At 69.4% G+C, this 57671-nt stretch carries 48 protein-coding genes and 1 riboswitch (1 of these 49 running past the window's edge); of the genes, 29 read left to right on the forward strand and 19 right to left on the reverse strand.

Annotation, left to right across the window (positions count from 1 at the left end):
- On the forward strand, positions 1–1909 hold the 3' portion of the coding sequence (locus ASD13_RS00800; protein WP_055864681.1) for a phosphoenolpyruvate carboxylase. The gene continues 785 nt to the left of window position 1, outside the view; only the last 1909 of its 2694 coding nucleotides appear in the window; its start codon lies beyond the left edge, outside the window; its stop codon occupies positions 1907–1909.
- Positions 1910–2041: 132 nt separating this feature from the next.
- A complete protein-coding gene (gdhA, locus tag ASD13_RS00805) occupies positions 2042–3412 on the forward strand; it encodes an NADP-specific glutamate dehydrogenase (protein WP_055864683.1) in 1371 nt (456 codons plus the stop codon).
- A gap of 84 nt (positions 3413–3496) precedes the next feature.
- On the opposite strand, the gene ASD13_RS00810 is transcribed toward gdhA, so the two are convergent.
- The 4 genes from ASD13_RS00810 to mfd form a co-directional block, all read right to left on the reverse strand.
- Positions 3497–4924: an APC family permease gene (locus ASD13_RS00810; RefSeq protein WP_235562436.1), complete on the reverse strand. Its 1428-nt coding sequence runs from the start codon at positions 4922–4924 to the stop codon at positions 3497–3499.
- A 159-nt stretch (positions 4925–5083) separates the two neighbouring features.
- Positions 5084–8053 carry an aminotransferase gene (locus ASD13_RS00815; protein ID WP_055864689.1) on the reverse strand — a complete coding sequence of 990 codons (2970 nt, stop codon included), beginning with the start codon at positions 8051–8053 and terminating at the stop codon, positions 5084–5086.
- Entirely contained in the window at positions 8050–8676 is a 627-nt protein-coding gene (locus ASD13_RS00820; RefSeq protein WP_017828749.1) for a gamma carbonic anhydrase family protein, read from the reverse strand. Before ASD13_RS00820 ends, ASD13_RS00815 begins: the two co-directional genes overlap by 4 nt.
- A 34-nt stretch (positions 8677–8710) precedes the next feature.
- A complete protein-coding gene (gene mfd, locus ASD13_RS00825) occupies positions 8711–12286 on the reverse strand; it encodes a transcription-repair coupling factor (protein ID WP_055864693.1) in 3576 nt (1191 codons plus the stop codon).
- A 77-nt stretch (positions 12287–12363) separates the two neighbouring features.
- Here mfd and ASD13_RS00830 point away from each other — a divergent pair, with 77 nt between their 5' ends.
- The 7 genes from ASD13_RS00830 to ASD13_RS00860 all read left to right on the forward strand — a co-directional run bounded on the left by ASD13_RS00830 (position 12364) and on the right by ASD13_RS00860 (position 17972).
- On the forward strand, positions 12364–12927 hold the full coding sequence (locus ASD13_RS00830) for a GNAT family N-acetyltransferase (RefSeq protein WP_055864695.1): 564 nt from the start codon (positions 12364–12366) through the stop codon (positions 12925–12927).
- Between the two features lie 81 nt (positions 12928–13008).
- Entirely contained in the window at positions 13009–13872 is an 864-nt protein-coding gene (locus ASD13_RS00835) for an Fpg/Nei family DNA glycosylase (protein ID WP_055864697.1), read from the forward strand.
- A gap of 77 nt (positions 13873–13949) precedes the next feature.
- Positions 13950–14094, forward strand: a riboswitch (FMN riboswitch).
- Between the two features lie 63 nt (positions 14095–14157).
- The gene (gene ribD, locus ASD13_RS00840; RefSeq protein ID WP_055864701.1) at positions 14158–15201 is read left to right on the forward strand and encodes a bifunctional diaminohydroxyphosphoribosylaminopyrimidine deaminase/5-amino-6-(5-phosphoribosylamino)uracil reductase RibD; all 1044 of its coding nucleotides are present in this window, start codon (positions 14158–14160) and stop codon (positions 15199–15201) included.
- Positions 15201–15830, forward strand: coding sequence for a riboflavin synthase (locus ASD13_RS00845; protein ID WP_055864704.1), 630 nt, complete (start codon positions 15201–15203; stop codon positions 15828–15830). The genes ribD and ASD13_RS00845 overlap by 1 nt, the downstream gene beginning before the upstream one ends.
- The gene (locus ASD13_RS00850; protein WP_055864707.1) at positions 15827–17095 is read left to right on the forward strand and encodes a bifunctional 3,4-dihydroxy-2-butanone-4-phosphate synthase/GTP cyclohydrolase II; all 1269 of its coding nucleotides are present in this window, start codon (positions 15827–15829) and stop codon (positions 17093–17095) included. Before ASD13_RS00845 ends, ASD13_RS00850 begins: the two co-directional genes overlap by 4 nt.
- Positions 17092–17565, forward strand: coding sequence for a 6,7-dimethyl-8-ribityllumazine synthase (ribH, locus tag ASD13_RS00855; RefSeq protein ID WP_055864713.1), 474 nt, complete (start codon positions 17092–17094; stop codon positions 17563–17565). The genes ASD13_RS00850 and ribH overlap by 4 nt, the downstream gene beginning before the upstream one ends.
- 53 nt (positions 17566–17618) lie before the next feature.
- A complete protein-coding gene (locus tag ASD13_RS00860) occupies positions 17619–17972 on the forward strand; it encodes a hypothetical protein (protein ID WP_055864716.1) in 354 nt (117 codons plus the stop codon).
- Positions 17973–18026: 54 nt separating this feature from the next.
- Here ASD13_RS00860 and ASD13_RS00865 read toward each other — a convergent pair whose 3' ends face one another.
- Positions 18027–19013, reverse strand: coding sequence for a LacI family DNA-binding transcriptional regulator (locus ASD13_RS00865; RefSeq protein ID WP_082531411.1), 987 nt, complete (start codon positions 19011–19013; stop codon positions 18027–18029).
- Positions 19014–19172: 159 nt separating this feature from the next.
- Here ASD13_RS00865 and ASD13_RS00870 point away from each other — a divergent pair, with 159 nt between their 5' ends.
- From ASD13_RS00870 to ASD13_RS00890, 5 genes are all read left to right on the forward strand, one after another.
- Entirely contained in the window at positions 19173–20090 is a 918-nt protein-coding gene (locus tag ASD13_RS00870) for a carbohydrate ABC transporter permease (protein WP_017828770.1), read from the forward strand.
- Between the two features lie 46 nt (positions 20091–20136).
- A complete protein-coding gene (locus tag ASD13_RS00875; RefSeq protein ID WP_017828771.1) occupies positions 20137–20982 on the forward strand; it encodes a carbohydrate ABC transporter permease in 846 nt (281 codons plus the stop codon).
- A gap of 69 nt (positions 20983–21051) precedes the next feature.
- Complete coding sequence (locus tag ASD13_RS00880; RefSeq protein WP_055864721.1) at positions 21052–22407, forward strand: ABC transporter substrate-binding protein; 1356 nt, start codon at positions 21052–21054, stop codon at positions 22405–22407.
- An 84-nt stretch (positions 22408–22491) separates the two neighbouring features.
- Positions 22492–24261, forward strand: a complete 1770-nt coding sequence (locus ASD13_RS00885) for a glycoside hydrolase family 35 protein (protein WP_055864724.1) — start codon at positions 22492–22494, stop codon at positions 24259–24261.
- Between the two features lie 115 nt (positions 24262–24376).
- Positions 24377–25837 carry an MFS transporter gene (locus ASD13_RS00890; RefSeq protein WP_055864728.1) on the forward strand — a complete coding sequence of 487 codons (1461 nt, stop codon included), beginning with the start codon at positions 24377–24379 and terminating at the stop codon, positions 25835–25837.
- A gap of 99 nt (positions 25838–25936) precedes the next feature.
- On the opposite strand, the gene ASD13_RS00895 is transcribed toward ASD13_RS00890, so the two are convergent.
- A complete protein-coding gene (locus ASD13_RS00895) occupies positions 25937–26560 on the reverse strand; it encodes an HAD-IA family hydrolase (RefSeq protein ID WP_235562437.1) in 624 nt (207 codons plus the stop codon).
- Between the two features lie 74 nt (positions 26561–26634).
- Here ASD13_RS00895 and ASD13_RS00900 point away from each other — a divergent pair, with 74 nt between their 5' ends.
- The gene (locus ASD13_RS00900) at positions 26635–26841 is read left to right on the forward strand and encodes a transcriptional regulator (RefSeq protein WP_082531360.1); all 207 of its coding nucleotides are present in this window, start codon (positions 26635–26637) and stop codon (positions 26839–26841) included.
- Positions 26842–26918: 77 nt separating this feature from the next.
- Positions 26919–28805: an ABC transporter ATP-binding protein gene (locus ASD13_RS00905; RefSeq protein ID WP_055864736.1), complete on the forward strand. Its 1887-nt coding sequence runs from the start codon at positions 26919–26921 to the stop codon at positions 28803–28805.
- Between the two features lie 143 nt (positions 28806–28948).
- Here ASD13_RS00905 and ASD13_RS00910 read toward each other — a convergent pair whose 3' ends face one another.
- On the reverse strand, positions 28949–30811 hold the full coding sequence (locus ASD13_RS00910; RefSeq protein WP_055864739.1) for a phosphoenolpyruvate carboxykinase (GTP): 1863 nt from the start codon (positions 30809–30811) through the stop codon (positions 28949–28951).
- A 112-nt stretch (positions 30812–30923) separates the two neighbouring features.
- Between ASD13_RS00910 and ASD13_RS00915 the strand changes: the two genes are divergently transcribed.
- The gene (locus ASD13_RS00915; RefSeq protein ID WP_017828778.1) at positions 30924–32366 is read left to right on the forward strand and encodes a helix-turn-helix transcriptional regulator; all 1443 of its coding nucleotides are present in this window, start codon (positions 30924–30926) and stop codon (positions 32364–32366) included.
- A 115-nt stretch (positions 32367–32481) separates the two neighbouring features.
- On the opposite strand, the gene ASD13_RS00920 is transcribed toward ASD13_RS00915, so the two are convergent.
- Both ASD13_RS00920 and ASD13_RS00925 read right to left on the reverse strand, forming a co-directional pair.
- Positions 32482–33528 carry a winged helix DNA-binding domain-containing protein gene (locus ASD13_RS00920; protein ID WP_055864741.1) on the reverse strand — a complete coding sequence of 349 codons (1047 nt, stop codon included), beginning with the start codon at positions 33526–33528 and terminating at the stop codon, positions 32482–32484.
- A gap of 44 nt (positions 33529–33572) precedes the next feature.
- On the reverse strand, positions 33573–35021 hold the full coding sequence (locus tag ASD13_RS00925) for a glyceraldehyde-3-phosphate dehydrogenase (protein ID WP_055864744.1): 1449 nt from the start codon (positions 35019–35021) through the stop codon (positions 33573–33575).
- Positions 35022–35215: 194 nt separating this feature from the next.
- Here ASD13_RS00925 and ASD13_RS00930 point away from each other — a divergent pair, with 194 nt between their 5' ends.
- From ASD13_RS00930 to ASD13_RS00940, 3 genes are all read left to right on the forward strand, one after another.
- Positions 35216–35584, forward strand: coding sequence for a DMT family transporter (locus ASD13_RS00930; protein ID WP_055864747.1), 369 nt, complete (start codon positions 35216–35218; stop codon positions 35582–35584).
- Positions 35581–35904: a DMT family transporter gene (locus ASD13_RS00935; protein WP_017828782.1), complete on the forward strand. Its 324-nt coding sequence runs from the start codon at positions 35581–35583 to the stop codon at positions 35902–35904. Before ASD13_RS00930 ends, ASD13_RS00935 begins: the two co-directional genes overlap by 4 nt.
- 72 nt (positions 35905–35976) lie before the next feature.
- On the forward strand, positions 35977–37323 hold the full coding sequence (locus tag ASD13_RS00940) for an amidohydrolase (protein WP_055864750.1): 1347 nt from the start codon (positions 35977–35979) through the stop codon (positions 37321–37323).
- 138 nt (positions 37324–37461) lie between these two features.
- On the opposite strand, the gene ASD13_RS00945 is transcribed toward ASD13_RS00940, so the two are convergent.
- From ASD13_RS00945 to ASD13_RS00980, 8 genes are all read right to left on the reverse strand, one after another.
- Positions 37462–38451, reverse strand: coding sequence for a methyltransferase family protein (locus tag ASD13_RS00945; RefSeq protein ID WP_055864753.1), 990 nt, complete (start codon positions 38449–38451; stop codon positions 37462–37464).
- 71 nt (positions 38452–38522) lie between these two features.
- Positions 38523–39221, reverse strand: coding sequence for an alpha/beta fold hydrolase (locus ASD13_RS00950; protein ID WP_055864756.1), 699 nt, complete (start codon positions 39219–39221; stop codon positions 38523–38525).
- 34 nt (positions 39222–39255) lie between these two features.
- On the reverse strand, positions 39256–39843 hold the full coding sequence (locus ASD13_RS00955) for a TetR/AcrR family transcriptional regulator (protein WP_017828786.1): 588 nt from the start codon (positions 39841–39843) through the stop codon (positions 39256–39258).
- 47 nt (positions 39844–39890) lie between these two features.
- Positions 39891–40724 carry an ATP-binding cassette domain-containing protein gene (locus ASD13_RS00960; protein WP_055864759.1) on the reverse strand — a complete coding sequence of 278 codons (834 nt, stop codon included), beginning with the start codon at positions 40722–40724 and terminating at the stop codon, positions 39891–39893.
- Positions 40721–42505 carry a dipeptide/oligopeptide/nickel ABC transporter permease/ATP-binding protein gene (locus ASD13_RS00965; RefSeq protein ID WP_055864762.1) on the reverse strand — a complete coding sequence of 595 codons (1785 nt, stop codon included), beginning with the start codon at positions 42503–42505 and terminating at the stop codon, positions 40721–40723. Before ASD13_RS00965 ends, ASD13_RS00960 begins: the two co-directional genes overlap by 4 nt.
- Positions 42502–43443: an ABC transporter permease gene (locus tag ASD13_RS00970; protein ID WP_055864765.1), complete on the reverse strand. Its 942-nt coding sequence runs from the start codon at positions 43441–43443 to the stop codon at positions 42502–42504. Before ASD13_RS00970 ends, ASD13_RS00965 begins: the two co-directional genes overlap by 4 nt.
- Before the next feature lie 76 nt (positions 43444–43519).
- Positions 43520–45049 (reverse strand): ABC transporter substrate-binding protein, encoded by a 1530-nt coding sequence (locus tag ASD13_RS00975; protein ID WP_235562438.1) that lies wholly within the window; start codon positions 45047–45049, stop codon positions 43520–43522.
- A 315-nt stretch (positions 45050–45364) separates the two neighbouring features.
- Positions 45365–46705, reverse strand: coding sequence for an HNH endonuclease signature motif containing protein (locus ASD13_RS00980; protein WP_055864771.1), 1341 nt, complete (start codon positions 46703–46705; stop codon positions 45365–45367).
- Positions 46706–46847: 142 nt separating this feature from the next.
- Here ASD13_RS00980 and ASD13_RS00985 point away from each other — a divergent pair, with 142 nt between their 5' ends.
- Positions 46848–47228: a DUF4259 domain-containing protein gene (locus ASD13_RS00985; RefSeq protein WP_055864774.1), complete on the forward strand. Its 381-nt coding sequence runs from the start codon at positions 46848–46850 to the stop codon at positions 47226–47228.
- 6 nt (positions 47229–47234) lie between these two features.
- Here ASD13_RS00985 and ASD13_RS00990 read toward each other — a convergent pair whose 3' ends face one another.
- Entirely contained in the window at positions 47235–48197 is a 963-nt protein-coding gene (locus ASD13_RS00990; protein WP_055864777.1) for an aldo/keto reductase, read from the reverse strand.
- A gap of 99 nt (positions 48198–48296) precedes the next feature.
- Here ASD13_RS00990 and ASD13_RS00995 point away from each other — a divergent pair, with 99 nt between their 5' ends.
- From ASD13_RS00995 to ASD13_RS01020, 6 genes are read left to right on the forward strand one after another with little or no spacing between them, the layout of a single operon-like run.
- Positions 48297–49031 carry an SDR family NAD(P)-dependent oxidoreductase gene (locus ASD13_RS00995; RefSeq protein WP_055864780.1) on the forward strand — a complete coding sequence of 245 codons (735 nt, stop codon included), beginning with the start codon at positions 48297–48299 and terminating at the stop codon, positions 49029–49031.
- Between the two features lie 21 nt (positions 49032–49052).
- Positions 49053–50165 carry a zinc-binding dehydrogenase gene (locus ASD13_RS01000; protein WP_055864783.1) on the forward strand — a complete coding sequence of 371 codons (1113 nt, stop codon included), beginning with the start codon at positions 49053–49055 and terminating at the stop codon, positions 50163–50165.
- 8 nt (positions 50166–50173) lie between these two features.
- Positions 50174–51133: an aldo/keto reductase gene (locus ASD13_RS01005; RefSeq protein ID WP_055864785.1), complete on the forward strand. Its 960-nt coding sequence runs from the start codon at positions 50174–50176 to the stop codon at positions 51131–51133.
- Between the two features lie 32 nt (positions 51134–51165).
- Positions 51166–52164: an alpha/beta hydrolase fold domain-containing protein gene (locus tag ASD13_RS01010; RefSeq protein WP_055864787.1), complete on the forward strand. Its 999-nt coding sequence runs from the start codon at positions 51166–51168 to the stop codon at positions 52162–52164.
- Entirely contained in the window at positions 52161–53144 is a 984-nt protein-coding gene (locus tag ASD13_RS01015; RefSeq protein ID WP_055864790.1) for an alpha/beta hydrolase, read from the forward strand. Before ASD13_RS01010 ends, ASD13_RS01015 begins: the two co-directional genes overlap by 4 nt.
- Positions 53141–54358, forward strand: a complete 1218-nt coding sequence (locus ASD13_RS01020) for a multidrug effflux MFS transporter (RefSeq protein WP_235562439.1) — start codon at positions 53141–53143, stop codon at positions 54356–54358. The genes ASD13_RS01015 and ASD13_RS01020 overlap by 4 nt, the downstream gene beginning before the upstream one ends.
- A gap of 11 nt (positions 54359–54369) precedes the next feature.
- On the opposite strand, the gene ASD13_RS01025 is transcribed toward ASD13_RS01020, so the two are convergent.
- Entirely contained in the window at positions 54370–54912 is a 543-nt protein-coding gene (locus ASD13_RS01025; protein ID WP_055864795.1) for a hypothetical protein, read from the reverse strand.
- 66 nt (positions 54913–54978) lie between these two features.
- Between ASD13_RS01025 and ASD13_RS01030 the strand changes: the two genes are divergently transcribed.
- Both ASD13_RS01030 and ASD13_RS01035 read left to right on the forward strand, forming a co-directional pair.
- The gene (locus tag ASD13_RS01030) at positions 54979–55563 is read left to right on the forward strand and encodes a TetR/AcrR family transcriptional regulator (RefSeq protein ID WP_055864798.1); all 585 of its coding nucleotides are present in this window, start codon (positions 54979–54981) and stop codon (positions 55561–55563) included.
- Positions 55564–55666: 103 nt separating this feature from the next.
- Positions 55667–57655, forward strand: a complete 1989-nt coding sequence (locus ASD13_RS01035; RefSeq protein ID WP_055864801.1) for a primary-amine oxidase — start codon at positions 55667–55669, stop codon at positions 57653–57655.
- The last annotated feature ends 16 nt before the right edge of the window (positions 57656–57671 follow it).

Raw genomic sequence — 57671 nt, forward strand, 5'->3', positions numbered from 1 at the left:
CGGCGCCACCGCCCCGGTCGTTCCCGCCTTCGTGCGGATCGGCTCCTGGGTGGGCGGCGACCGCGACGGGAACCCCTTCGTGACGGCATCCGTGACCCGCGAGGCCTCGCAGATCGCGGCCGACCATGTGCTGCGCGGTCTCGAGCGCGCGCTCGATCGCATCGGCCGCACCCTCACTCTCGCCTCCGACGACACTCCGCCCAGCGTCGAGGTCACGGCGCTGTGGGAGCGGTTCGCCGCGGCGGAGCCGAACCTGGCGGCCGAACTCGCCACCCGCTCGCCCGACGAGCCGCACCGTCGCGTGCTGCTGGTGCTGGCGCGTCGCGTCGCCGCGACCCGTCACGGTGACAGCACTCAGGCGTACTCGCGTCCTGAGGAACTGCTCGCGGATCTGCGCGCGGTGCAGTCCTCGCTCGCGGACGCCGGAGCGAAGCGGCACGCGTTCGGCGGTGTGCAGCACCTGATCTGGCAGGTCGAGACCTACGGCTTCCACCTCACGGAGCTCGAGGTGCGCCAGCACTCCCAGGTGCACGCGAAGGCCCTGGCCGAGCTCGATGCCGGCGAGGCCATCAGCGCGCAGACCGAGGAGGTGCTGGAGGTGTTCCGCGCGATCGCGGACATCCAGAACGACCGTGGCCTGCGCGCCGCCGGGCGCTACGTCGTCTCCTTCACCCAGGCGGCTTCCGACCTCGCGAACGTGCACCGTCTCGCCCGCTACGCGCTCGGTGACGACGCCCCGGTGCTCGACGTGGTGCCCCTGTTCGAGACGTTCGCCGATCTGCAGGCGGCACCCGGCATCCTCGCGGAGGCCGTGACGTTCCCCGAGTTCCGCGAGCGCATGGCCGCCACCGGCAATCGGCTCGAAGTCATGCTCGGCTACTCGGACTCGTCGAAGGACGTCGGCCCCGTCGCCGCGAACCTCGCCCTGTACGAGGCGCAGGAGAAGATCGCACGGTGGGCGCAGGAATCCGACATCGAGCTGACCCTCTTCCACGGTCGCGGCGGTGCGCTCGGCCGCGGCGGCGGGCCCGCCAACTCCGCGATCCTCGCGCAGCCTCCGCACTCGGTCGACGGCCGGTTCAAGCTCACCGAGCAGGGCGAGGTCATCTTCGCCCGCTACGGCGAGCCCGCGATCGCCATGCGGCACATCGACCAGGTCGCGGCGGCGACGCTGCTGGCCTCCTCCCCCACCGAGGAGGAGCGCACGAGCCGGGCGGCCGCCCGCTATGCCGAGGTCGCCTCGATCATGGACGCGGCCTCCCGGGAGCGTTTCTTCTCGCTCGTGAAGGCGGAGGGCTTCGCCCCCTGGTTCGCCACCGTGACCCCGATGGAGGAGATCGGGCTGCTGGCTCTCGGCTCCCGCCCCGCCCGCCGGGGGCTCTCAGTCGAATCGCTGGAAGACCTGCGGGCCATCCCGTGGGTGTTCGCCTGGACGCAGGCCCGCATCAACCTGGCCGGATGGTTCGGACTCGGCACCGCCCTGGACGCGGTCGGCGACGAAGAGCTGCTCGTGGAGGCGTACCGGGAGTGGCCGCTGCTTCGCACCATGATCGACAACGTCGCGATGAGTCTCGCCAAGACCGACGAGCGCATCGCCCGTCAGTACCTGGCCCTCGGCGACCGCGACGATCTGGCACAGCTCGTGCTCGACGAGCTCGCGACCACGCGGCGCTGGGTGATCCGTCTCACCGGGGGCGAGAGCCTGCTCGAGAACAAGCCCGTGCTGCAGCGCGCCGTGCAGCTGCGCAGCCCCTACGTCGACGCGCTCTCGCTGCTGCAGCTGCGCGCGCTGCGGGCCCTCCGCTCGGCCGCAGAGGATCCGACCGGCTCCGGCGCCGACCCGGAACAGCAGCGGCTGCTGCTGCTGTCCGTCAGCGGTGTGGCCGCCGGCCTGCAGAACACCGGGTGACCGACGTCGCCACCGACCGAGCGGGAACCCTCGCTTTCGGTGCCCACTAGAGTGAAATCTCTGCCGGATCCGGCACAGCCTCACGCGACACGATCGCCTGCACCACCATCCCCCACCAGAAAGCTCTTCCGCGTGACCGCTACGTCTCCCGTCGACTTCCATCCGCTCGCCGCATCCGTGCAGCCCGTCTTCGACACGGTGCTCTCCCGCAGCCCCTACGAGCCGGAGTTCCACCAGGCCGTCCACGAGGTGCTGCACTCGATCGCACCTGTGCTGGAGCGCCACCCGGAATACGTCGACGGCGGCATCCTCGAGCGACTCGTCGAGCCCGAGCGCCAGATCCTCTTCCGCGTGCCGTGGATCGACGACGCCGGCAGGCTGCAGGTCAACCGCGGCTACCGCATCCAGTTCTCCTCCGTGCTCGGCCCGTACAAGGGCGGACTGCGCTTCCACCCCTCGGTGAATCTGTCGATCATCAAGTTCCTCGGTTTCGAGCAGATCTTCAAGAACGCGCTCACCGGCCAGGGCATCGGCGGCGGCAAGGGCGGCTCCGACTTCGACCCGCACGGAAAGTCCGACGCCGAGGTCATGCGCTTCTGCCAGTCGTTCATGAACGAGCTCTACCGTCACCTCGGCGAGCACACCGATGTGCCCGCGGGCGACATCGGCGTCGGCGGCCGCGAGATCGGCTACCTCTTCGGCCAGTACCGCAAGGTCACCAACCGCCACGAGTCCGGCATGTTCACCGGCAAGGGGACGGGGTGGGGCGGTGCAGAGGTGCGCACCGAGGCCACCGGGTACGGCGCGGTGTTCTTCGCGCAGGAGATGCTCGCGGTGCACAGCGACTCCCTCACCGGCAAGCGCGTGGGCATCTCGGGATCGGGCAACGTCGCGATCTACGCGATCCAGAAGGCCACCCAGCTCGGCGCCACCGCGGTGACGGCCTCGGACTCCTCCGGCTACGTCGTCGACGACGCCGGGATCGACCTCGATCTGCTGCGTCAGATCAAGGAGGTCGAGCGTGCCCGCATCGTCGAGTACGCCAACCGCCGCCCGAGTGCCCGCTTCGTCGAAGGCGGCAGCGTGTGGGAGGTCCCGGTCGACATCGCCGTCCCCTCCGCCACCCAGAACGAGGTCGGCCTCGCCGATGCCCAGGCCCTGATCGCGAACGGCGTGCGCGCCGTGTCCGAGGGCGCGAACATGCCGTGCGTGCCGGATGCGGTCGAGGCGTTCCAGAAGGCCGGTGTGCTGTTCGCCCCCGGAAAGGCCGCGAACGCCGGTGGCGTCGCCACCTCCGCGCTCGAGATGAGCCAGAACGCCTCACGTCAGCGCTGGAGCTTCGGCGACAGCGAGAACAAGCTGCGCGAGATCATGGCCGACATCCACGATGCGGCCTTCGACGCCGCGGAGCGCCACGATGTCGCGGGCGACTACGTCGCCGGAGCCAACATCGCCGGCTTCGAGCGCGTCGCCGCGGCGATGCTCGCCCAGGGTGTCATCTGACCCCTTCCTCGACACAGGTTCCTCGACACGAGAAGAGCCGCCTCCCTTCCGGGGAGGCGGCTCTTCTCGTGTCGGGATGTCGGGTCAGCTCTCGTCGACCGGCACCTTGACGACCTTGTTGTATCCGGTCACCGCCTGGTTCTCGTCGAAGGCGACGACCTTCTTGCGGAAGCCCTTCGTGATGATGGCGAGGTAGACGACCCCGATCGCGGTCCACACCAGGCCGCCGCGCAGGGCGTCCTCGTGCAGGTTCGCCCAGAGCAGACCGGTGAGCACCATGCCGATACCGGGCATCACGATGAAGCTGAAGATGTCGCCGGGAGTCTTGCGACGGCCCTTGCGGATCGCGAACCACGCGATCACCGAGATGTTGACGAAGGTGAAGGCGATCAGCGCGCCGAAGTTGATCCACGCGGCGATCAGCTCGAGGGTGAACGGGATGGCCAGCAGCGAGATGGCGCCGACCAGCACGATGTTGAAGGTCGGGGTGTGGGTGCGCGGGTTGATGTAGCCGAACGCCCGCTGCGGCAGCACGTTGTTGCGACCCATCACCAGCAGCATCCGCGACACCGAGGCGTGCGAAGCCAGGCCGGAGGCGAGGGTGGCGCAGAAGCCGGCCGCTGTCAGCACCGCCATGAGCACGGGGCCGCCGACCAGGTTGCCGATGACCGGCAGCGTGGAGTCCTCGACGAACTGCATGTCGCCGCCCGGCGCGAACTCGTTCCAGTCGGGGAAGCGCAGCTGCGTGAGGTAGCCGGAGATGAGGAAGATCGCGCCTCCCAGAAGCACCGTCAGCAGGATGGCCTTGGGCATGATCTTCGGGTCCTTGGCCTCTTCCGCGTACATCGTCACGGCGTCGAAGCCGATGAACGAGAAGCACACGATCGTGGCGCCCATCAGCACCGCACTCATCGTGGCGCCGTCGTGGAAGAACGGGGTCATCGAGGCCACGGTCGCGGCACCCTCGCCGCGCATCAGCTGTGCGATCACCATCACCACGAAGACGACCATCACGATGATCGAGAAGATGAGCAGGATCATGTTCAGGTTCGAGGTGCCGCGCATCGTGAGGTAGATGATGCTCGTGACGAGGATGCAGTACAGCACGACCCAGATCCACCCGGGGATCTCGGGGAAGAGCGCCTCGAGATAACTGCGGATGATGAGGCAGTTCACCATCGGCAGCAGCACGTAGTCGATCAGCGACGTCCAACCGACCATGAAGCCGAGGTTCGGATGGATCGACTCGCGCACGTAGGTGTAGGCGGATCCGGCACTCGGGATCGCGCTGGAGATCTTGCCGTAGCTGATGGCGGTGAAGACCATCACGACCAGCGCGACCAGGTACGCCGCCGGAACGACGTTGTCGGTGTCACGGGCGACCATGCCGAAGGTGTCGAAGACGACCGTCGGTGTCATGTAGCCGAGCCCGAGCCCGACGATGGCCCACAACCCCAGATTTCGTCGGAGCGTCCCTCCGCCTTGCGCCAGCGGCTTCGTCTTCGTTGCCATGGGTACTCCTCGGGGAACAGCGCATGGGTCGGACTTCGGATCGTCCGACGCTGAGGAACAGTATGGACCGGAGGTAATCGCCAGCGCTACGACGAATTCGGTTCGAAATACGCTTTTAACAATCCGATGGACAGCGGGATTCGAAGATGAGGGCCCGAGTCACCACCCTTCGGTCAGCACCCTGTCCAGCATCGCGACGACATGATCGGCACTGTGCGCCGTGAGGCACAGCGGTGGTTTGATCTTCAGGACGTTGGACCGCTCGGATGTCGTCAGCACGATCACACCGAGTTCACGCATCCGCTCGCAGATCGCCGCGGCCTCGGCGGCCGCCGGCTCCATGGTGTCGCGGTCACGGACGAGTTCGACACCGAGATACAGCCCCTCGCCATGGACGACGCCGATCAGCGGATGCCGGTCGGCGAGGCCCCGAAGGCCCTCGGCGAGGCGCGCGCCGATCACTGCCGCGTTGTGCTGCAGTCCGTCCTCGGCCATCGCATCGAGCACCGCGATGCCGACCCGGCAGCTGAGCGTGCTGCCGCCGGCGGAGGAGAAGAACTGGCCCTGCGTCGACAGCGCGTCCGCGATGCGCTTCGAGGTGATGACCCCGCCGATCGGGAATCCGTTGCCCATCGGCTTCGCGATCGTGATGATGTCGGGCACCACCTCTGCGAGCTCGAACCCCCAGAAGGCGGACCCCATGCGCCCGAAGCCGACCTGCACCTCATCGGCGATGCACACCCCGCCCGCCGCCCTGATCTGCGCGTAGGCCCCGGCGAGATAGCCGTCGGGGAGCACCACGCCCCCCGCATTGCCGAGGATCGACTCGCACAGGAACGCCGCGACCTCCCGTCCCTCCTCCCGCAGCCGATCGAGATCGGTCGCGAGGTCGGCGAGATAGGCGCCGGCGACGTCCGCACCCCGGTACGTGCCGCGGAAGCGGTTGGGCACATCGGCGATGTGCACCCAGTCGGGGCGCGTGGCGAGCGCGAAGGGGTTGTCATAGGCGCTGGTGGTCACCGCATCGCTCGCCATCGTCCAGCCGTGATAGGCCTCTCGCAGCGCGACGACCGTGCGACGACCGGTCGCCGCCTGCGCCAGACGGATGGCGAGATCGACCGCCTCCGAGCCGCTGTTGACCAGCAGCACCGTGTCGAGGTCGCTGCCTTCGGGCATCAGGGCGAGAAGTCGTTCGCTGTACTCCGCGAGGTCGCGGAACAGGAAGCGGGAGTTCGTGGCGAGGGTCCGCAGCTGGCGGTCCGCGGCGTCCGCGACCTTCGGATGGGCGTGGCCGAGACCTGCGACGTTGTTGACCATGTCGACGTACGTGCGCGCGGTGGTGTCGATCAGGTGGTGCTGCCAGCCGCGTTCGATCTGCGGGGGACGCTCGTAGTAGCGCTCCTGCGCCGCAGCGAAGATCCTCTCGCGACGGCCGAGCTCCGCCGCGGCATCGTCGTGCTGCGTGAAGGAGGGCAGCCCGAGGACGGGTGCGGGGTCGGCGGTCAGCCGACTCCACGCCGGGACGCGGTCGGGGGCGACCAGGGCTGCACCGTCCGCCTGTTGCTCCGGAGCATCGTCTCGCCGGATGCCCACCGTCAGCCGCCGCGGTTCGAAAGCTGCGGCGAGCCACCCCACGGTCTCGCCGGCGCCCACAGGACGCTCACGGCGCTCCTCCGCATCGAGTCCCGTGATCTCGAGCACCCAGTCGTGGCCGCGGCCAGGACCGTCGAGGTCGAGGATGAGCCGAGCGGTCCCGCCCCGTTGCGTCACACGCCCACTCGCGGGCGCCGCCACCCGCGCCCGTGGCCCCGGAGGGAAGTGCAGTTCGCAGGCGGTCGCCCAGGTCTGCCCCGCCTCTGCGTCGTCGACGCGCGCTCGCGTCAGCCGGAACGCGCCGTACGGCATCACCGCCACGGCGACCCCGAGCTCGATCGCCTCGGCGATCAGCTCCTCCTCCGCGTCCTCCCGGAGCCAGCGCCCGCCGTCGAGGGCTGCGGACTCGACTCCGGGATCGATCACGGCGACGCGGCCGGTGAGATCCGGCAGCAGCGAGGCGAGAGGGGCGACCTCCGCCTCCGCCGCCAGATCCGCCGCATCGAAGCCGCCTTCGTCGATTCCGACCGCGACGAGCACGTGCTCGGTCATCTCGACCAGCGGCAGCAGGGTCGCGGCGTCGAAGATCGCCTGCTCGCCCGCGATCCGCTCCCGCGCGTAGTCGTTGTCGCCGTCGATCTCGAGCTGACGCCACCCGCTCGCCACCAGCAGCGCGGCGCGCAGCACCACGAGAGGCCAGACCGCTCTGGCCTCCGCCACGCTCAGCGGGGCATCCCGGTGGAAGGCGGCGATCGTCTCGATCACGCGCAGCGGCCGCTCCGGCTCGTGGTGCAGCATCGACGATGCGCACACCGCGAGCTCGGCCACGCGCCATCCGAGTCCGAGATCGCCCAGATCGAGGACCGTGTGCGGATGCAGGCGGGAATCGTCGCCCCGCGTGCCCATCACGTTGTCGTCGGTGAGGTCGCCGTGGATCGCCTGCACCGGAAGGCCCGCGGCGAGCGGGGCGAGAGCGGCATCCGCCTTCGCCGCCGCACGCAGCACGCGCCCTCGCAGTGCGGCGTCGGCGATGGACGGTGCGAGTGCCGTGGTCTGCTCGTGCGCGACGCGCATGTCCCACATCTGCGGGCGATAGAGACCGGGATGACCGAGGGGCGCCAGCGCATTCACGGAAGCGGCGGCGAGCGCGCCGAACTCGGCGAGCACCACCGGGGCGAGATACCCCGCATCCACCAGCGGCTCCCCCGGGGCGAACTCGCTGCGCCGCACGGCGAATCCCTTCCAGCGCTGGGTGAGCGCACCGTCGAGACCCGGGAGCACCGCCGGCACGCGGACCCCCGCGTCGCGGTAGGCGTCGAGGGCGGCATGCTGCGCGTCGCGCGCCGCATCACCGAACACCGCGTTGTCGATGCGCAGCACGCTCTTCGCGCCGTCCTCCGCCGTGAGGAGGAAGTTCCGGTCCTGATTGCTGCCGAGCTCCTGCGCGCTCGCCGTGATCCCATAGCAGTCCAGGGCGATGCGCGCGGCATCAGCCGTGCTCACGTCGGGGCGGACCAGGCCCACTCCGCCCGTCATGCGCGGTGCTGCCGGTGGTGCGCGCCGTCGATGCTCACGTCGTGCGCATGCCGTGCGAGCGACGTGCCGTAGCGCTCGGTCAGCTGCACCATCAGGTCGGGGGTGTCGCGGTCGACACCGAACACATGCCCAGGGAAGTCGAGATCGGGCTGCGCCGCCGCGATCTCGGCCTCACGATCCGGCGAGAACAACTGCGCGGGGTCGCCGACGGCCACCCAGCCGATCGGGACGACGGTGCCCTCCGGCAGCACGGCACGACGGAGCACGATCGCATTGACGCGCACCTCGCAGCGCGGCCCGATCAGCGCACCGTTGAACAGTCGCGACCCCGAGGCGAGGAACGTCTCCTCTCCGACGGTCGCGCCCGCGATGCTGGACAGCGTGCCGATCAGGGTGTGCGACCCGATGTGCACGGCGTTCGCCGCCGTGGCGCGGATGAGCGCGTTCTCCATCACGATGACGTGCTCACCGAGGGTGATCGCTCCTCCCTCGGCGGTGATCACGGCGCCGTGCAGCACCTGGCAGCCCGGCCCGATCTCGACGTCGCCGGAGATCACGGCGGTGGGGGCGATGACGGCGGTGTCATGGACGCGGGGCCGAGCCCCGAGGTGCTCGTACAACATGCCGCCAGACTAGTCCCGCGGCCGCGGCGGCGCGCTACTCGGACGCGGCCGGCTCAGGGAAGATCGCAGTGAACAGCTGACCGACCCATTCGAGCAGCTGCGCGTCGGGAAGCGGCTCGAGCCCCACGCCGACGGCGGCGGGGACCGTGGGCATCGGCACGACCAGCGCCTCTCCCCCTGCCACGAGCTTCGCCTTCGGGTAGAGCCGCTGCAGCCGTACCTTGATCGAATCCTCGAGCCGGGCGGGCGCGATGCGCAGATTCGATCCCATCACCACGACGTCCGTCAGGCCCGCACGCGCGGCGCGCCGGCGCAGGCGCGAGATCGCCAGCAGCCCCTCGACCTCTTCCGGCGGCGTTCCGTACCGGTCGACGAGCTCTTCGATGACCAGGTCGATCGCGTCGTCCTTGGCCGTCGCCGCCGAGGCGGCGGAGAGCTTCTGGTAGGCCTCCAGGCGCAGCCGCTCACTGTCGATGTAGTACTCGGGGATGCGCGCGTCGAGGGGAAGCTCGAGACGCAGTTCCTGCCCCGTCTCGACCTCGTCGCCGCGGAAGGTCGCCACCGCCTCGCCGATCATGCGCAGGTAGAGGTCGAACCCGACGCCCGCGATATGACCGGCCTGCTCGGCGCCGAGCAGGTTGCCCGCGCCGCGCAGCTCGAGGTCCTTCAGGGCGACCTGCATGCCGGAGCCCAGGTCGTTGTTGACCGCGATGGTCTGCAGCCGGTCGGCGGCGGTCTCGCTCAGCGGCTTCATCTCGTCGTACAGGAAGTACGCGTACGCGCGCTCGCGCCCTCGCCCGACGCGCCCGCGCAGCTGGTGCAGCTGGCTGAGTCCGTACTTGTCGGCGCGGTCGATGATGATCGTGTTCGCGTTCGCGATGTCGAGACCCGTCTCGATGATCGTCGTCGAGACGAGCACGTCGAACTTGCGCTCCCAGAAGTCGTCGACGACCTGTTCGAGCTGGTGCTCGCCCATCTGTCCGTGCGCGACGGCGATCCTGGCTTCGGGCACGAGTTCGGCGAGCTCGCTCGCGACGCGCTGAATCGACTGCACGCGGTTGTGCACGAAGAAGATCTGCCCCTCGCGGAGGATCTCGCGACGGATCGCCGCGGCCATCTGCTTGTCGCTGCGCGGACCGACGAAGGACAGGATCGGATGCCGGTCCTCGGGCGGAGTCGCCAGCGTCGACATCTCACGGATGCCGGTCACCGCCATCTCGAGCGTGCGCGGGATCGGGGTGGCGCTCATGGCGAGGATGTCGACGTTGGTCTTCATCTTCTTGAGCGCGTCTTTGTGCTCGACGCCGAAACGCTGCTCCTCGTCGATGATCATCAGACCGAGGTCTTTGAACATCACCTGGTCGGTGAGGATGCGGTGGGTGCCGATCACCATGTCGACGGACCCCTCCAGCAGACCCTGCAGAGTGAGCCGCGCCTCCTTGTCGGTCTGGAAGCGCGACAGCGGCCGCACCTTGACCGGGAAACCGGCGAAGCGCTCGGTGAACGTCTCGAGGTGCTGCTTCACGAGCAGCGTCGTCGGCACGAGCATCGCCACCTGTTTGCCGTCCTGGATCGCCTTGAATGCGGCCCGGACGGCGACCTCGGTCTTGCCGAAGCCGACGTCTCCCGAGAGCAGGCGGTCCATCGGGATGGGCCGTTCCATGTCGGCCTTGATCTCGTCGATCGTCTGCAACTGGTCCAGGGTCTCCGCGAACGGGAACGCCTCCTCCAGCTCGCGCTGCCATGGCGTGTCCGGGCCGAAGGCATGGCCCTTGGCGCTCATCCGCGCGGAATAGAGCTTCACGAGCTCGACCGCGATGTCGCGGACGGCCTTGCGGGCCTTGCCCTTGGCCTGCGACCAGTCGCTGCCGCCCATCTTCGACAGGGTCGGGGCCTCGCCGCCGACGTACTTCGAGAGCAGGTCGAGCTGATCCGTGGGCACGAACAGCTTGTCGCCCGGGTACCCGCGCTTGGACGGCGCGTATTCGAGCACGAGGTAGTCGCGGATCGACTTGGTGGCGTTGCGCCCGCCGGTGGACACCTCGCGCTGGGTCATCTCCACGAAGCGGCCGATGCCGTGGGTCGCGTGCACCACGAAGTCGCCCTGCTTGAGCTGCAGCGGGTCGACGACGTTCTTGCGCCGCGATGCGAGCTTCTTGACGACGCGCTGGTCGCCACCGATCGTGCGACCGTAGAACTCGTTGTCGGTGAGCACGGCGAGCTTCGCCTCGGCCACCTGGAAGCCGGCCTCGACGGATCCGGTGACCAGCGTCGCGACACCACCCTCCGGCGCCTCGGTGAGCGTCTCGACCACACGGGCCGCCAGTCCCCGGTCGGCGAGCACGTCGCGTGCGCGGTCGACCAGGCCGTGACCGGCGGCGATCACGACCACGCGCCAGCCGTCGGTGACCTTCGCCTCGACGAAGGAGATCGCGCCGTCGACGTTGCCGTGGAAGGAGGGGATGACGGCGGCGCCGAGGTTGGTGGCCTCCGCATCGCCTTCGCCGAGTCCGGCGCCGAACGGGCTGAGCCGCCACCACACGCCGCCCCGGTCGCGCACCACCTCGCGGAGGTCGGCGATCGTCAGGAAGTCACCGGCGCCCAGATCGATGGGCGCGGAGGCGCCGGAGGTGGCCGCGCTCCAGGCAGCATCCAGGAACTCGCGGTTCGTGTCGCCCAGGGTGATCGCACGTGCGGTCGCGCGCTCGGGATCGATGACCGCCGTGGCGCTCCCGGAGGGCAGATACTCGGCGAGCGACTTCAACGGGCCGGCGACGGCGGGCAGCAGCGACTCCATGCCCTCGACCGGGATGCCCTCGGCCATCTTCTCGAGCATTCCGGAGATCGCCGGGAAGCCGCCGACGAGCGCGCGGGCGCGCTCGCGGACCTCTGCCGTGAGCAGCAGTTCGCGGGTCGGAGGAAGGTCGACGCTCGCGACATCGCCCGGGAGCGAGCGCTGGTCGGCGACCGAGAACGCACGGATCTGGTCGATCTCGTCGCCGAAGAACTCGATGCGGTACGGGTGCTCGGAGGTGGGAGGGAAGACGTCGAGGATGCCGCCGCGCACCGCGAACTCGCCGCGCCGCGACACCATGTCTACGCGCGAGTAGGCGCGCTCGACCAGCTGCTCGACCACGCGGTCGAGTTCGTGTCCTCGGCTGCCGGCGGCGAGCTCGAGCGGGGCGATCTCGCCCAGGTTCCCCGCGATCGGCTGGAGAGCAGCCCGCACCGATGCCACGACGACGAGCGGGTGATCCCCCGACCACTCCGCGATCCGTCGCAGCGTCTGCAGGCGCTGCCCGACGGTGTCGGGGCTCGGGCTGAGGCGCTCGTGCGGCAGCGTCTCCCAGGCGGGGAAGGTGAGGATGTCGGCGTCGGGCAGATAGGCGTGCATCGCCAGCGCGAGGCTCTCGGCCCGCCTGCCCGTCGGCACGACGGCGAGGAGGGCGGCCGGGTGTCCTGCCGCCGTCCGCTTCTCGAGCAGGCCGGCGAGCGCCGGGGCGTCGAGCCCGTCGACCAGGCCGAGGTCGGCATCGGTGCGCGCCCAGCTGAGGGCGTCACGGTACAGAGACGCCTCTTCCAAGGCGCGCAGAATCCCCGGAACAGTCACCGGATAAGACTAGTCGCGCTCACGGACACTCCGGCCGCTGCCCCTGCCACGGGTGCGCACCTCAATAGGCTGTCGGGATGGATTCCGTCGCCCTCACCACCGAACGCCTCGTCCTGCGCCCCCCGACGGAGGGCGACATCGATGCGATCACCGTCGCCTGTCAGGACCCGGAGATCGGGCGCTGGACCACGGTGCCGAGCCCGTATGCACGCGAGGACGCCGAGGAGTTCGTGCGTCTCATCGCGGGGTGGTGGGCCGACGGCTCGGAGGTCGTCTGGGCGATGTACGCCGACGACCTGCTCGTGGGCATGATCGGTTTGCACAACATCGCCGACCACTTCACGGGCGCTGCCGCCGAGCTCGGCTATTGGGTGACGGCCGACGCCCGGGGCCGGGGGTATCTCACGGAGGCCGCCCGCGCGGTGCTCGACTGGGGCTTCGGCGAGCTCGGGCTCGTCCGCATCCGTTGGCAGGCCGTCGTCGGGAACATCCCCTCGGCCCGCGCCGCCCGCGCTCTCGGCTTCCGCTACGAGGGCCTCCAGCGGCAGGCGCTCACGAGCCCCCGCGGTCGCGACGACGGATGGATGGCCGCTCTGCTGCCGGACGACGACCGCACGCCGGTGGACTGGCCGGTGCTCTGAGGCGCGAGCGCACCGGGTACGAGCCCGAGGAGCGACAGGTCACCAGGTGACAGTGTCGGCGGCCGATGACAGGATGAACGCATGCCGGAGATGCCGGAGGTCCAGGGCCTGACCGCCTTTCTCGCCGAACGCGCCGTCGGGCGCACGATCACCCGCGCGACCGTCTCGGCGATCGCCGCGCTGAAGACCTACGATCCGCCGATCACCGCGCTGCAGCAGGCCACGATCACGGCGTCCGCTCGCCTCGGGAAGTTCGTGGTGCTCTCCTGCGGCGACGACCTGCACCTGGTGTTCCACCTCGCCAAGGCCGGGTGGCTGCGCTGGTACGAGACGCTCCCTGCGACGCTCATCAAACCCGGCAAGTCGCCCATCGCCCTGCGCGTCGCGCTCGACGACGGCAGCGGCTTCGACCTCACCGAGGCGGGAACGAAGAAGTCGCTCGCGGTCTACGTGGTGCGCGATCCGCACGACGTGCCCGGCATCGCGCGACTCGGCCCCGACCCCCTCGACTCCTCCTTCACCCGCGACGCGTTCGCGGCACTGCTCGAGGATCGGCGCATGCAGATCAAGGGGCTGCTGCGCGATCAGGCGGTGATCGCCGGCATCGGCAACGCCTACTCCGATGAGATCCTGCATGCCGCACGCATGTCGCCGTATGCGATCGCCGGAAAGCTCGACGATGCCGAGATCGACCGCCTGTTCACCGCCATGCGCGAGACGCTCGGCGAGGCGGTGGCCGCAGCCTCCGGCAAGCCCCCCGCCGACCTGAAAGACGCCAAGCGCCGGGGGATGCAGGTGCATGCACGCCGCGGCGAGGCCTGCCCGGTGTGCGCAGACACGGTGCGCAGCGTGTTCTTCGCCGACCGCTCTCTCGAGTACTGCCCCACATGCCAGACCGGCGGCAAGATGCTCGCCGACCGGCGTCTGTCCCGACTGCTCAAGTGACGGCGGGCGATCGGAGGGCACCGATCCATGTCTTGGAATGAAATCGGCGCAGACGCGTTGAGTACACTCAGAGCAACAACGTGCTCCGGGGTCGGTGGGAATCCGAACCGGCGGTGACAGTCCGCGAGCGTCTCGAGAGATCGGGATGCCGATCCGGTGGAATTCCGGGACCGACGGTGATGCGAGGGAGACCTCGCTAGTCCGGAAGGGAGGCAGCACGAGACGCATCCGTGCGTCCGTTCCGCCACCCCTGTCTGACCCCGGAGCCTCAGAGGAGGACGACGGATGGCAGTGAACGCGGCAGAGCGAAACGCGATGGATCGCGCGCTCCACCTCGCCGCCCGAGGGCCGCGCGGGGCGAACCCGCAGGTCGGCGCGGTCATCCTCTCCCCCGACGGCACTGTCCTCGCCGAGGGCTGGCACCATGGCGCCGGCACCCCGCACGCCGAGGTCGACGCGCTCTCGAAGCTCGCCCCCGGCGAAGCCCGCGGCGCCACCGCCGTCGTGACCCTGGAGCCGTGCAACCACACCGGCCGCACGGGGCCCTGTGCCGTGGCGCTCATCGAAGCGGGGATCGCCCGGGTGGTCTACGCACTCGATGACCCCGGCGCCGTCTCGGGCGGCGGTGCGGAGCGTCTGCGGTCCGCGGGTGTCGACGTCGAAGCGGGCGAGCAGGCCGATGCCGCGCACGCCCTGATCGCCGGATGGCTCACGGCCCAGCGCCTCGGACGCCCGCAGATCACCGTCAAGTGGGCGCAGAGCCTCGACGGGCGCGCCGCCGCCGACGACGGCTCCAGCCAGTGGATCACGGGTCCCGCAGCCCGCGCCGACGTGCATCGCCGCCGCGCGGAGGCCGATGCCATCGCGGTCGGCACCGGAACCGTGCTCGCCGACGATCCGGCCCTCACCGCCCGCGACGGCGACGCCCTGCTGCCGCACCAGCCGATCCCGGTGGTCATCGGGTCGCGGCCCACCCCTGCCGACGCCGCGGTGCACCGGCATCCGCACTCCCCCCTGTTCTTCGACACGCACGATCTGCACACGGTCGTCGCCGACCTGCACGCCCGCGGGGTGCAGAGCCTGTTCGTGGAGGGCGGTCCGACGCTCGCCAGCGCCTTCCTCCAGGCCGGGCTCGCCGACCGCCTGCTCGTCTACATCGCTCCGGTGCTGCTCGGAGGCGGCCGCCTGGCCCTCACCGACATCGGTGTCGCATCCATCGGCGAGGCACGCCGCCTGACCATCGACGAATGGGTCCCCCTCGGGAGCGACCTGCTCGCGATCGCGCACCCTGCGCACGACGCACACCCGCGGCACGAAGGAGCAGCCTGATGTTCACCGGAATCATCGAGGAGATGGGCGAGATCACCGCGATCGCGCCCGCGGGCGACGGCTGGCGCCTGACCGTGCGCGCACCCCGCGCGGCAGCGGACGCCGTACACGGCGAGTCGATCGCGGTCTCCGGCGTGTGCCTGACCGTCGTCGGCTCGACCGCGGACACCTTCGACACCGACGTGATGAAGCAGACGCTCGACGTCGCCGCCATCGGGTCGGCGACGGTCGGCACCCGCGTCAACATCGAGAAGGCCATGCCGGTGGGGGCGCGACTGGGCGGGCACATCGTGCAGGGCCACGTCGATGGGGTCGGCGACGTGCTCGAGGTACGACCGGGCGCCCAGTGGAGTGTGCTGCGCATCAGCCTGCCCGCCGACCTCGCCCCGCTCGTCGTCGACAAGGGTTCGATCTCGGTCGACGGCACCTCGCTGACCGTGAGCGCGGTGAGCGCACCCGCAGACCCCTCCCCCTGGTTCGAGATCTCACTGATCCCGGAGACCCTGGCCGCGACCACCCTCGGCATCCGCGCCGTCGGCGACCGCGTGAACCTGGAGACCGACATCCTCGCCCGGCACGTCGAGCGCCTGCTCGCGTTCCGCGCCGCACCGGAAGGAGGCTCGCGATGAGCCTTTCCACGATCGCCGAGGCCCTGGAGGCGCTGCGCGCCGGGCGCCCCGTTCTCGTCGCCGACGACGAGAACCGCGAGAACGAGGGCGACGTCATCCTGTCGGCAGAGCTCGCGACGCCGGAGTGGGTGGCCTGGACGGTGCGCTGGTCGTCGGGATTCATCTGCGCTCCGATGCCGGCCGACCTCGCCGACCATCTGAACCTTCCGCCGATGGTGGCCGCCAGCGAAGACGCCCGCTCGACCGCGTACACCGTGAGCGTCGATGCCGCCCAGGGCGTCACCACCGGCATCAGCGCCCACGATCGCGCCCACACCCTGAACGTGCTGTCGAACCCGGAATCGACGTCGACGAGCATCATCCGCCCGGGGCACGTGCTGCCGCTGAGGGCTGTCGACGGCGGCGTGCGCGAGCGCAGCGGCCACACCGAGGCCGCCGTCGAGCTCATGAAGCTCGCCGGACTCCGACCCGTCGGCGCGATCGCCGAGGTCGTCGCGGAGGACGGCAGCATGATGCGCCTTCCCGGGCTGATCGAACTCGGTGCCCGTGACGGCGTGCCGGTGATCACCATCGAGCAGCTCATCGCTCACCTCAACGAGATCGACCCGGACGGAGCGACCCCGAGCGCGCACCGGGGCCGCCGGGTGAGTCTGCGTGCCGACGCCACGGTGCCCACCACGCACGGCACCTTCCGCTTCCTGGCCTACAAGGACCGCGTCACCGGCACCGACCACATCGCGGTCGTCTCGGGCGAGCTCAGTGAGACCGCGCTGGTGCGCGTGCACTCGGAGTGCCTGACCGGCGAGGCGTTCGGCTCGCTGAAATGCGAGTGCGGCCCCCAGCTCGACTCCGCGCTCGACGCGATCGAGAAAGAGGGCGGGATCGTGATCTACATGCGCGGGCACGAGGGGCGCGGGATCGGCCTCATCAACAAGCTGCGCGCGTACAGCCTGCAGGAGGAGGGCCTCGACACGGTCGATGCCAACCTCGCGCTGGGGCTGCCCGCCGACGCCCGCGACTACGCCGCGGCCGCCGGCATCCTCTCCGATCTGGGCGTGTCGAAGGTGCGTCTGCTGACGAACAACACCGACAAGGTCGCGCAGCTGCGTGAGCTCGGCCTCGACGTGATCGAGCAGGTGCCGCTGATCGTCGGAGTGGGACCCAACAACCATCAGTACCTGGAGACCAAGCGTGACCGCATGGGTCACATCATCGGCGAAGCGGAACTCGCAGAGGCGCTCGCCCACGGAGAGGACGACGAATGAGCGGCGCAGGAGCACCCGAGACCGGCAACATCGACGGACGAGGACTGAACGTCGTCATCGTCGCCGGCACCTGGCACGAGACGATCTCCAACGGCCTGATCGCCGGCGCGGAGCGTGTGCTGGATGAGGCGAAGGCCACGCACCGACTGGTGCGCGTGCCCGGATCATTCGAGCTCGCGATCGCCGCGCAGGCCGCGTTCGCCGGCGGAGCGGATGCGGTCGTCGCGCTCGGCGTGATCATCCGCGGAGGCACTCCGCACTTCGAGTACGTCTCGGCGGCGACCACCGACGGCCTCACCCGCGTCGCCCTCGATGCCGGCAAGCCTGTCGGATTCGGTGTGCTCACCCTCGACGACGAGCAGCAGGGTCTCGACCGCGCCGGTCTCGAAGGCTCCAAGGAGGACAAGGGCGCCGAAGCCGCCGATGCCGCGTTGCGGACGGCCCTGGTCACCCGGGAGCTGCGCGGCTGAGGTCAGCCTGCCCTTGCTAGCGCAGAAGGGTGCCGCACTCGTACGGTGAGGCCATGGAGACCCTCCGCCACATCGTGCTGTTCGTCCACCTCATCGGATTCGCCGTGCTCTTCGGCGCCTGGGCCGCCCAGGCATTCGGAGGCAAGCGGGAGTTCACCCGGCTGATGAACATCGGCATGGCGATCGCCGCGGTCGCCGGCCTCGCTCTCGCCGCACCGTGGGGGCTCTCCTACGAGCTCAACTACGTCAAGGTCGGCGTCAAGCTCGTGATCCTGCTCGTCATCGGCGCCCTGCTCGGTATCGGCCTGGCTCGTCAGCGCCGCGGAGCAGACATCCCGTCGGCGGTGTTCTGGCTGGTCGGCATCCTCACCGCGGCCAACGCCGCGATCGCCGCGATCTGGCGCTGACCGCAGGATCCCGCGGCCTGAGCGCTTCCGCAGCAGCGCGCGGAGTGAGTCGACTCAGCGCTTCCGCGGTGCCGCCGTGCTCTCGCGCACGATGAGCTCGGTGGCCACCAGCGGGGTCTGCTGCCGTTCGACGCCGTCGAGTTCCGCGAGGAGCGCGTCCACCGCGAGCGCTCCCACACGCTCCGGGTGCTGCTGCACCGTCGTCAGCGGCGGCCACAGCTGCGCGGCATCGGGCAGGCCGTCGAACCCGACGATGCTGACGTCTTCCGGAACGTCGCGCCCGACCTCGCGGAAGGCGCGCAGCACTCCGATCGCCATCTGGTCGTTCGCCGCGAACACGGCGGTGACCCCGTCGATCTCGCGCAGTTCCACACCGGCTGCGTAGCCGGATGCAGCGGTCCAATCGCCCGACAGAGGAGCCGGGACATCACGTCCGTGCCCTTCCAGGGTCTGCTGCCAGGCTTCGCGCCGACGCTCCGCGGAGTACGAGCGCGCGGGGCCGGCGACATGCCACACCGTGTCGTGCCCGAGCCCGAGCAGGTGCTCGGTCGCCAGACGCGCACCCTGCGCCTGGTCGGTGTCCACGAACGGGTGGGTGTCTCCGCGGTTCGAGTCGACGAACACGACCGGAAGCGCGTCGGGGATCTCGATGTCGGCCTCGTCGAGCTGATGAGCCTCGATCACGATGATGATGCCGTCGACCGCGTGTTCCTCCAGTCGTCGGAATGCTCCGGCCACCGTCTCACCGGCACTGGATTCGACGGGGATGAGGGTGAGGGCGTAGCCGAGCTGGGCGGCGCGTACGGCGATCGCATCGAGCGTGCGCTGGTTGCCGTACGAGCTGAACGAGAACATCACGACACCGATGGTGCGGAATCGCCCTGATCGCAGCGCTCGAGCGGCACTGTTGGGTCGATAGCCGAGGCTGTTCATGGCCGCTTCGACGCGCTCGCGCGTGGCGGCGCCGACGTATCCCCTGGCATTCACGACGCGGGACACCGTCTGACCGGAGACACCGGCCTCCCTGGCGACGTCTTCCATCGAGGGCTCGCGTCTGCGCGTCGACGTCTCTGTCGGATGCTCTGGGGTCACGATCACCCATCCCCTCATATGTTGACGTTGACACACTACCAGTCCATCCAATATGTTGACGTTGACACACGGCGCACGGTGCGCCCGAAACGTAAGAAGGACTCGTCGATGACGACTGAAATCCCCGCAGCCCTGGGTGCCCCCGGCATCCGGCGCCGCGACAAGCGCGACTGGAAGGGATGGGCCTTCGTCGGCCCGTTCATGGTCGTGTTCGCCCTGGTGTTCCTGACACCCCTCGCCTATGCGCTCTACCTGAGCTTCTTCCAGGAGAAGCTCATCGGCGGCACCGCTTTCGTCGGGCTGGACAACTACGCACGCGCACTCTCCGATCCGCAATTCTGGGAGGCGTTCGGCCGCGTGCTGGTCTTCCTCGTCGTGCAAGTGCCGATCATGCTGATCCTCGCGCTCGGAGCCGCTCTCGCCCTCGACAGCGCCCGCCTGCGCGGAGCATCCTTCTTCCGCATCCTGATCTTCCTGCCCTACGCCGTCCCCGCGGTGGTGGCGGTGCTGATGTGGGGCTACATCTACGGAGACCAGTTCGGTCTCACGAGCAACATCAACGACTTCCTCGGGGTCGACGCGATCACCCCGTTCGCGAAGGAATGGATGCTGCTCTCGATCGGCAACATCGTCACGTGGGAGTTCGTCGGCTACAACATGCTGATCTTCTACTCCTCGCTCAAGACCATCCCGACCGACATGTACGAGGCCGCTTCCCTCGACGGCGCCGGGGCCTGGCGCACGATCTTCTCGATCAAGATCCCCTCCGTGCGCGGGGCGCTCGTGATCGCGACGATCTTCTCGATCATCGGGAGCTTCCAGCTCTTCAACGAGCCCAACATCCTGCGTCCGCTGGCGCCGAACGTGATCACCACGTTCTTCACCCCGAACATGTACGCGTACAACCTGTCGTTCGCCGGGCAGCAGTTCAACTACGCCGCGACGATCGCCATCATCATGGGCGTCATCACCGCGGTCATCGCCTACGTCGTGCAGCTGCGCGGCTCGAAGTCGGAGGTGCGCTGACATGGCACTCCCCCTCGCCCGTCCCTCTCGCAGACGCCATGACCCGATGAATCCGCGTAAGTCCAACACGCTGCTCATCGTCATGATCCTGTACGCGCTGTACACCCTCGTCCCGCTGGTCTGGCTGCTGTTCAGCTCGACCAAGACGCAGGCCGGACTCTTCAGCTCGTTCGGGCTTTGGTTCGCCGACGACTTCGCCTTCATCGACAACCTGGTCGCCACGTTCTCCTACCGCGACGGCATCTTCCTGCGCTGGTTGGGCAACACCCTGCTGTACGTGGTGGTGGGTGCGGGAGGAGCGACGCTGCTGGCCACCATGGCGGGTTACGGACTCGCGAAGTTCCGCTTCCCCGGGCGCCGTGCGGTGTTCGCCGTGGTCCTGGGCGCCGTGGCCGTGCCCGGCACCGCCCTTGCGGTCCCGACCTTCCTGCTGTTCAGCGAGCTCGGACTGACCAACACCCCGTGGGCGGTGATCATCCCCTCGCTGATCAGCCCGTTCGGTCTGTACCTGATCTGGGTGTTCGCGTCCGAGTCGGTGCCCACCGAGCTGCTCGAAGCCGCCCGCATCGACGGCGCCGGCGAGTTCCGCACGTTCTTCACGATCTCGATGCGACTGCTCGCACCCGGCATCGTGACGGTCGCGCTGTTCACGGTGGTGGCCACCTGGAACAACTACTTCCTGCCCCTGATCATGCTGTCCGACCCCGCGTGGTATCCGCTCACCGTCGGGTTGAACCAGTGGAGCGCCCAGGCCATCGGGGCCGGATCCCAGCCCATCTACAACCTCGTGATCATGGGCTCGCTGCTCACGATCATCCCGATCGTCATCGCCTTCCTGCTGCTGCAGCGTTTCTGGCAGTCAGGTCTCACCGCGGGAAGCGTCAAGCAGTAGCTCCCCGCACCTCCCCTGCATCACCTCGGCGATCCGACGCTGGATCGCCCCTCCCGAAAGGACACAGCAATGAAGCACCTTCCCTCCCCGACGCGGCGCACCCTCGCGGTGCTGGCCGCGGGAACCGTGGCAGCGCTGGCGCTGGCCGGTTGCAGCACCGGCGGCGACACCGGTGTCGGCGGCAACGCGGGCTCCGGCTCCTTCGACTCCATCGAGGCCGCACTCGAGAAGGGCGGCGAGATCACGTACTGGTCGTGGACGCCGTCTGCCGAGGCGCAGGTCGAGGCCTTCCAGAAGGAATACCCCAACGTCAAGGTCAAGCTGGTGAACGCCGGGACCAACAACGAGGAGTACACCAAGCTGCAGAACGCGATCAAGGCGGGCTCCGGCGCCCCGGATGTCGTGCAGATCGAGTACTACGCCTTCCCGCAGTTCGCCCTGACCGACGCCTTCACCGACCTGTCCCAGTACGGCTTCGCAGACTTCGAGGACGACTACACCGCCTCCACCTGGAACTCGGTGACCGACGGCGACGCGATCTACGGCCTGCCGCAGGACTCCGGCCCCATGGCGCTGTTCTACAACAAGACGGTGTTCGACGCCGCCGGCGTCGCCGTGCCCACCACCTGGGACGAGTACTACGAGGCCGCCAAGGCGATCCACGCGGCGAACCCCGACGCGTACATCACCAACGACACGGGAGATGCAGGCTTCGCGACCTCGATGATCTGGCAGGCCGGCGGAAAGCCGTTCGAGACCTCGGGCACCGACGTCACGATCGACCTGCAGGACGCCGGGTCCGTGAAGTGGACCGAGAACTGGAACCGCCTCGTCGAGGAGGACCTGCTCGCACCGTACGGCAGCTGGAGCGACGAGTGGTTCCGCGCCCTGGGCGACGGCAGCCTCGCCAGCCTCGTGATCGGCGCATGGATGCCCGCGAACCTCATCTCGGGTGCCCCCGACGGTGCCGGAGACTGGCGCGTCGCGCCGATGCCGACGTACGACGGCGCCCCGGCGAGCGCGGAGAACGGCGGTGGCGGCCAGGCCGTCACGAAGCAGAGCAAGAACCCGGAGCTGGCTGCCGGATTCCTGTGGTGGCTGAACAACTCGGAGGAGAGCATCTCGATCTTCCTCGAGACCGGCGGCTTCCCCTCGACCACCGCTGAGCTGTCGAGCAAGGAGTTCCTCGCCGAGGCCCCGGAGTACTTCGGCGGTCAGAAGATCAACGAGGTCCTCGCCGCTGCGGCCGATGACGTGGTCGAGGGCTGGAGCTACCTGCCCTACCAGGTCTACGCGAACAGCATCTTCGGCGACACCGTCGGCCAGTCGTACCAGGACGGCACCGACCTGAACAAGGGCCTCACCGCCTGGCAGGACGCGCTGGTCGACTACGGCAACGCGCAGGGCTTCAGCGTCAACAAGTGATACCCGCGGGCTGAACCGGTTCCGGCCCCCATCCCCCACCCCACGGGACCGGTTCAGCCCGCCTCATCGAAAGCACCACGACACGTGACATCCTTCTCCCTCGGCGACACCGACTTCCTCCGCGACGGACAGCCGCATCAGGTGATCTCCGGCGCCATCCACTACTTCCGCGTGCACCCCGACCAGTGGCAGGACCGCATCCGCAAGGCCCGGTTGATGGGGCTGAACACGATCGAGACCTACGTCGCCTGGAACGCGCACGAACCGCGACGCGGTGAGTGGGACGCGAGCGGATGGAACGACCTCGGACGCTTCCTCGACCTGGTCCACGCCGAAGGTCTCGACGCGATCGTGCGACCCGGCCCCTACATCTGCGCCGAGTGGCACAACGGAGGACTTCCGGTGTGGCTGACGGGGAGCGTCGAGGGGCTGCGCTCCTCCGCTGCCGACTTCCTCGTCGAGGTGAGCGCCTACCTGCGCCGCGTGTACGACATCGTCGCTCCGCGGCAGATCGATCGGGGCGGCCCCGTCGTGCTGGTGCAGATCGAGAACGAGTACGGCGCCTACGGATCCGACCGGGCCTATCTCGAGGCTCTGGTCGCCGTCACCCGCGAGGCCGGGATCACCGTTCCGCTGACGACCGTCGATCAGCCCGTCGATCAGATGCTGAGCGACGGCAGCCTCCCCGAGCTGCACAAGACCGGGTCGTTCGGCTCCCGCAGCGCGGAACGGCTGGCGACCCTGCGCCGGCACCAGAGCACCGGTCCGCTGATGTGCTCGGAGTTCTGGGACGGCTGGTTCGACTGGTGGGGCGGCGTGCATCACACCACCGATGTCGCCACGGCCGCCGCCGACCTCGACGAGCTGCTGGCGGCCGGGGCTTCGGTCAACATCTACATGTTCCACGGCGGCACCAACTTCGCGCTGACCAACGGCGCGAACCACAAGGGTCGCTATCTGCCGCTGGTGACCTCCTACGACTACGACGCCCCGCTCGACGAGGCCGGCAACCCCACGGAGAAGTTCTTCGCCTTCCGCGAGGTCATCGCCCGGTATGCGCCGGTGCCGGATGAGCTTCCGGCTGCGGCCGAGGCAGCGCCCGCGTTCGAAGTTCCGCTCACGCCCGCGGGCGCCTGGACGGACCTCGCGGGTCCTGCGTCGACGACCGCGCAGCCCGAGACCTTCGACACACTCGGCCACCTCAGCGCCCTCGTGCGCTACGACACCGAGCTTCGGGATGCACGCGGCGGATTGCTCGTCGTCGACGAGGTGCGCGATCTGGCGTGGGTGAGCGTCGACGACCGCGTGGTCGGCACGCTCTCGCGCACCCGGCACGACCGGGCGATCCGGATCCCGGACGGCCGGACCCTCAGCATCCTGGTCGAGGATCAGGGTCGGGTGAACTACGACCACCGCCTCGGCGAGGAGAAGGGTCTGATCGGCGAGATCACCCTCGACGGCGCGCCGGTGACGGGCTGGCGCTCGACGCCGTTGGATGTCGCAGCGATCGCCGCGGAGGTCGACGCCGAGATCGATACCGAGTTCGATGCCCCTGCCGGCGCCGACGCCGCCGATGTCCTCAAAACGGGCCCGGCCGCGTGGACCAGCTCGTTCACCCTGGATGCGCCGACGGACCTCGTCCTCGACACCATGGCCTGGAGCAAGGGCTACGCGTTCGTGAACGGTTTCTTCCTCGGCCGCTATTGGCGCAACGGCCCGCAGCGCACGCTCTCCGTGCCCGCTCCTGCCACGAGAGAGGGGGCGAACCGTCTGGTCGTGCTGGAACTCGAGAACGTCGTGGAGCCGCGCGCCGTCTTCGTCGGTGCCCCTTCGCTCGGCGACACGGAGGAATAGCACCGCGGAGGTGCCCGCCCGGATGACACGCGAAAAGCGCGCACAGCAAACACTCAGGAAGGCGTAAACTCGCCCGAGTCCCTTGGTATACCGGGGACTCGATCGGAGGAGTTCCATGAGTACTGCCACTGCGCCCGCGAATCCTCGCTCGCGCGTCATCACCGCGAGCCTGGTCGGCACCACGATCGAGTTCTACGACTTCTACGCCTATGCCACGGCTGCCGTACTCGTGTTCCCGGTGCTGTTCTTCCCCACCGGGAACGACACCACCTCGCTCCTGTCGTCGTTCGCGGTGTTCGGCGCCGCGATGGTCGCCCGCCCCATCGGCGCCGTGGTGTTCGGCCACTTCGGCGACAAGTTCGGGCGCAAAGCCACGCTGGTGGCCTCGCTGCTGACGATGGGCATCGCGACCTTCGTCATCGGCCTGCTGCCGACGTACCAGGACATCGGATGGTGGGCGGCACTCCTGCTGCTGATCCTCCGGCTCGCGCAGGGCTTCGCGCTCGGCGGCGAATGGTCGGGTGCGGCGCTGGTCGCCACCGAGAACGCCCCGAAGGGCAAGCGCGCCTGGTACGGCACCTTCCCGCAGCTGGGGGCACCGCTGGGCTTCATCATCGCGAACTTCCTCTTCCTCGCCATCAACTGGCTGCTGCCGCATGCCGAGAACCCGGTGCTGAAGTCCGAGGCGTTCCTCTCCTGGGGCTGGCGCATCCCGTTCCTGTTCTCGGCCGTGATGGTCATCATCGGGCTGTGGGTGCGACTGAAGCTCGTCGAGTCCGACACCTTCAAGAAGGCCGAGACGAAGGGCGTGATCCGCAAGCTCCCGCTCGCGACCGTCTTCCGTCACCACTGGAAGCAGCTCATCCTCGGCACGTTCATCATGCTGGCGACCTACGTGCTGTTCTATCTGATGACGAACTTCACCCTCGCCTACGGCACCAAGCCCGCATCGCTGGAGACGGCATCGGCCGCAGCGAAGGCCGCGGCAGAGGCGACGGGCGCCCCGTTCGACCCGACCAAGTTCGCGGCCCAGTTCTATCCCGGCCTCGGCTTCGGCTACACCGACTTCGTGCTGATGCAGATCATCGGCGTCGTGTTCTTCGGTATCTTCACGCTGCTCTCCGGTCCCATCGCCGACGCGATCGGACGACGCAAGCTCCTGCTGTGGGTCACCGGTGTGATCATCGTGTTCGGCTTCACGTTCAACACGTTCCTGCTCCCTGCCGCCGACCCGAAGTTCACCGGTGCGCTCGCACAGGCCTTCCTGGTGTTCGGCTTCATGCTGATGGGAGCAACGTTCGGCCCGATGGGCGCTCTGCTGCCCGAGCTGTTCCCGACCAACGTCAGGTACACCGGCTCGGCGATCGCGTACAACGTGTCGTCGATCCTGGGCGCGGCCGTGGCGCCGCTGATCGCGCTCTGGCTGTGGTCGCTCGGTGACGGCGCTCCGTGGCTGGTGGGCCTGTATCTGTCGGCGATGGGTGTGCTGACCTTCATCGCGCTCCTCCTCAGCCCGGAGACCAAGGACCACGACTACGACGACGACCTCGGCGTCGCGGCGGCCGTCGAACTGTAGCCCGCGACTCCTCCGCAGCGCGAGGGCACCCCGTCTCCGGATGGGCGCCCTCGCGTCGTCGACAGGGAACGCGAGGGCAGGGATCGCTCGCGATCGCGTTCAGTCGGCGAGGAACTTCTCGATAGCCGCGATCGTGGTGGCGTTGTCGAGGTGCCGCACGGCGCGGATGCCGACCGCTTCGGCCCCGTCGACCGACGACGGGCGATCGTCGATGAAGAGCACCTGCGCGGGTTGCGCGTCCATCAGACGCAGCGCCTGCAGGTAGGCGTCACGGTGCGGCTTGTTCACGCCCTGTTCGTGGCTGTAGCAGATCGGATCGAACACCTCGGAGAACGCGAAGCGCCGTTCCTCCTCCTCCCTCGCGCCATCGGCGGAGTTGGAGAGGATCGCGGTCCCCGCGCGCGACGAGAGCGTTCGTGCGTAGTCGATCAGCTCGACGTTCCCGGTGCCGCAGTACGCATCCCAGAAGTCCGCGCGCATGGCCGCGCACTGCTCATCGTCGAGTTCGAGGGCGGCACCAACCGCAGCCCAGAACGCGGGTTCCGTGCCGACGGTGACATCGATCGCGGGAAGTTCGGCGCCCGCGATCCGCGTATCGAACGCCGCCGTGTCGAGGCCGCTCACCGCGCGCCAACGCTCCCACCACTCCTGCTGCCACGCGTCGTCGTCGACGGCCTCCAGAACTCCACCGATATCGAACAGGATCCACTTCTTCGTCGACATCACCCCAGACTGCCACGTCAACATGTATTGACATCCCCGAGTCCGTCAACGAGTATTGACGGAGGAGGTGCATCATGACAATGCCGACCGCGATCGCACAAGAGGACGGGGGCGAGCCCCTGGCCGCGCTGCACCGCCTCGCCGAAGTGCGCAAGGAGGTCGCCCGCGCCGAAGAGGCGAACGTGCGCCGCGCACGCAACCTCGGCTATTCGTGGCAGGCGATCGCCAGCGCTCTCGGCGTGAGCAAGCAGGCGGCGCACCGTCGCTTCGGCCACTCCTGAGCCGCGTTCAGCCCCTCCATAGGATTCGACCGCGAACGAAGTACGGTCGAAGTACCATCTCCAGATAGAGGTCCCGCATGTCCGGTTCGGCGACAGCACGCCGCCGCGGACGTGGCGCGCAGCCCGAAGGCCCCCGCGCCACCTTCCGCCAGCTCCTCCCCTTCCTCTTCGAGCACAAGCGCACCCTGATCGTGGTCGCGGTGCTCAGCGTCATCGGCGCGGCGACGTCGCTCGTGCAGCCGTTGCTCGTGGGTCAGGTCATCGAGGCGGTGCAGTCCGACACCGGCATCGGGATCCTCGTGTGGCTGCTCGTGGGCTTCGTGGTCGTGTCGTCTGTCATCTCCGGCTTCCAGCACTACCTCCTCCAGCGCACGGGCACCGCGGTCGTGTACTCGAGCCGCCGCAAGCTGATCGCCCGCATCCTGCATCTGCCCACGTCGGAGTTCGATGCCCGCCGTACCGGCGACCTCGTCTCGCGCGTGGGCACCGACACGACCCTGCTCTACGCCGTGCTCACCCAGGGCCTCGCAGACGCGGTCGGCAGCGCCGTGCTCTTCCTCGGCGCGCTCATCGCGATGCTCGTGATCGATCCCATCCTGTTGCTGCTCATCGTCGTGGTGATCGGCATCTCGGTCGCGGTGGTCGTGTTGCTCAGCGGGCGCATCCGCACCGCATCGACCGCGCAGCAGGAGAAGGTGGGCGAGCTGGCCTCCGGTGTCGAACGCGCCGTGGGCTCGATCCGCACCATCCGCGCGTCGGGTGCGACCGAGCGCGAGACCACCGCGGTGTCCGAGCTCGCGTCCGACGCCTACGGCATCGGCGTGCGCATCGCCAAGATCTCCTCGATGGTCGTGCCCGTCTCCGGCATCGCCCTGCAGCTGTCGCTGCTCGTCGTCCTCGGCGTGGGCGGATTCCGCGTGGCCGCAGGAGCCATCACGATCGCCTCGCTGATCTCGTTCATCATGTTCCTGTTCCTGCTCGTGATGCCGCTGGCCACGACGTTCGGAGCGATCACGTCGGTGAACCAGGCCCTCGGGGCGCTCGGACGCATCCAGGAGGTGCTCGACCTGCCCACCGAGTCGCAGGACGATGAGAAGATCGCCGCGTCGCTGCCCCGTGAGACGGCAGCACCGGATGCGCCGGCGATCGAATTCCGCGACGTGCGCTTCCACTACCCGGCGAACGTCGTGGCCGCGCGTCAGGCCGCCGCCAAGGAGGCACGGAATCTGCTCGCCGACGCGCACCTGGAGTCGGCAGAGGATGCCGCACCGGCCGCCCAGGACCACGAAGTGCTGCGCGGGGTCTCCTTCGCCGTGCCGCACGGCTCCCGCGTCGCCCTGGTCGGCCCCAGCGGGGCGGGCAAGAGCACGATCCTGTCGCTGCTCGAGCGCTTCTACGACCCCACGGGCGGATCGATCCGCCTGCACGGTCACGATGCGCGCACCTACCCGCGCGACGAGCTCCGCGCCCACTTCGGCTACGTCGAACAGGATGCGCCGACGCTGGCCGGCACACTCGCCGAGAACCTGCGGCTCGCCTCCCCCGAAGCGACGGACGCCGACTGCGAACGAGTGCTGCGCGCCGTGAACCTGGGCGACGTGCTGGAGCGCAACCCGCTCGGGATCGAGGCTCCGGTGGGCGAGGACGGCGTGATGCTCTCCGGTGGTGAGCGTCAGCGCCTCGCGATCGCCCGCGCCCTGCTCACCGACGCCCCGATCCTGCTGCTCGACGAGTCCACGTCATCGCTCGACGGTGTGAACGAGCAGCGCATGCGCGAGGCCATCGACGCGGTATCCACCGACCGCACGCTCATCGTGATCGCGCACCGCCTCTCGACCGTCGTCGACAGCGACCTGATCGTGGTGCTGCAGGACGGCGTCGTGGTCGGCCAGGGTACGCACACCGAGCTCGTGGAATCGACGCCGCTGTACCGCGACCTCGCACGTCACCAGCTGCTCGCCTGACGCCACCCGTTCCCGGGCAACACGAAGGCGGGACGTCGGAGACCACTCAGCCATGGGTTCGTCTCTGATGTCCCGCCTTCGCGGGTCTGCAGGGCACGGAGCCCTGAGGGTGCCGGCTCCCCCGAACCGGCACCGGTCTGGGGTTACGCCTTGTCGAGGCGGTAGCGCAGCGAGGCCAGCTCGGCGCGCAGGGCCGCGGGAACCTTGTCACCGAAGGTGTCGTAGAACGCCTCGGTCAGGTCAGCCTCGGTCTTCCACGCCTCGGCATCGACGGAGAACAGCTCGTCGAGGTCGGCGGCGGGGATGTCGAGTCCGTCGAGGTTGAGGTCCTCCACGCGCGGCAGGCGTCCGATCGGGCTGTCGACCGCGGAGACATCGCCCGCGATGCGGCGGATGATCCAGTCGACGACACGCGAGTTGTCGCCGAAGCCCGGCCACAGGAACCGGCCGTCGGCACCGCGGCGGAACCAGTTCACCTGGAAGATGCGCGGCGCCCGGTCGAAGCGAAGACCGCGACCGACCTTGAGCCAGTGACCGAAGTAGTCCGCCATGTTGTAGCCGCAGAAGGGCAGCATCGCGAACGGGTCGCGGCGCAGCTCCCCCACGGTTCCCTCAGCGGCAGCGGTGCGCTCGGACGAGATGTTCGAGCCGAGGAAGACGCCGTGCGTCCAGTCGGTGGCCTCGACCACGAGCGGGACGTTGCTGGCGCGGCGCCCGCCGAACAGGATGACGTCGAGCGGCACGGCCTCTTCCCAGTCCTCGGAGATCTGCGGGCACTGCGCCGCCGACACCGTGAAGCGGGAGTTGGGGTGCGCGGCCGGTCGGCCGGACTCAGGGGTCCAGTCGTTGCCCTCCCAGTCGATCAGGTGCGCGGGCGCCTCGTCGGTCAGACCCTCCCACCACACGTCGCCGTCGGGGCGGAGCGCGACGTTGGTGAAGATCGTGTTGCCCCACAGCGTCTCGACCGCGGTGACGTTGGTCGACTCGCCGGTGCCGGGTGCGACGCCGAAGAAGCCGGCCTCGGGGTTGATGGCCCACATGCGGCCGTCTTCGCCCGGACGGATCCAGGCGATGTCGTCACCGAGGGTCTCGACGCGCCAGCCGGGGATGGTCGGGCGGAGCATCGCGAGGTTCGTCTTCCCGCAGGCCGACGGGAAGGCTGCGGCCACGTGGTACGCCTTGCCCTGGGGGTCGATCACGCGGATGAGCAGCATGTGCTCGGCGAGCCAGCCCTCGTCGCGGGCGATCACCGAGGCGATGCGCAGCGCGAAGCACTTCTTGGCCAGGATCGCGTTGCCGCCGTAGCCCGAGCCGTAGGAGTAGACCTCGAGCGTCTCGGGGAAGTGCACGATGTACTTGTCGTCGTTGCAGGGCCACTCGGCATCCTGCTCGCCCGGTGCGAGCGGAGCACCGACCGAGTGCACGGTCTTGACCCACGGCGCCCCCTCGGCGATCTGACGCGTGACGGCATCGCCGACGCGGGTCATGATGCCGATGGAGGCGACCGCGTAGGCGCTGTCGGTGATCTGGACGCCGATGTGCGAGAGCGGGCCGCCGACGCGTCCCATCGAGAACGGCACGACGTACATCGTGCGGCCGCGCATCGATCCCTCGAAGATCTCGTCCATCTTGGCGTGCATCTCGGCGGGGGCCGCCCAGTTGTTCGTGGGGCCCGCGTCCTCTTCGCGCTCGGAGGAGATGAAGGTGCGTCCCTCGGTGCGGGCGACGTCGCTGGGGTGCGAACGGGCAAGGTAGGAACCGGGGCGCCATTCGGGGTTGAGCTTGATCAGCTTGCCCTCGTCGACGAGTCCGCGCAGGAGCCAGTCGTTCTCGGCGGGCGAGCCGTCGACCCAGTGCACCGCGTCGGGCTGGGTGAGTGCGCGGATCTCCTCGACCCAGGCGGCCAGCTCGGCCATCGCGGGGGTGTCATACGTCGGAGCCGCGCCGAACGTACGCGTCTGTGCGACGGGAGACGTGCGGGGGGTGAAGACTTCGGCGATAGCCATGACGTGTGCTCCTTTGAAGTGTGGGGCGTTGCACCTATCTTCTTCCGGTTCGAGCGCGACTTTCGGCCATTTCGAGCGATAAGAACTTCAATTCTTTCGCTAGACTCAAGGAATGGCGTCCTCCGGCATCCACCTCACGACTCTCGGCCACCGCATCCGTCACCACCGGTTGGAGAACGGGTTCACGCTCGACGAGCTCGGTGCTCTCGTCGGCGTCGCCGGTTCGCAGCTGAGCCTGATCGAGAACGGCAAGCGCGAGCCCAAGCTCTCGCTGCTGCAGGCGATCGCCCAGGCGACCAAGACGGAGGTGACCGATCTCATCTCCGGGGAGCCGCCGAACCGTCGTGCCGCTCTCGAGATCGCCCTGGAACGCGCGCAGGAGAGCCCGGTCTTCCGCCAGCTCGGCGTCGCGCCCGTGCGCGTGACCAAGGGCATGAGCGACGAGACCATCGAATCGGTCCTCGGCCTGCACCGGGAGCTGGAGCGTCGCGAACGCGAGGCCATCGCCACACCGGAGGAGGCGCGGCGCGCGAACACCGAGCTGCGGCTGCGGATGCGCGCGCAGAACAACTACCTCCCCGAGATCGAGAAGCTCGCCGAGAAGCACCTCAAGGCCGCGGGACACGTGCAGGGCGCTCTCACGCACCGCACCGTGAGCATCATGGCCGAGAAGCTCGGATTCGAGCTGATCTACGTCAACGACCTCCCCCATTCGACCCGATCGGTCACCGACCTCGAGAACGGACGCATCTACCTGCCGCCGGCCTCGATCCCCGGCGGTCACGGTCTGCGGTCGATGGCACTGCAGGCTATGGCGCACCGCCTGCTCGGGCACGCCCCGCCCACCGACTACGCCGACTTCCTGCAGCAGCGCCTCGAGATCAACTACTTCGCCGCGTGCTGCCTGATGCCGGAGACCGCATCGGTCGCGTTCCTGCAGCAGGCGAAGAAGGATCGCAACCTCGCGGTCGAGGACTTCCGAGACGGCTTCGGCGTGACGCACGAGGCGGCAGGCATGCGCATGACCAACCTGCTGACGCAGCACCTCGGCATGGCGCTGCATTTCCTGCGCGTCGACTCCACCGGCGCCATCACCCGCGTGTACGAGAACGACGACCTGCCGCTGCCGATGGATGTGACGGGCGCGGTCGAGGGACAGCGGGTGTGCCGGAAGTTCCAGGCGCGCGCGGCGTTCACGCAGCAGAACCGCACGGTCGAGCACCACCAGTACACCGACACCCCCTCCGGCACGTTCTGGTGCTCCACCCAGACCGGCTCGTCGAGCGATGGCGAGTTCTCGGTGACCGTCGGCGTGCCCTTCGACGACGCACGATGGTGGCGTGGACGCGAGACCGGCGACAGGGCCGTGTCGACCTGCCCCGACGAGTCGTGCTGCCGACGCCCCTCGGCCGAGCTGAGCGACCGTTGGAGCGGAAGGGCCTGGCCGAGCGCACGCGTGCACACCCACATGTTCTCCCCGCTCCCCCGCGGCGCGTTCCCCGGTGTCGACGACAACGAGGTCTACAACTTCCTCGCACGCCACGCGAGCGAGTAGTCGCGGCGGCCGGTCGAGGCAGGAGCCGGCGCCGGTCGAGGCAGGAGCGCGCGCCGAGGCGGGAGCGGGCGCCGAGGCGGGAGCGGGCGCCGAGGCGCGAGGATGCCGCGCCGGCTCAGTCGTCGGCGAACGCGGCGAACCGGGCGAGGGCGGCGGCCACAGCGGCGGGATCCTCCGGCCGCTCGAACAGCGCGGGCGGAGCGTCGCGTGTCGCGCCCGCGTGCGACCAGGTGCCGATCACGCGCCCCTGCTCGACCAGGGTCGGACGCACCATCCCGTTCTTGCCGGGGCCGACGGCTGCGAGATGCTCCTGCGCGCAGACGGTCGTGCGGTCGGCGTAGGAGATGTAGTACTCGTCGAACGCGCCGAGGGCGTGGACGGGCGGCGCCCCGGTCGTGCGTCGAGGGCGCCGGCGGGGCGCGAAGAGTCCGTCGCAGAGGTCCTCCACCCTCTCGGCCGCCCGCGCGGCCGCCTCGCGCGCCTGGCCGAGGGTGAGCCCCGACCACCAGGCGAAGTCGGCGATCGCGGCGGGGCCGTGTCCGTCGATGTAGCGGACGAACAACTCGGCGAGCGGATCGTCGGGGACGGCGTGCTCGCGGATGTGTTCCTCCACGAGCACGAAGCGCTGCTCGCGGGTGACACCTTCCCGCGGGACGACGGGTCCCTGGCAGATCAGGCCGTCGATCGTGAGGGTGAACAGCAGATGGATGCCGCGCTGGCCCGCGGGATCGATGCCGATGTTCTCGAGGATCTCGAACACCTCGGCACGGGTGTACCCGCCGTCGCGCAGCGCCGGGGTCAGTGCCCTGACGGCCGCGACGACCATGTCGTCGTCGATGCCGAGGTCACGGTGTCGGGAGGCCGCCTGCTGGCGCTGCCGCCCGGCGGTGACCTGGAGCATCCAGCCGAGGTCGCGCGCCGGAACCGTGTGCAGTGTGCCGCGCATGGTCCAGCCGCGCACGATGTCACCGCGGTCGAAGGCACGGTCGACGTCGCGCAGCCGCACCGGGTTCCCGGTGCGGACGGCGAGCGCCCATCGTCCGGCCGTGAAGTCCTGACTCTGGACGGCGAGCATGTGATGCGCGGCATCCGTCACGGTGCGCGCCGGCGCCGTGAGCCGGTGCGATCGGAGGCGCTCGGCGAGCAGGGTCGTGGTCTTCATGACCTCATCATGCCGGGCGCCACCGACCCGGCGCACGGATCGCGTCAGCCCTGCAGGGTGACCTCTGGACGTTCGGGGAGCACGATCGGGTGCGAGCCCGCCATGACCTCGAGCACGCGGATGACCTGGCAGGAGTACCCGAACTCGTTGTCGTACCAGACGTAGAGGATGAGGGTGTCCTCGTCGGCGATCGTGGCGAGGCCGTCGACGATGCCCGCCCGGTGGGAGCCGACGAAGTCGGTGGAGACCACGTCGGGGCTCTCGACGTAGTCGATCTGCTGACGCAGCTTCGAGTGCAGCGACACGCGGCGCAGGTAGTCGTTGACCTGGTCCTTCGTGGCGGGGCGCGCGATCGTCAGGTGCAGCACGGCGAGCGAGACGTCGGGGGTGGGAACGCGGATCGAGCTGCCGGTGAGCTTGCCCTCCAGCTGCGGGAGCGCCTTGGCGACCGCCTTCGCGGCCCCCGTCTCGGTGATGACCATGTTGAGCACCGCCGAGCGTCCGCGACGGTCGCCCTTGTGGAAGTTGTCGATCAGGTTCTGGTCGTTCGTGAACGAGTGCACGGTCTCGACGTGCCCCTTGACGACGCCGTACGCCTCGTCGATCGCCGCCAGCACGGGCGTGATGGCGTTGGTCGTGCAGGATGCGGCCGAGAGGATGTGGTCGGTGTCGGCGATCGTATCGTCGTTGATCCCGTGGACGATGTTCTTGAGAGGGCTCTTCCCCGGCGCGGTGAGCAGCACACGGGCGACGCCCTTGGAACGCAGGTGCTGCGAGAGGCCGGCTTCGTCGCGCCAGCGCCCGGTGTTGTCGACGACGATCGCGTCGTGGATGCCGTGGGCGGTGTAGTCGATTGTCGCGGGGTCGTCGGAGTAGATCACCTGGATGCGGGTGCCGTTCGCGATGATCTGCTCGGCTTCCTCGTCGACGGTGACCGACCCGGCGAACCGACCGTGCACGGAGTCGCGCAGCAGCAGGGATGCGCGCTTGACGAGGTCGTTCTCGGCGCCGCGGCGGACGACGATGGCGCGCAGACGCAGTCCGCTGCCTCCGCCGGTGTGGGCGATGAGGATGCGGGCGAGGAGGCGACCGATGCGTCCGAAGCCGTAGAGGACGACGTCGGTGGGTTCGGCGGCGACGGCTCCCATGGCGGGCGCGAGCACCTCGGCGAGGTAGGTCTCCAGCGGCTGCCCGCTCTCGGTGTGTCCGGCGACGAGCCGGGCGACGTCGAGGGAGGAGGCGCCGGGAGCAAGGGCATGGATCGCTTCCAGCACGGCGAGGCTGTCTTCGATCGGGAGCCGCTCGTGCCCGAGCTGCGCGACGCGCTCGTGCACTTCGACGAGGCCGGTCGCCGACAGGCCGAGCAGCCGGTGCCCGTGGAGAGAGGTGACCACGTCGTGTTCGCGTCGGAGCGCCCCGATGAGCGGGATCATCCGCTCCGCCAGCTCTTCGCTCTCAGTCCAGTCGTCGCGGTGTGCCGCGGAATCGTTCATCTGCGTCCTTGCATGTGTGAGCGCGCGCCGAGATCGCCGGCGCGCGGGTTGCCGGGTGAATCGGGGGATGCATCCAGCGTACAAGTCGCGGGAACGCGTGCCGAATCGGGACGTCGACGGTGCCCGGTCGCCGGCGGGAATCCCGCGCGCCGCGCGTGCGTTCTCTTCGTCGGATGCTCGACGAAAGGCCGCCGATGACAGATCACCCTCGCCGCTCGGCGTGGCCACCCCTGCTGCTCGCGATCGCGCTCGAGGTCACCGCGACCCTCTCGCTGCGCGCGGCCGAGGGCTTCACCCACCCGCTCTGGCTGATCGTCGTGGTCATCGGCTACTCCGGCTCGCTGTGGCTGCTGTCCGTCGTGCTCGATCGCGGCATGGCCGTGGGTGTGGCGTACGGTATCTGGTCGGCGATCGGAGTCGTGCTCACCGCCGTGTTCGGCACCGTGCTGTTCGGCGAGCTGCTGGGCCCGGTGCAGATCATCGGCGTCGGCGTGATCGTGATCGGCGTGCTGCTCGTCGAGCTCGGCTCGCACACGCGTGAGGCGAAGGAGGTCACCCCATGACCTGGCTGCTCCTCGCCCTCGCGATCGCCAGCGAGGTCACCGCGACGCTGAGCCTGCGCGCCTCCGAAGGCCTGCGCCGGCGCCGCTGGATCCCCGTGATCGTCGTGGGCTATCTCGCCGCGTTCACGCTGCTGGGCACGATCCTCGCGCTGGGGATGCCCGTGGGCGTCGCCTACGGCATCTGGGCAGCGGCCGGTGTCGCGCTGACCGCGGTGCTGGGGCGGGTGATCTTCAAGGACCACTTCTCGGCCATGATGGCCGTCGGCGTCGCGCTGATCGCCGTCGGGGTGGGGATGATCGAGTTCGGCGGCGGGCACTGATAAGCAGCCCTCGTCGGCGTCTGCTCGAGCCGCTCCTCTTCGTCGTCAGTTTGCGTCTACACTGGTGGAATAATGACACAGTCACTCCACGGCGACGAGGCCGATCTGATCATCCGCGGCGGCCGCATCCACACCCTCGACCCCTCGGATGCGATCGTCGGAGCTCTCGCCGTCCGTGACGGGGCGATCATCGCCCGAGGCGACGATGCGGAATCCCTCGATGCCCGCGCCGTGATCGAGCTGGATGGACGCACGGTGATCCCCGGCATCAACGACGCCCACCTGCACGCCGCATGGTTGGGCGCACGGTGGCCCCACCTCTTCTTCTCCGACACTCCCCCCGAGGAGCAGCCATCTGGGCGGCTCGTGTCGAGCGCGGGAGAGCGCCGCACAGCGCTGCGGCGGGCGTGGGCGCTGCTGGCCGAACTGGGCATCACCAGCTACACGGAACCCGGGATCGGCCCCGGCGAGGATGACGGCGAGACGGGATGCTTCGGCTCCGACATGCTCGACACCTATCTCGAGCTGCACCGCGAACGCGCGCAGACCTCCCGCGTGACCCTGCTGCGGCTGTTCGGCACGATCGACGGGGAGAGCACCCTCGCCGACTTCGAGAGAGGCATCCGCACCCCTCCCCCCGCCTCGGATGCCCGGTGGCTCACGGTCCCCGGAGTGAAGATCTTCGCCGACGGCATCCCACCCCTGGCGACCGCCTGGGTCGATGAGCCCTATGCCGACGGCACGACGGGCGGCCTGCTCACCCGTGGCGAACCCGACGCCCGCACCGCCTTCCGACGCATGCTCGAACTCGCCTCGGCTCGCGGAATGCAGATCGCCGTGCATGCGACGGGAGACCGCTCGATCGCCGAGTTCCTGTCCGTGCTGGAGCGGCGGCACGGCGATCACCCCACGCCGGCGGGGCCGCACTACGTCGTGCACGGCGACCTCGCCACGACCGCGCAGATCGCCCGGATGGGGCGGATCGGTGCGGGGTTCGCCGTGCAGCCGCTGATCGCGGCGCACACGCACTCCTGGGCAGCGGTGCAGCTCGGAGAGGCCCGGCTCGCCACCGCCTGGCCGCTCGCCGAGATGCTGACCTCCGACGCCCTGACCACGATCACCAGCGACTCCCCCATCGCCAGCCCGGATTGGCGACTCGGGCTCGATGCCTCCCTCGCCCTCCTCACCGCTGCAGGGATCGCCGACGACGCGCAGAGCAGGAATCGGCTGCTGCGGTCCATGACCGTCGAGGCCGCCCGACAGGACGGCGCCTCCGCGTGGAAGGGGTCACTGGAGGTCGGCAAGGTCGCCGATCTCACGGTGCTCGATGAGGACCCGCTGACCCCCGGCCGCGACTTCGCGACGATCAGGGTCGCCCGCACGATCGTCGACGGGCGCACGGTCTTCACCCGCGGCTGACCGGCCCACCCGCGACCAACCGCCCCGCGGCCGACCGGCCTGCCCACACCTCGCCGAGGGGTCGCACACGAAAACGGCGGGCGGCATGCTCTCACATGCCGCCCGCGCACCGGATCGCGTCCGATGCCGGGGCGAGTCTCACACCGCGGTCGCCACGAGCACCCGCGGGCTGCCGGGCAGGGCCACCTTGTCGCGCACCGACCACCCGGCGTCGGCGAGCCATCCGCGCACCTCCGCCTCGGGGTACACGACGGTGCCGTCGATCACCAGGTACTCCCCCGCGTGCAGCGCGTCGAGGCCGCGCTGCTCCGCATCCTCGTCCAGGAAGAAGTCGAGCACGGTCAGGGTCGCCCCCTCGACGGCAGCCGCGCGCAGGTTGCGGAAGATCTGCGCGTTCTCCTGCGCGGAGAAGCGGTGGATGACGTGGTTGGCGAACACCACGTCGTACTCGCCTTCCGGTGCGGTGGTCGCGGTGTCACCGACCTCGACCGCGGCACGATCGTGCATCCCGGCGGCCGCCACCGCCTCGGCGATGCCGTCTTCGAAGCCGGGGGCGTAGAGGAAGGTCGTCCGCAACGCGGGGTTCTTCGCCATGACCGACAGTGCGAACTCGGCGGAGAGCCCACCGAAGTCGAGTGCCCTGGTCGCGCCTTCGAGGTCGACGAGACGACCGAACTCCTGCGCGTGCAGGCGGTTGTACGTCATGACGCCCGCCATGAAGGTCGCCCAGCGGGCGTCGTCCATCTGCAGATCGCCCGGCTCGGTGGTGTCGACCGTGTGCGCGAACTGCAGCCAGTGCGGGTAGCTGATCTCGTCGAGGAAGGTGAGGAACGGCGCGAGGTCGATCGCTGCCTCCTCGCCGACGAGGTACGCGGCGGCGTCGTCGGCGAGCTCATAGCGCCCCGCGGCGCGGATCAGCAGACCCTTCGCGGCCATGGCGTCGGCCAGCAGCGCCGCGATGCGCTCGCTGACCCCGCACCGCTCGGCGATCTCGCCCGCCGTGTCGGCCCCGTCGGCCACCGCGGCGAACAGCCCGATCCGGCTGGCCTGGAAGAGCTGCTTGGAGGCCATGTAGCCGGTGGCGATGTCGAGGATCCGCGCCGCATCGGCGGTGGGAATGTCAGTCATGAACGAGCCTTTCAATTGGTCTACAAATGTTGGAAATAAAGGTCATGGAAGAGCCGGCCGCGAGAGGGGGCTCACGCCGCGAGGAACACCTGCACGGCCCTGCGGAACTCCGCCGTGTGCAAGGCCGAGAGATGATCGCCCGGCACGCGCCGCGCTCGCGCATCGGGGAGCATCGCGGCGAGATCATCGATCCCCGCCGCCATCTCGTCGTCCGCCCCGCCGAGCAGCAGGACGGGCACGGCGGGCGCGCTGTGGCCGGGGACGAAGGGCTCCGCCGCCAGGCCCTCGATCAGCGAGAGCAGGTCGGCAGGACGATTTCCGGGCATCGACACCATCTGGACGATCATGCCCGTGAGCGGGTCCCGGGGCGGGCGGTCGCCCGCGAGAGCCGCTCGAGCCGCCGGAAGATCGACGAACGCGAAGGGCTCCCCCGCGCTGAGTCCGCCGAGCACCAGCCGTCGGACCGCGACACCGGGGTGGTGCGCCAGGTCCCACGCGAGCCGTGCCCCGAGCGAGTAGCCGACCAGGTCGACCTCTTCCGCACCGATGGACGACGCGATGGTGTCGAGCACGACCGATGTCGTCGCGGAGCCGAGCGCGACACTGTCGCCGTGCGCCGGCAGATCGATCACCATACGCGGGCGCTCTCCGAGCACACCCTCCCACTCCCGATCCGGCCAGTCCACGGAACCCCGCGAGGCGAGGCCGTGCAGGAACGCGACAGGACGCCCCTGGCCGGGGCGGTGGGTGACGGACAGGGACACGGTCATGAGACGCCTTTCTCTCGAATGCGGCGCCTCGCGATCAGCGCAGTCGCGCCAGGAACTGCTGGATGTAGTCCTGATAGTCGGCGATGCGCTCGCCCTCGGGATACATGAGGTTGATCACGGTCGCCCCCACGGCGACCGAGATGAACTCGTTCGCGAGTGCCGCGTAGTCCTGATCGCGGATGGCGCCCGCATCGCGCGCCGCCTCCATCCGCTCGACGAGCATCGCGTGCCATCGCCCGAGGTGCGTGCGGTACAGCTCCGTGAGCTGATCGTTCGACATCGCGTACTCCCACAGCGCGAGGAGCACCCGCCCGCTCGCGATCTCGCCGACGCTGCTGGGCAGCGTGCCCTCGAGCACCTGCTGCAGCATCCGCTCGGGCGTCGCGCCCTCGGAGATCGACTGCTGGAGCCAGGTGTCGTGCTCGAGCAGCACCGTCTCGAACGTGGCGGCGACGATGCTCTCCTTCCCGGGGAAGTAGTGCTTCAGCGCTCCGTTCGCGAATCCGGCCTCGGCCGCGATGCTGCGCATCGTCGCCGCCTCGAACCCGCCCTTCAGGATGATGCTCTTGGCCACGTCGACGATGTCCCGTCGACGCTGGTCGTGGTCGATGATCTTCGGCATGACGTCCTTCCGGCCGATTCTGCTGCGTGGAGTGTTCCGGCCTGGAGCTACCGTACCGCCGCATCGCGCACCTCCCGCAGAGCGAGCCACTGGGCACGGCGCTCGCGTTGCGCAGCCGGATCGGCGACGGGCGATGCCAGACGGAGCCGCTCGGAGTACGGATGCTGCGGAGCGCGGGTGACCTGCTCCCCGGCACCGACCTCGACGAGTTCGCCGCGATACATCACGGCCACCCGATGGCAGACTCTGCGCACGACGCCGAGGTCGTGCGAGACGAACAGGTAGGCCACGCCGGTGTCGCGCTGCAGCTCGATGAACAGATCGAGGATCGTCGCCTGGGTCGTGAGGTCGAGCGCGCTCACGGGCTCGTCGCACACGACCAGGCGCGGGCCGCGCACCAGCGCACGGGCGATGGCCACTCGCTGCCTCTGCCCACCGGAGAACTCGCTCGGATAGCGATCCATGGCGGCCGACGGGAGGCGCACGCGATCGAGCATCTCCCGCACCTTCGTCTCGGCGGCCCTGGCGCCGATCCCCGTCGTGAGAAGGGGCTCGGCGAGGATGTCTCCGATCGTCATCGCCGGATTCAGCGAGCCGTAGGGGTCCTGGAACACGACCTGCACGTCGTCGGCGAGCGCTCGGCGCGCGCGATGGCTCAGACGGCTGATCTCCTGCCCGTCGAAGCGGATGCTGCCGGCGGTGACCGGAGCCAGCCCGAGGATGGCCTTGCCGAGCGTGGACTTGCCCGATCCCGACTCCCCGACCAGGCCGAGGCACTCCCCCGGCGCGATGTCGAGAGAGACGCCGTGCAGGGCGCGGAACGCCCGCCGTCCGCGGCCGTACTCCACGACGAGGTCGCTCACTTCGAGGAGGGCGCTCATGCGGGGACCCCCGTCGTGGTGCGGTCGAGTTCGTCTCGGCCGACGGCGTCGTCGAGCGAGGCGGCGATGAGCTCCCTCGTGTACGGCTCGGCCGGGGAGGCGAACAGGGCGTCGACGGGACCGGACTCCACGATGTCGCCGCCGCGCATCACGATCACGCGGTCGCAGATGTCGGCCACGACGCCGAAGTTGTGCGTGACGATGAGGAGGGCCATGCCGTACTCCGCCTGCAGCTCGCGCAGCAGCTCGAGCACCTCGGCCTGCACCGTGACATCGAGCGCCGTGGTGGGTTCGTCGGCGACGAGGAGTGAGGGCTTGCCGGCGATGGCACCGGCGATCAGCACGCGCTGCGCCATCCCCCCGGACATCTGGTGCGGGTAGCTGCGCATCACCCGGTCCGGGTCGGTGAGGCCGACGCGCACGAGCATCGCGCGTGCGCGCTCCTTCGCGGCCGACCTGCTCAGCCCCTGTGTGCGGCGCAGCGGTTCGATGAGCTGATGACCGATCGTGTACGACGGATCGAGGTTGCTCATCGGCTCCTGCGGCACGTAGCCGATCGTCCGCCCGAGCAGGGCCCGGCGCTGCTTCGGGGTCGACGATGTGACATCGACCCCGCCCACCCAGATGGCGTCGGCGGTGGCGCGCCCCGTCGCGGGGAGGAGATCGAGCACGGAGAACACGGTCTGCGACTTGCCGGATCCCGATTCGCCGACGATGCCGACCACCTCGCCCGGCGCGACGTCGAGGGTCACGCCGTGCACGACCTCCGTCTCCCCGGTCGGCGTGGCGTGCACGACGCGGAGGTTCTCGACCCGCAGCGCGGACCCCTCCGCCGAGTGGTGAGCGCTGCCGGTCGGAGCACTGGCGGGCATCGCTGCGACCTCATCGCGCTTTCGCCGGGCGACCCGGGGCGTCCGCACCTGCACGAGCTCTGCGAGGGTCGACCCCATGATCGCGAGCACGGCGATCGTGAGTCCGAGCGCGGCCGACGGCCACAGCAGCATGAGCGGGTACGTGAGCATGAGTCGGAAGCCCTCGAGCATCATGGCGCCCCAGCTCGGGACGTTCGAGTCGCCGATGCCGAGGAACTGGAGCCCTGCCTGCATGCCCATCGCGATCCCGGCGGTCAGGGCCGTCTGGATGATGACGGGCGGGTACACGGCCGTGATCACATGGCGGAAGATGATCCGCCCGTCTGACAGACCGGAGACGCGCGCCGCCTCGATGTAGGGCTCGCCGCGCACGGCGAGCGTCTGTGAGCGGGCGATGCGGAAGTAGCCCGGCACCATGAAGACACCCACCGTGGCCATCAGCAGTTCGAAGTTGTTGCGCGAGCCGGCGGCGACGACGAGCAGGATGATCATGCCGGGGATCGACTGGAGCGCATCGCTGATCCAGGTGGCGGCCCTGTCGAACGCTCCCCCGAAGTAGCCGGCGGCGACGCCGGCCGGCACGCCGATCACGAGTGCGGTCACGATCGTGATGAGCGCGCCCCAGAGCGTGGTGCGGGTGCCGTAGATGAGGCGGCTGAGGATGTCCCGACCGGTGGAGTCGCCACCCAGCAGATGCTCCGGCCCCGGCGCGGCCTTGGCGGCGGACAGATCGACGAAGTTCGGATCCATCGGCGCGAGCAGCGGCGCGAAGATGCCGACGAGCACGATGAGGACGAAGATCGCGAGCGGGATGTAGCCGCCGGGGTGGCGGAGGAAGCGCCGGAACAGGCTCGATCGGCGCTTCTGTGCTGCCCGATCGAAGGCGACGCGGATGTCTGTCGTGGTCATGCGACGCGCACCTTCGGGTTGATCCAGCCCAGCACGAGGTCGAGCAGGAGGTTGATGAGGACGACGAAGACGACGGAGATGACCGTGATGCCGAGGAGCATCGGGATGTCGCCGTTCTGCGAGGACTGATTGGTGAGCTGGCCGAGACCGGGGAGGCTGAAGATCTGCTCGACCACGATCGCGCCGGAGAGGAGTCCGACGAACATCAGCGCGATCACCGTGAGCGCCGCGGGTGAGGCGTTGCGGAGGATGTGCAGGTTCACGCGGGCGGTCGAGAGGCCCCGGCTGCGCAGCGTGCGCACCCAGTCCTGCCTGCTCTGCGCGATGACGGCGTTGCGGAGCTGCTCCGCGACGGCGACGATGCCGCCCAGCGCCAGCGAGATCGCCGGGAGGGTGATGGAGCGCAGCCACCCATCGACGGACTGCGTCGGGGGCACGTAGCCCACTGCGGGGAACCACTTCAGCTGCACCGCGAGCCACATCACCAGCACGAGGCTGACCCAGAAGCCGGGGAGCGCGAACAGCACGACGGAGATGCCCTTGATGACGCGGTCGAACCAGGTGCCGGGGCGCAGACCCGTGATCATGCCGAAGGCGATGCCGACCACCGCGGTGATGAGCGTCGCGAAGGTCACGACCGAGAGGGTCACCGGGACCTTGATCGCGAGCTGCGCGCTGACCGGCTGGAAGTTGCGCCAGGAGACGCCGAAGTCGAGCAGCGCGGCATGCGACAGCCAGTCCCAGAACTGCACCAGGAGAGGACGGTCGAGGCCGATCTTCTCGGCCAGCGCCGCCTGTTGCGCAGGACTCGCCGTCGTACCGAGGAGCGATGCGGTCGGGTCGCTGATGGCGAGGTGCGCCAGGAAGAAGGTGCCGATCGAGACCGCGACGAGCAGGAGGATGCCGGACAGCACCCGCTTCGCCGTGAACACAAGCATGGAAACCTCTCGGGGGTGGAGGGGTCGGAGGGGGAGGATGCCGGGGCGGCCGGCGTCGCGGCCGCCCCGGCGGGCGTCAGCCCTGGGTGATGTAGCGCAGGGTGGGGAACATCATCCCGACGATGGGCTGCAGCTGGATGCCGGAGGCCGTGTAGTAGATGTTGTTCGCCTGGTACCAGACAGACCACCACGCCTGGTCGACGAGCGCCTTGTTGAGCTCCTCGACGGCGTCGGTCTGCGCCTCGCCGCGTTCCGTCTGCACCCTCTCGACGAGCGGGGCGATGACCTCGTTCTGGGCGTAGTCGGGTGCGGGGTTGAACCACTGCACGCTGGTCACCTGGCGCGCGACCGTCGCGACATCGTTGCCGTCCATCGCGAGGAACGAGATGAACATCGGGTAGTTCGGCGCGTTGAGCTGGTAGTCGGGCATCTGCATGTTGTCCCAGGTGACCTTCACGCCGAGCTCGGTAAGCGCCTGCTCGGCCGAGGGCTTCCACATCTCGAAGATCGGCGACATCGGCATGGAGATCTCGAAGCCGTCGGCGTAGCCCGCGTCGGCCAGCAGCTTCTTGGCCTTGTCCATGTTGTGGGCGTAGGTCTCGTTGAGGGCGGGATCGTTGATCGTGCCGCCGTCCGGGAAGACCTGGTTGGTGGCGACGCCGGCACCGCTGCCGACGGCGGCGAGGATCGCGGCACCGTCGAACGCGTAGTTCAGCGCCTGCCGGACCTCGAGCTTGCCGAGGGGCTCGCTCTTGGCTCCGGTGTGATCGGTGATGACGAGTCCCGCCCAGCCGGAGACGCGCTCCGCGGTGTTCCAGCCCTGCTGCTTCGCCTGCTCGAGGTTGGCGACGTCGCCGTACTGCACATTGATCTGGCCGCTGAGCATGGCGTTGTGCCGCGCTGTCGCATCGGTGATCGGGAAGATCGCGAGGTCGGCGAACGGGTAGGCCTCGGCGTCCCAGTGGTCGGTGGTCTTGGTGAAGTGGTACTCCGCGCCGGCGATGCTGGTGTCGCCGTCGAGGACGTAGGGTCCGGAGCCGATGGGCTCGCTGCCGAGGGTTCCCGCCTCGATCGCTGCCGGAGAGACCACGTAGCTGCGGCCCAGCCCCATGAAGTAGAGGATCGTGTCGTCGCGCTGGGTGAGGAGGATGCGAACCGTGTCGTCGTCGACCTTCTCGAAGGCGGAGACGTTCAGATAGGCCTCTCCGGAGCGCGCGCCCTGCTTGAGGTAGTCGAGGCTCGTGATCACGGCGTCGACGTCGACCGGGGTGCCGTCGCTGAACACGGCATCGGTACGGATGTCGAGGTCGATGCTGAGGTCGTCGTCGGCGACGGTCCATTCGGTCGCGAGGGACGGGACCGGCTTGCCGTCCGCGTCCAGAGCGATCAGGGCATCGTAGACGGCGGAGAGGTAGGGGCCGTCGAAGCCGATGTCGGCGAGCGAGGGATCCCACGACGTGACGTCGAGGAAGTTGCCGATGTTGAGGGCGTCAGGGCCGTCGGCAGCACTGCCGTCGGACGGGGAGGGTGTTGCGCCTGCGCTGCAGCTGGTGAGCGCGAGGGTCGCGGCCACGGCTGCGGCGAGCGCGAGGGGCATTCGTTTCATGGTTCCTTCTCTCGGGTGCAAGGGTGGTGAAGAAGGCTCGGAGTGCCGCTGACCGGAGACCGGATCCGGCGTCACCTCGATGTGTCGCGCTGGTTAGTCTACATGCGTGGAAAAAGAGCGCAAGAGCCTTTCGCTCCCCTGGGCGCCCCGCTCATGCCCCGGCGCGCACCGGGCTTGTCCGAGCGTGCAGGCATGGTGGAGCGCCGGTCGCCGGCGAGACGCGCAGGCAGCGTGCTCAGGCGGCGCTTTCGGGGCCACGCACTCACGCCACTCATCCATGGCCACGCGTTCAGGCCACACATCCACGCCACGCGTTCAAGCAGCGATGTCGAAGCGCGCCCTGCCACCCAGGCGCGGAGCCCGCGCAGGGTCGACCGTGGCCGGTGGGAGAAACCACACCCTGCCGCGGCTCCCACCGCCATCGATACGGATATCCCACCCGTTGTCATGGATCCGATGGTGGCAGGTCTCGCACAGCAGCACGCCGTTCGAGAGATCGGTCGGACCGTGGTCTCGACTCCACCATCGGATGTGATGCGCCTTCGTCATCTCGGGCGGCAGCGCGCACATGGCGCATCCACCATCCCGCTCGACCAACGCCAACCGTTGCGAGCGCGTGAACAGGCGCTTCTCCCGACCCCAATCGAGCACTTCGCTCGCCGCACCGAGCACGCAGGGGATCACTCCCCCGCCTGCGGCCATCCGTCGCGCCGCGCCGACGCTGACCGGCTGCTCGATTCCGTCGATCTCAGCGGAACCGGCGCCGGCTTCCAGGTCGTCGAGGCTCATCCGCACCACGACGGTCGCACCCGCCAACGGCACCCGGGCGTCGCACTCGAGAACGTGGCCCGCGAACACGGAGAGAGCGTCGGCCTGGATCATTGGAACGGTGCGACGATCGGCGTCCGGCGCGTCCGGCGCGGCCGCGTTCTTTCGCGCGGCGAACGCGGCGGTCACGTAGCCGCGGATGGCCGTCACGACAGGAGCGGCGGTCTCGGCGTCGAGGACGGCGTTCAGATGCACCATCCCGTCGCGCTCATGAATGGTCAAAGCTCGGCGGGAACGCTGCTCCTCCAGGCGCGGCTCCACTCCATCCGGGTCCAGCCACGCCTCCGCCCTCACGACCAGCTTGCGCACGTCGTCGAGAGCGAGCCCGACCGCCTTCTCCACCAGCAGAGACTCCGCCTCGGCGACCCGCACCGGGCCCGCCGAGACGCGACACCGATCCAGCAGGGCGATGATCGCGGCAGCCACCTGAGCACTCAGCGCGCCGGACCCGAGCGCCTCACGCACTCTCGGATACTTCGCCGGCAGAGGCGCCCCGAGGAGATCCTCGCGCGGCGCGACCGCTTCTCCGACCTTCACCAGCCGGGTCGCATCGCCACGCGAGACGCCGACGGTCGCCGCGATCAACGTCGCCGGATTCCGGTAGCCCTGCTGCTTCGCGAGACCCTCCGCACCCAACTCGGGACGAGACTCGCGCGAGATGCATGCCGCGACCTCGATGTGCACCGCATCCAGCCGCCGCTGCAGCAGCCCGATGGATGCGCTCACGGCGATCAGCTGCTCTCGCGACAGCTCACCGGATCCATCGGCGTCGGCCCATGCCGCATCGAGGCGGGACATCGCCTCGTGCAACTCGACCAGCTTCGACATGATTCGATTTTACCGAATCACCTCTCGACATTCGAACTTATCTTCGAACAAATGCCGGCATTCTGCCGCTGACCCTCCGCCCGACACCACGCTCACATGGTTCACTGGGTCCGACCGCAACAGCCGACAGGAAGAGGAAGACATGGGCACGTGGGGACCGGGAAACTTCGACGACGACACGGTCGCCGACGCACTGAGCGAGATCACCGACGAGCTCATCGCGAAGATCACCGAGGTGTTCGCCGATGAGGACGACGACACCGAGCTGCAGCCGGACGAATGGGGCGGAGCCATGGCTCCCGCGTGGCTGGAGATCCTCACCGACATCGGGTCCGCGGGGCGAGTGGGTGCCACGTTCCCGTCGAGCAGCACGCTCGAGGGCTGGCGAGACCGGTACATCCGGGTCTGGGACGACTACATCGACGAGCTCGAACCGGACGAGGACTACCGCACCGATCGACGCCAGGTCATCGTCTCGACGTTCGAGCGTGCCGTAGCCCTCGCTCACGAGCGCGAGGCGTAGCCGACCTCACCACACACCGTCGGCGCGCACGTCACGGTCGACCCAGCACCCGGCGAGCGCCGCACGCACCTCGGGACCATGCGCGAGCGCCAACGCGAGTGCCGCATGGTTCTGCTCCAGCTGCGCGAGCCGGGAGGCACCGAACAGCACGTTCGCGGTCGCGGGGTTCGAGAGGCAGAAGGCGATGCCCAGTGCCGCCGGTGTGACACCGAATCCGGCGGCCACCCGCGCGACCTCGGGGTAGATCGCGGCGATCTGCTCACGGATCCCTCCGACATCCGCGCCGATCTTCCGCTCGGGCAGCCGCCCGGTGGCGAGGATCCCGCCCTCGAAGACGTCGGACGCCTGCAGGGTGAGCACGCCCGCATCGAACAACGCCCCGTACGCCTCCCCCTCGGCCATCGATCGGCGCGCGATGCCGTATTTCAGCTGTGCGAACGCCGGTGCGACAGCCCCCTGCGTCTCCGCCTCGTCGAGAGCCTGCCTAGTGTGGGCGATCTGCCAGTTGTTGATGCCCCAGCTGTCGACGAGGCCTTCGGAGATCAGCGCGTTCACCTCGGCGACGAGGCGCGGCATGTCGGGCGCCTCCCCGTAGTCGCCGACCACCACCGTGTCGAAGCGTTCGAGGCCGGCCCGCCCGAGCGACTCGACGAGCTGTTGACGAAATCCCTGGTTCGGCCAGTCCCACAGCCACAGTTTGCCGCACAGGGTGATGTCGTCGCGATCGACGCCGCTCGCCCGCAGCGCCTCGCCGAACAGGATGTCGGTCCTCGAGTTCTCGGCATGCGGACCCATGTTGTAGTACGCGATGTCGAAGAATCCGGCGTCGAGCTTCGTGGCTCTCCGGATCAGCGCGACCGCCTCATCCTTCGACATCCGGTCCCAGGTGTTCCACGACCCCAATGCCAGCGGAGGTACCGGCCCCCCTCCGTGCTGCAGTGCCGTGCGGGGATATGTCGATTCGGGCATGAAGGCTCCTTCGTCTTCTCTGACACGGGGTTGTGTTTTTCTATGTTTGTAGAATATAACGGAGTCACCCCGTCGCAGCACCCGTCAGTGAGGACGAACATGACCGCATCCCCCCGCCGCATCCTCGTCACCGGTGGAGCCTCGGGCCTCGGCAGAGGCATCGCCGCCGCGTTCGCACGGGCCGGGGACGAGGTGTTCATCGGCGATGTGAACGCGGAAGCCGTGCAGGGCGTCGCGAATGAGCTCGGCGCCACGGCCGTGCACCTCGACATCTCCGACGAAGCCTCCGTGCAGTCGGCGGCCGATCGACTCTCCGCCGCGGGCGGACTCGACGTGCTGGTGAACAACGCCGGCGTCGTCGCGGGCGGCGGCACCCTGCAGGAGGTGCCCGTCGAGGCCGTCGATGCCGCCCTGCGCGTCAACGTCCGCGGCACCTTCCTCATGCTCCGCACGTTCGGCGCCCTGCTCGCGGCGACCGGCGGCGGCTCGATCGTCAACATCTCCTCGATCGGCGCCCGCCAGCCCACCCCGGGTCTGGGCCACTACGAAGCCACCAAGGCGGCGGTCGACGCCCTCACCCGCACGGCCGCCATCGAACTCGCCGGATCGGGGATCCGCGTCAACGCCGTCGCCCCCGGTCCCGTGCTCACTCCCCTGACCGCCGACTTCGCGTCGAGCCCCGATGCTCGTGCGGCCTGGGAGTCGCGCATCCCGCTCGGCTCGATCGCCGAGGTCGACCAGGTCACCCCGCTCGTGCTGTTCCTCGCGAGCGACGCCGCCAGCCACATCACCGGGGTCTGCGTCGCCGTCGACGGCGGACAGCTCCTGGTCTGACCTTTCCCCGGAGACGACACCATGACACGCACCGCAGAACTGCCCACCACGACCCGCGCCGCCGTCCTCACCGCCCATGGCGAGCCCCTGACCCTGCAGGAGCTGCCGCTGCCCGCCGAGATCGAACCCGGTGCCGCCCTGGTGCGCATCACCTGCACGACCCTGTGCGGCACCGATATCGAGATCTGGGAGGGGAAGATGACCTTCCCCGGCATGCTCCCCATGGTGCTCGGCCACGAGATGGTCGGCGAGATCGTCGCCACCGGCCCCGACACCCGTGACGCCCTCGGCCGCACCCTCTCCCCCGGCGACCGCATCGGCTGGTCGGAATCGACCTGTGGCGAATGCCACGGCTGCGTCGTGCTGCGCGAACCGGTGGCGTGCGCCCACCGCGGCTACGGCTTCCTCCAGCGCGCGGACGTGCATCCCTTCGCCACCGCGGGTCTCTCCGCCTACGCCTACGTCACTCCGGGCGCCGCGAAACTGCTGCTCCCCTCCGCTGTCAAGGACACGTGGGCGTCGATGGCGGGATGCGCCGCCAAGACCGTGCTCCGCGCGTTCGAGCGTGCCGGACGCATCCGCCCGGGATCGAGCGTCGTGATCCAGGGCTCCGGGGCCCTCGGCATCTTCGCCACCGCCGTCGCGAAGATCGCCGGCGCCGGCCAGGTGATCACCGTCGGAGCACCGTCCGCGCGCCTGGAGCTGGCCGGGCGCTTCGGCGCAGACGCCGTCGTCGACTTCCGCGACGGTCCCGTGGTCGACCAGGTCCTGGAGCTGACGAACGGACGCGGCGCCGACCACGTCTTCGACTTCGCCGGGGCCCCAGGGGTGGGACCGGACGCCGTCGGGATGGCCGCCCAGCGCGGCACGATCGCGATCGTCGGTTCGACCGGACCGGCAGGAGACGGATTCGCCCTCAGCACGATCATGGGCAAGGAGCTCACTGTCGTGGGATCCCTCAACGGCGACATCTCCGACTACGCCAGGGCCGTCGACTTCTTCGCGGCGTTCGCCGACCGCTTCCCGTGGGATGACCTCTTCAGCGCCCCCGTCGGCCTCGCGGAGGCCTCGGCGAAGATCGCCCGCATGCACCATCTCGATGAGGTCAAGGCCGTCATCGACCCGAGTCTGTGAGGACGACCATGACCACTCCCCTTCCGCGCCGTGAGATCGGGCGCAGCGGCCTGTACTCCTCGCTGTTCTCGCTCGGCTCCTGGCACACCTATGACCGGATGGACTTCGCCGACGCGGTGGCCATGCTCCGCGAGGCCGTGGATCGCGGCGTGAACCTCTTCGATGTCGGGGTCTACTCCGCACCGGGTGCCCCACCGGTGTTCACCGACGTGATCTTCTCGGCCATGGTGCGCGCGGCGGGCCTCGACCGTGAGGAGTGGCTGCTGTCGTCGAAGCTCTGGCTCGAGACGTTCGACGCGGAGGGCTTTCGCCCCCAGCTCGACAACGCGCTGATGCGCGTGGGCGTCGAGCACGCCGACCTCGTGATCCTGGGAGACCTGCGCCGTGACGACCTGGATCTGCGCGACCTCGTGCTCGATCTCGCACGCCTGACCGATGCCGGGATCATCCGTGCCTGGGGAGTGAACAACTGGTCGGCATCGAGCATCCAGGCACTGATCGACATCGCGACGGACGAAGACGTGCCCGGCCCGCAGATCGCGCAGCTGAAGTACAGCGTCTCGCGACGTGCCATCCCGGACGGAGCGCCCTTCGCCGGCCTGTGGGAGCAGGGATTGACGTTGCAGGCCTCGGACTGCCTCGAAGGCGGCATCCTGGCGGGCAAGGTGAACGGCGACCGCCAGATCGGTCGCGACCCCGGCGACATCCGCGGACGGATCCTCTCCGATGTCCCGGCGTTCGCGGCACTCGCGGATTCGCTCGACGCGTCTCCGGCGCAGCTCGGCATCGCCTTCACCCTCACGCACCCGGCGCTCACGACGACGCTGTTCGGGGCGTCGAGCGTCGCCCAGCTGCGCGCGAACCTCGCGGCCGTCGACCTGGTCGATCGTGTCGGCGTCGCAGAACTGCGTCGACTGGTCGCACCGTTCTGGGCGGACCGCGGCATCGTCGACCCCGAAGGCCCCTGAACCGCCCCGCCACCACTCGCACAAGGAGTTCCATGACCGCCACCGCCGCCGGACGTCCCACCGTCACCCCCGTGCCCTTCGATCCCGAGGTGCAGGCCGTGCTGGATGAGATCGCGAAGGATCCTCAGCCGCCCCTGACCCGCGACACGCTGCCGCGCGAGGGCGCCGACCGGATGTTCCCCGACAACGACACCGTCATCGCCGGCCGTGACTTCGAGTGGGAGGACCGCGTGATCCCCGGCCCTGCCGGGGCGCCCGACATCGAGATCACGATCTTCCGGCCGACCGGAACCCGCGCCGAGGTGCTTCCCGGCTTCATCAACATCCACGGCGGCGGGATGATCGTCGGTCACCGCTCGTGGGAGACCGGGCGCGTGGTCGACATCGTCGCGCAGCACCGCGTGGTGGCAGTGAACGTCGAGTACCGTCTCGCTCCTGAAGACCCCTACCCCGCCGGAGTGGAGGACTGCTACGCCGCCTTCGTCTGGGTGCATGCGCACGCGAACGATCTCGGCATGGATCCTGCGGGCATCGTCGTCGGCGGCGGGAGCGCTGGGGGCGGACTCGCCGCCGCCGTCGCCCTGATGGCACGCGACCGACGGGGCCCGGCGATGGCGGGACAGCTGCTGCTGTGCCCGATGATCGACAACACCAACACCACGGTGTCGAGCCGGCAGTACGACGGCATCGGCACGTGGCAGCGGGAGCTGAACCTGCTCGCGTGGTCGTGCGTGCTCGGCGACGATCTCGCCTTCAGCCCCGAGGCACCCGCGCATGCCGCCCCCTCCCGCGCGGCCGACCTCTCGGGCCTGCCGCCCGCCTTCATCGAGGTCGGAGAGGCCGAGGCCTTCCGCGACGAGGACACCGAGTACGCCCTGCGCATCTGGGCCACCGGCGGACAGGCCGAGCTGCACGTGTGGGGCGGCGGCGCGCACGGCTTCGACATGTACATGCCCGATGCCGAGATCTCCCGCGCCGCCCTCGCCGCGCGCGCCTCCTGGCTGCGACGGATCTGGCGGGCCGCCCGATGACCGCCCACCCGCCGGTCCCCTACGATCCCGAGCTCGTCGCCGGTCTCGCGGCCTTCGTCGACATGGTCGAGATCATCCCGCTGCGCGCCGACACCATCCACGCCAATCGCGATCACTTCGCGACCATCATCCCGCCCATGTCGGCGCAGGCCGACGGGCGCGCGATCACGTGGGAGGACCGGACCGTCTCCGGCCCCGCCGGAGCCCCGGACATCGAGATCACGATCGTGCGGCCCACCACGCCGGCGAACGGACCGGCCCCTGCCGTGCTGTCGATCCACGGCGGCGGGATGGTGCTGGGAACCCGGTTCTTCGGCACCTCCGAGCTCATCGACCTGGCCGAGCGATACGGGGTGATCGGCGTCGCGGTCGAGTACCGCCTCGCCCCCGAGCACCCGGGGCCGGCACAGGCCGAGGACTGCTATGCGGCGCTGGAGTGGATGGCGGCGCACGCGGAGGACCTGGGCATCGACCCCGACCGCATCATCGCGTCCGGCATGAGCGCGGGCGGTGGTCTCTCCGCCGCCGTCGCGCTGCTCGCCCGAGACCGAGGGGGTCCGCGCCTGGCCGGACAGCTGCTGGGATGCCCCATGCTCGACGACCGCAACGACACCGTCTCGAGTCGTCAGTACGACGGGTTCGGAGCTTGGGATCGCCACAACAACCACACCGCGTGGGAGGCGATCGCCGGTGAGGACCGCGGCACCGATCGGGTATCGCCCTACACCGCCCCCGCGCGCGCCGTCGACCTGTCCGGCCTCGCTCCCGCGTTCATCGAGGTCGGGGCGGCCGAGACCTTCCGAGACGAAGCGGTCGACTACGCCACGCGCATCTGGGCCACCGGCGGACAGGCAGAGCTGCATGTGTGGGCGGGCGGATACCACGGCTTCTCCGGCTTCTCCCCCGACGCCGAGGTCTCGCAGGCGGCCGACGCCGCGCGCGCGAGCTGGCTGCGGCGCACGCTGCACCTGGAAGGATGAGCACTCCCGTTCCCGGGGAGCCCTCGCGGCCACGGATGGGCACGGTGCACGCGATGCTCGTGCTCGGCATGCTCGAGGCGTTCGGCCCGCTGTCGATGGACCTGTATCTGCCGCAGCTGCCGCAGCTCGCCGCCTCGCTCGGCACCACGGAGGCACTCGCTCAGGCCACGATGTCGGCGTGCATGATCGGGCTCGGGCTCGGTCAGCTCGTCGCCGGACCCCTCAGCGACCGATGGGGCAGACGGCTCCCCCTGATGGTCGGCGTCGCCGTCTTCGCCGTCCTCTCCCTGGCGTGCGCGCTCGCCCCGAACATCGAGCTGCTGCTGCTCGCGCGCTTCCTGCAGGGACTCGCGGGATCTGCGGGCATCGTGATCTGCCTCGCGATCGCCCGGGACCAGTTCGAGGGCGTGGAGCTCTCACGGATGCTGTCGCTGCTGTTCCTGGTCTCGGGAACGGCGCCGATCATCGCGCCCGTCGTCGGAGGTCAGCTCGCGAGGATCATGGATTGGCGCGGGATCTTCGGCGTGCTCAGCGCCGTGGGCGTCGTGCTGCTGCTGGTCGTCGTCTTCGCCCTGCCGGAGACGCTTCCCGTCGCAGCACGGCACGGCGGCGGTCTGCGCACCCTCCGCATCCACACCGGAGCGGTCCTGCGCGATCGGCTCTTCGTCGCGGTGCTGTGCGCGGCGGCCGGGGGTGGAATCGCCTTCTTCACGTACTTGTCCATGTCGTCGTTCGTACTGCAGGACGAGTTCGGCCTGAGTCCGCAGTCGTTCAGCCTCGCCTTCGCGGCGGGAGCTCTCGCGAGCATCGTCGGCAGTCAGCTCAGCCGTCTCGTCGTGAGCAGGTGGGGACCGCTGCGGGTGTACCTCGGGGGCATCTCGGCCACGCTGATCGCCGCGACGGCCTTCCTGGTGCTCGCGCTCGCCGACGTGGGCGTCGCGGGAATCGTCGCCGCGCTGATCGGATTCATGCTGTGCTCAGGGCTCGGCGGGCCCAACGGGCAGACCCTCGCCCTCGCCCACCACGGCGCGCGAGCGGGCACGGCTTCGGCTCTGCTCGGGATGTCGACGTTCCTGTTCGGTCCGGTGCTCGCGCCGGTCGCCGCAGGGATCGGTGGTACGAACGCCGTCACGATGGCGGTGACGATGACCGCAGCGGCGGCGGTCGCCGCGGTCGCCGCCTGGCTGTTCGTGCGCCCAGCCGCCGCGGGGTGACGGCCCCTCCGTCAGAATCCCAGGCACATCACCGCGATACCGGCGGTCATCGCCCACGACTCGATGCGGAGCAGGCGCGCCGTGCGACCGTGGTGCACCGGAGCGACGAACCACTCCGCGACGATGGTCCACAGCGCCACCGCGCCGACGCCCGCGAAGAGCAGCACCGAGAGCATGCCGGAGAGCCCGTGGCCGCCGTGTCCTGTCACCGTCGCTGGACCCACCGCGGCGACGGGTCCAGCGGCTCCGTGGAACGCGCACATCGCCATCACCAGGGAGACCAGAGCGCGGTGACAGCACGGGGCCGCCGATGCGGTGCCGCGAACGCCCATGGTCCCGACCATGCCGGATCCCAGCAGAACCACCCCCAGCGCCAGCTCGAGCACGGGGTGGCGCCCGGCGGTCGCGGCGAGCGCCAGCATCGCCGCCGCCATGACGAGCACGCTCTGCCGCCCCTGCCACGGCACGGCGCGCCAGGCAGCCACGCCGGCGACGGCCGAGACGATCGCGGCCGCGGCCATCAGCCACGGCACCGCAACGATGAGGTGATCCACGCCGGAAGTATATTGAGCGCTCGCTCAATATAGCTATACCTGTGCGCGATGCGACAAGATGGGTGCGTGCCTCGCATCGTCGACCATGATGAGCGCCGCCGGCAGATCGCCGAGGCGCTGCTGGCCGTCGCCGCCCGCGACGGACACGAGAGCGTGTCTTCGCGTGCCGTGGCGAAGGAGCTCGGCGTCGCCACGGGTTCGCTCTGGCATTACTTCGACGGCTTCGACGAGGTCATGCGTGCGGCTGCGGCCGAGGTGACCCGCCGCACCGAGGCGCGCATCGCCGAGGCAACGGCCGACCGCCGCGGGCTCGACCGACTGCACGCGCTCATGCGCGAAGTGCTCCCGGTCGACGAGCGCACCCGCACCGAAGCCCATGTCGTGGTCGGATTCTGGGGGCGCCTGGCCGCGCTCGCGCCGACGCCGGACGCCGGCTCGCCCACGCTCGCCACCTGGCAGGACACGACGCGACTCGCCCTGCGGGAGGCAGTCGAAGACGGTGAGTTGCGCACGGACACCCCCACCGAGGCGATCGTGACGCTGCTGCGCTCCATCACCTACGGACAGCAGATCGTCGAGGTCACGGAGCCGCAGACGCCGCCCGCCCACCTCGCGGTGCTCGAGGTGGCGCTCGCTCCCTGGCGGGCCTGACAGAGTTCCCCGCCCGCGAATCTCCCGTTGCGGGCGTCGGGCGCTCCGTCGTATCATCATGCCAACCCGTTTATTGAGCAATCGCTCGAAAATAGTGAGGTCGATGATGTCCCACCACGCTCCGCAGCCCGTGTCGATCGAGAAGATCGCCGCCCCGCACCCCCACGATCCCCTCACGGGTGCAGAGATCGCGGCCGCCCGCGCCGTGCTCGACGCCGCGGGCCTCATGACCGAGACCACCCGGGTGCCGATGCTCCTGCCCGACGAACCCCGCAAGGAGGAGCTCGCGACGTGGACGCCCGGCTCCCCCATCGACCGCCGCGTCGACGTCACCCTGCTCGACATCGCCACCGGCGTCGCCACCGAAGCCATCGTCTCGATCACCCGGGGCGAGGTGCTGCACACGCAGCGGGTCCCCAACGACGCCCCGCCCTACGGGCAACCGCAGTACCTGTTCGAGGAGTACGAGCGCGCCGAGGCGATCGCCAAGGCGTCACCGCAGTGGCAGGCCGCGATGAAGCGCCGCGGCCTCGAAGAGCACATGGCGCTCGCTTTCTGCGGGCCGCTCGCCCCCGGATACACGGGCCGTGCCGACGAGGTCGGACGACGCGTGATCCGCTCCCTGACCTTCCTCAAGTACGACGAGCAGGACTCCCCCTGGGCGCACCCGGTCGAGGGACTCATCGTGCACATCGACCTCACCGCGAACAGCGTGATCCGCGTCGAGGACCACGGCGATGTGCCCGTTCCCGCCGGCCACGGCAACTACTACCCCGAGGTGCAGGGCGAGGCGCGCACCACCCTGAAGCCGATCGAGATCACCCAGCCCGAGGGGCCGAGCTTCGCCGTCACGGGTTCGCTCGTGGAGTGGGAGGGCTGGTCGATGCGCGTGGACTTCAACGCACGCGAAGGCCTCGTGCTGCACGACGTCACCTTCCAGGGACGATCGGTGCTGAGCAGGGCGAGCGTGCCCGAGATGGTCGTCCCCTACGGCGACACCGCGCCCGGCCGCTTCTGGATCAGCTACTTCGACGCCGGTGAGTACCTGCTCGGGAAGAACGCGAACCACCTCGAGCTCGGCTGCGACTGCCTGGGCGTGATCCGCTACCTCGACGGCTACGTCGCCGACGACCACGGCCACCCCGTGCGCATCCCGAACGTGATCTGCATGCACGAGGAGGACTACGGCATCCTCTGGAAGCACACCGATCTGGCCGGGCGCTCCGACGTGCGGCGTTCCCGCCGGTTCGTGGTCTCGTACTTCTCCACGATCGGCAACTACGACTACGGGTTCTACTGGAACTTCGGCCTGGACGGGTCTATCGAGGTGGTGGCCAAGGCTACGGGCATCGTCTTCGCCAGCGCCGGTGAGCCCGGGGTGCGCCAGCGCCATGCGACGGAGCTGGCCCCCGGAGTGTTCGCCCCCGTGCACCAGCACCTCTTCTGCGCACGGCTCGACGTCGCGATCGACGGCGAGGACAACCGGCTCGTCGAGATCGACGCCCAACGCGTGCCGATGGGCCCCGAGAACCCCTTCGGCAACGCCTTCACCTGGTCGGAGACGACTCTGCACACCGAGAACGAGGCGCAGCGCGAGGCCGATTCCTCGGTCGCGCGGGTGTGGGAGGTGCAGAGCGCGTCCCGCACGAACCACGTCGGCCGGCCCACCGCGTACCACCTGGTGCCGCAGCCCACGGCACTGCTCATGGCCGACCCGCAGTCCTCCGTCGCCGCGCGTGCCGCCTTCGCGACGAAGCACCTCTGGGCGACACGCTTCGAGGCGGGGCAGATCTGGCCGGCCGGTCGGTATCCGAACGCGCACCAGGGCGGAGCAGGGCTACCCGAGTACGCCGCCGCCGACCGCGACATCGACGGCCAGGACGTCGTGCTGTGGCACACCTTCGGTCTGACGCACTTCCCGCGACCGGAGGACTGGCCCATCATGCCGGTCGACTACGCCGGATTCTGGTTCAAACCGGCCGGATTCCTCGACCAGAACCCGGCCATGGATGTACCGGAGGCGTCGCAGGCGCACCGCGGCGCGACGGCGAGCGCATGCTGCGGTGGAGGCACCTGCACCTGCGCGCACTGAGTCGGATGCCCGCCCG

The sequence above is a fragment of the Microbacterium sp. Root1433D1 genome (genome assembly GCF_001426835.1).
Taxonomy (GTDB): domain Bacteria; phylum Actinomycetota; class Actinomycetes; order Actinomycetales; family Microbacteriaceae; genus Microbacterium; species Microbacterium maritypicum.

What these genes read in the sequence shown, in the direction of transcription:
- ASD13_RS00810 (WP_235562436.1), bottom strand. Translation starts at nt 4,924, where the DNA reads ATGGCAACGAAGACGAAGCCGCTGGCGCAAGGCGGAGGGACGCTCCGA.
- ASD13_RS00815 (WP_055864689.1), bottom strand. Translation starts at nt 8,053, where the DNA reads ATGACGGGCGGAGTGGGCCTGGTCCGCCCCGACGTGAGCACGGCTGAT.
- ASD13_RS00820 (WP_017828749.1), bottom strand. Translation starts at nt 8,676, where the DNA reads ATGTTGTACGAGCACCTCGGGGCTCGGCCCCGCGTCCATGACACCGCC.
- ASD13_RS00830 (WP_055864695.1), top strand. Translation starts at nt 12,364, where the DNA reads ATGGATTCCGTCGCCCTCACCACCGAACGCCTCGTCCTGCGCCCCCCG.
- ASD13_RS00835 (WP_055864697.1), top strand. Translation starts at nt 13,009, where the DNA reads ATGCCGGAGATGCCGGAGGTCCAGGGCCTGACCGCCTTTCTCGCCGAA.
- ribD (WP_055864701.1), top strand. Translation starts at nt 14,158, where the DNA reads ATGGCAGTGAACGCGGCAGAGCGAAACGCGATGGATCGCGCGCTCCAC.
- ASD13_RS00845 (WP_055864704.1), top strand. Translation starts at nt 15,201, where the DNA reads ATGTTCACCGGAATCATCGAGGAGATGGGCGAGATCACCGCGATCGCG.
- ASD13_RS00850 (WP_055864707.1), top strand. Translation starts at nt 15,827, where the DNA reads ATGAGCCTTTCCACGATCGCCGAGGCCCTGGAGGCGCTGCGCGCCGGG.
- ribH (WP_055864713.1), top strand. Translation starts at nt 17,092, where the DNA reads ATGAGCGGCGCAGGAGCACCCGAGACCGGCAACATCGACGGACGAGGA.
- ASD13_RS00860 (WP_055864716.1), top strand. Translation starts at nt 17,619, where the DNA reads ATGGAGACCCTCCGCCACATCGTGCTGTTCGTCCACCTCATCGGATTC.
- ASD13_RS00865 (WP_082531411.1), bottom strand. Translation starts at nt 19,013, where the DNA reads ATGGAAGACGTCGCCAGGGAGGCCGGTGTCTCCGGTCAGACGGTGTCC.
- ASD13_RS00870 (WP_017828770.1), top strand. Translation starts at nt 19,173, where the DNA reads ATGACGACTGAAATCCCCGCAGCCCTGGGTGCCCCCGGCATCCGGCGC.
- ASD13_RS00875 (WP_017828771.1), top strand. Translation starts at nt 20,137, where the DNA reads ATGAATCCGCGTAAGTCCAACACGCTGCTCATCGTCATGATCCTGTAC.
- ASD13_RS00880 (WP_055864721.1), top strand. Translation starts at nt 21,052, where the DNA reads ATGAAGCACCTTCCCTCCCCGACGCGGCGCACCCTCGCGGTGCTGGCC.
- ASD13_RS00890 (WP_055864728.1), top strand. Translation starts at nt 24,377, where the DNA reads ATGAGTACTGCCACTGCGCCCGCGAATCCTCGCTCGCGCGTCATCACC.
- ASD13_RS00895 (WP_235562437.1), bottom strand. Translation starts at nt 26,560, where the DNA reads ATGTCGACGAAGAAGTGGATCCTGTTCGATATCGGTGGAGTTCTGGAG.
- ASD13_RS00900 (WP_082531360.1), top strand. Translation starts at nt 26,635, where the DNA reads ATGACAATGCCGACCGCGATCGCACAAGAGGACGGGGGCGAGCCCCTG.
- ASD13_RS00905 (WP_055864736.1), top strand. Translation starts at nt 26,919, where the DNA reads ATGTCCGGTTCGGCGACAGCACGCCGCCGCGGACGTGGCGCGCAGCCC.
- ASD13_RS00910 (WP_055864739.1), bottom strand. Translation starts at nt 30,811, where the DNA reads ATGGCTATCGCCGAAGTCTTCACCCCCCGCACGTCTCCCGTCGCACAG.
- ASD13_RS00915 (WP_017828778.1), top strand. Translation starts at nt 30,924, where the DNA reads ATGGCGTCCTCCGGCATCCACCTCACGACTCTCGGCCACCGCATCCGT.
- ASD13_RS00920 (WP_055864741.1), bottom strand. Translation starts at nt 33,528, where the DNA reads ATGAAGACCACGACCCTGCTCGCCGAGCGCCTCCGATCGCACCGGCTC.
- ASD13_RS00925 (WP_055864744.1), bottom strand. Translation starts at nt 35,021, where the DNA reads ATGAACGATTCCGCGGCACACCGCGACGACTGGACTGAGAGCGAAGAG.
- ASD13_RS00930 (WP_055864747.1), top strand. Translation starts at nt 35,216, where the DNA reads ATGACAGATCACCCTCGCCGCTCGGCGTGGCCACCCCTGCTGCTCGCG.
- ASD13_RS00935 (WP_017828782.1), top strand. Translation starts at nt 35,581, where the DNA reads ATGACCTGGCTGCTCCTCGCCCTCGCGATCGCCAGCGAGGTCACCGCG.
- ASD13_RS00940 (WP_055864750.1), top strand. Translation starts at nt 35,977, where the DNA reads ATGACACAGTCACTCCACGGCGACGAGGCCGATCTGATCATCCGCGGC.
- ASD13_RS00945 (WP_055864753.1), bottom strand. Translation starts at nt 38,451, where the DNA reads ATGACTGACATTCCCACCGCCGATGCGGCGCGGATCCTCGACATCGCC.
- ASD13_RS00950 (WP_055864756.1), bottom strand. Translation starts at nt 39,221, where the DNA reads ATGACCGTGTCCCTGTCCGTCACCCACCGCCCCGGCCAGGGGCGTCCT.
- ASD13_RS00955 (WP_017828786.1), bottom strand. Translation starts at nt 39,843, where the DNA reads ATGCCGAAGATCATCGACCACGACCAGCGTCGACGGGACATCGTCGAC.
- ASD13_RS00960 (WP_055864759.1), bottom strand. Translation starts at nt 40,724, where the DNA reads ATGAGCGCCCTCCTCGAAGTGAGCGACCTCGTCGTGGAGTACGGCCGC.
- ASD13_RS00965 (WP_055864762.1), bottom strand. Translation starts at nt 42,505, where the DNA reads ATGACCACGACAGACATCCGCGTCGCCTTCGATCGGGCAGCACAGAAG.
- ASD13_RS00970 (WP_055864765.1), bottom strand. Translation starts at nt 43,443, where the DNA reads ATGCTTGTGTTCACGGCGAAGCGGGTGCTGTCCGGCATCCTCCTGCTC.
- ASD13_RS00975 (WP_235562438.1), bottom strand. Translation starts at nt 45,049, where the DNA reads ATGAAACGAATGCCCCTCGCGCTCGCCGCAGCCGTGGCCGCGACCCTC.
- ASD13_RS00980 (WP_055864771.1), bottom strand. Translation starts at nt 46,705, where the DNA reads ATGTCGAAGCTGGTCGAGTTGCACGAGGCGATGTCCCGCCTCGATGCG.
- ASD13_RS00985 (WP_055864774.1), top strand. Translation starts at nt 46,848, where the DNA reads ATGGGCACGTGGGGACCGGGAAACTTCGACGACGACACGGTCGCCGAC.
- ASD13_RS00990 (WP_055864777.1), bottom strand. Translation starts at nt 48,197, where the DNA reads ATGCCCGAATCGACATATCCCCGCACGGCACTGCAGCACGGAGGGGGG.
- ASD13_RS00995 (WP_055864780.1), top strand. Translation starts at nt 48,297, where the DNA reads ATGACCGCATCCCCCCGCCGCATCCTCGTCACCGGTGGAGCCTCGGGC.
- ASD13_RS01000 (WP_055864783.1), top strand. Translation starts at nt 49,053, where the DNA reads ATGACACGCACCGCAGAACTGCCCACCACGACCCGCGCCGCCGTCCTC.
- ASD13_RS01005 (WP_055864785.1), top strand. Translation starts at nt 50,174, where the DNA reads ATGACCACTCCCCTTCCGCGCCGTGAGATCGGGCGCAGCGGCCTGTAC.
- ASD13_RS01010 (WP_055864787.1), top strand. Translation starts at nt 51,166, where the DNA reads ATGACCGCCACCGCCGCCGGACGTCCCACCGTCACCCCCGTGCCCTTC.
- ASD13_RS01015 (WP_055864790.1), top strand. Translation starts at nt 52,161, where the DNA reads ATGACCGCCCACCCGCCGGTCCCCTACGATCCCGAGCTCGTCGCCGGT.
- ASD13_RS01020 (WP_235562439.1), top strand. Translation starts at nt 53,141, where the DNA reads ATGAGCACTCCCGTTCCCGGGGAGCCCTCGCGGCCACGGATGGGCACG.
- ASD13_RS01035 (WP_055864801.1), top strand. Translation starts at nt 55,667, where the DNA reads ATGATGTCCCACCACGCTCCGCAGCCCGTGTCGATCGAGAAGATCGCC.